The sequence below is a fragment of the Dietzia sp. Die43 genome, from assembly GCF_024519835.1.
Lineage (GTDB): Bacteria > Actinomycetota > Actinomycetes > Mycobacteriales > Mycobacteriaceae > Dietzia > Dietzia kunjamensis.
The window spans coordinates 115,344-161,331 of the sequence record NZ_JALJRF010000011.1; the positions used below are offsets into that span (position 1 = coordinate 115,344).

The window sequence follows — 45,988 nt, forward strand, 5'->3', positions numbered from 1 at the left end:
GATCGGGCCGAGCCCGGCCGAGGCCGACCACATCGCCGCCTACGGTATGCCGATCGACGACCTGGACCTGTCGGTCCGGTCCTACAACTGCCTCAAGCGCGAGGGCGTCCACACCGTGGGCGAGCTCGTGGCCCGCAGTGAGTCGGACCTGCTCGACATCCGGAACTTCGGACAGAAGTCGATCGACGAGGTCAAGGTCAAGCTCGTGGAGCTCGGCCTGTCCCTCAAGGACGCGCCCCCCGGATTCGATCCCGCCTCGGTCGCCGGCTACGACGCCGAGACCGGCACGTGGACCGACGAGGGCGGCGAGGATTACGCCGAGACCGAGCAGCTCTGACGAGCGCCCGGAACACCATTCCTAGGAGAATCTGATGCCCAAGCCCAAGAAGGGCGCCCGCCTCGGCGGATCCGCCGCCCACCAGCGGCTCATCCTCTCGAACCTGGCCACCCAGCTGTTCGAGCACGACGCGATCCGCACCACGGAGACCAAGGCGAAGCTGCTGCGCCCCTACGCGGAGAAGCTCATCACCAAGGCGCGTCGTGGCACGCTGGCCGACCGTCGTGAGGCCGCCAAGGTCATCCGCGACAAGGACGTCCTGCACAAGCTGTTCGCCGAGATCGGCCCCCGGGTCGCGAACCGCGACGGTGGCTACACCCGGATCGTCAAGCTCGAGAACCGCAAGGGCGACAACGCGCCCATGGCGATGATCGCGCTCGTCACCGAGGAGCTCGCCTCCGCCGAGGCCTCGCGCGCCACCCGCGCCGCGGCGTCCAAGGCGGCCACCGCGCCGGCCGCGGCCCCCGCGGAGTCCACCGACGACGTCACGGCCGAGGCCGAGGCCAACAGCCCGATCGCCGATCAGGTCGAGGCCGCCGACGACGCACAGGTCGACGCCGCGGAAGAGACCGCCGAGGCCGTGTCCGAGGACACCACGCACGCCGAGGGCGAGGACGCCGACAAGGCCTGATCGCCAGCATCGGATCACGCCGTCAGGGCCCCGCCACCGCATCACGCGGTGGCGGGGCCCTTGTCGTCGTCGACCGGGACGACGACAGCCGCGCGGGCGGGCCCCGGCCGTGCGCGCCCGGTGGTCAGAGGACCTCGGCGACCGCGCCCGCCATCGCCCGCTGACCCTCGGCGGTGGGGTGCATCGGATGCGAGCCGGTCTCCGCACCGGTGAAGTCGGTGTACCGCTCGTCCGCCGGGGCGCAGGCGTGGCGTTCCCCGGCGTCGTCGGGGACGACGATCTCGGCGCCGGCCCGGACGGCCGCGTCGGTCACCGCGCTGTTGACCCGGTCGGTGACGTCCCGCGTCCAGGTGACGTCGCCGGGGCTGACGCGTTCGGTGAAGTCGCAGCCGCCGTCCGGCGGCACGAGTGGCATGTACGCGGTCACCACGACGCGGGCCGCGGGGGACCGCTCCCGGATCCCGGCGTGGACCGCGTCGAGACGGGCCCCGAGCCCCTCGAGTGACGACGAGACCCCCGCGGACAACCGTTCGCGGCAGGGGGCCTCGTCTGTAGCCCTGGGCGTCTGCACCACGCACCCGGCGATCGCGCCGAACCCGATGTCGTTGCCGCCGATGGAGAGCGTCACGAGGTCGGTGTCGGCGGTGAGGGCGTCGAACTGCGGTGGTGTCTGCGCGATCTGGGGCGCCGTCATGTCCACGGTCCTCGCGCCGCCACACGTGACGTCCACGAACTCGTCGGCGTCCAGCTGCCCGGCGAGCACCGACGGGTAGTTGAGCGACGATCGCAGGCACCCCGCCGGCCCGCTCGTGGGGGCGTTGGTCGGGCCCAGGGCGGCGAACGAGTCGCCCAGCGCCACGTATCGCCCGATCGCCGGCCCGGCCTCGCTGGTGGTGTCGGTATTGGTGGTGTCGGTTCTGGTGGTGTCGGTGGTGCCGGTGGCGGCGGCACCGGCCGCGGCGGGCGGGGCCTCGTCGTCGTCGCCGGGCGCACACGAGGCGAGGGCGAGGGCGACGGCCGCACCGACGGCGAGAAGCGCGGCGCGGTGGGGGGACGAGGACATGGACATGGTCCCCATCGTGCCGGAACGGCCCGCGGCGGGCGGTGTGGCGGGCGCGCACGGGCGTGGTCTAGCGTCTGTAGGCCGTGAGCACCCGCCGGATCCGCCTGGACGTCGCCTACGACGGCACCGACTTCTCCGGCTGGGCGCGCCAGCCCGGACTGAGGACCGTGTGCGGGGTGCTCGAAGCCGAACTCGCGAAGATCCTGCGCAATCCCGTCGTCCTCACGGTCGCCGGTCGCACCGACGCCGGGGTGCATGCGCGCGCGCAGGTGTGCCATCTCGACGTGGACCCGCAGTGGTTGGACCAGCGCTCGCTGGAGGGACGCCCGGAGGCGCTCGTGCGTCGACTCGCGCGGCTGCTACCGGCGGACATCGCGGTGATGGACGCCCGGTGGACCCCGGAGGAGTTCGACGCCCGGTTCTCCGCGCTGCGCCGGCACTACGAGTACCGCCTCACCACGGCGCCGTGGGGGCCCGAGCCGACCCGCGCCCGCGACACCGCCGCCTGGCAGCGCGGTGCCGACCTCGACGCGGTCCGCGACGCGTCCGAACGGCTGCTGGGGCTACACGACTTCGCCGCGTTCTGCCGTCGCCGGGAGGGCGCCACCACCATCCGTGAGCTGCAACGCTTCGACTGGCGTGCCGAGCCGGACCCGCGCGGCGAGCACGCGCCGGGGGCCGCCGAGGTGTGGACGGCGTCGGTGAGCGCGGACGCGTTCTGCTGGTCGATGGTGCGCAGCCTCGTGGGCGCCGTGATGGCGGTGGGGGAGGGCCGGCGCAGCCCCGACTGGATCAGCGGGCTGCTCACCGAGACCGAGCGGTCGTCCGCGGTTCCGGTCGCGCCGGCGTGCGGACTGGCCCTGGTGGGGGTGGACTACCCGGCCGACTCCGACCTGGCGGCGCGCAACCTCGTCACCCGCGAGGTGCGGCCGGGGCCGGGCGGGGCGGCGGGCACCGATGACGGAGGCGGGCCGGGCGCGGCGTCCGGGACGGGGTCCGGCGCGGGCTGCTGTGGGGATTAGACCGGCGCCGCGTCGAGGATCGGGCCCAGGGCGAACAGCATGACCATCGACCACGCCACGTGGGTGATCGCCGGGCCCAGCACTCCGCCGGTGGCCCGCCGCTGGACGGCGGTGACCAGGCCCAGGATGACGGCCGCGAGCACGAGGAGTGGGATCCCGGCGGTGGCCGTGACGGTCGCGTAGATCACCGTAGTCGTGAGGATCGGCCGCAGGTTGGCGACGGCCGAGTAGACCGCACCGCGGTGGAAGCACTCCTCGGCGACGCCGTTGACCGCGGTGAGGAGTGCCACCAGGACGAGGTTGCCCACCGTGGCGTGGTCGAGAAGGGCGTCGACGGGGTCGCGCAGCGGCTCGATCCTCGCCACCACGAGCCCGCCGAGGCAGAACACCACGGCGAGCGCGGCGGCGGTGAGCACCGACGACAGGACGGGCCGGCGGGGCCGGTACGGTTCGCAGCCCACCCGGATCGGCCCGGAGGCGAACGCCCCGCCGAGCCACACCGCGGCCAGCAGTGCGGTGGCGGGGTAGAACATGGCGTCGCCGGCGGGTATCCGTAGCGCCCACGCGTTCACCGCCGCGCCGACGACGAGGGTGACGACGACGACGAGGACACGCCTCCGGCCCGGCCGCGAGGGCGCGGTGTCCATCTCGCCCGATCGCAGCGCCCGCAGGTACCGGTGGGTGGGCGAGGCGGGCGCCTCTCGCTGGTCGCTCATCGCCCGCCGCGCACACGCCCGATGGTGGGCGGGCGGACCCCGGCCCAGTCGGCGTCCGAGGGCAGCAGGCGCGCGGGATCGTCCAGCGGGTCGGCCCCGTCCCACAGTGGCGGGCGAGCCGGGCCGTGGGGGACCCGCAGGGCCTCGCGCAGCGCATCCCGGTAGCTGGTCCGTCCGCCGGGCGGGGGTCCGAGCACCTCGTCGGCGTCGTCCACCAGCACCACGGCCTCGCAGCGCAGCGATTCCACCAGGGGCTTGGCCAGGCCGGGCTCGAGCGGGGTGACCAGTCCCATCCACAGGGAGGACAGCTTGGGCGTGAGGACGGGGACCGGGACCATGAGGCGGCGGCGCAGGCCGGCCTCCTCGGCGTAGATCTGCATCATCTGGCCGTACGTCAGCACGTCCGGGCCGCCCACGTCGATGGCCCGTCCGCGGGCGAGGTCGCCCTCCAGGGGCACCGTGGTGGCCGCGGCGAGGTAGTGCACCACGTCGCGCACGGCGATGGGTTGGATCCGGTTGCTGACCCACTTGGGCGTGACCATCCCCGGCAGGCGGGTGGTGAGGTGGCGGATCATCTCGAACGAGGCGGAGCCCGACCCGATCACGACACCGGCCTGGATCACGAGCGCGGGAACGGTGGACTCCAGCATGATCCGGGCGACGTCGGCTCGGGAGCGCAGGTGCGGGGAGAGGTCCGTCTCGTCCTCCGGGTGGAGGCCGGACAGGTGGACGATGCGCTCGATGCCCGCCTCCTCGGCGGCCCGGACGAACGCCTCGGTGGTCTCGCGCTCCTCCCGCTCGAAGTCCTTGGAGTCACCCATCGAGTGCACGAGGTGACAGGCGACGTCGACGTCGCGCAGGGCGGAGCGCAGCGCGTCGGCGTCCCCGAGGCCGCCGGAGTGGATGGTCACCTCGTCGCGCCACGGCACGTCGTCGAGGCGCTTCGGCGTCCGGGCCAGCACCGACACCTCGGCGCCGTCGGCCAGCAGCCGGGGGACGAGACGCGACCCGATGTAGCCGGTCGCGCCGATCACGAGCACCCGCGGGCCGCTCCGGCCGTCGTGGCCGGGGCGGGGCTGCGGGCCGGGCCGCCGCGTCGGCTCCGTGCCCTCGGGCGTACCGGAGGAGAGCCGGGCCAGATCATGTGGGGTGGTCATACCCACGACACTGCCAGCGTGGGCGCGCAGGCGCACCCGCTTCAGGCCCCGGGAGTGCCCGCTCGGCACCCGGCGGGTGTGTCGGCGCGGGCACGATCGTCGGGTTATCCGGATACTGGGGTGGAGACATGTTCACGAGGACCGCGGTGACGGGAGGAGAACAGATGGCGATTCGAGCGGCGCGACCCCGGCAGCTCTCGCGGTCGCTGGACTTCTCCGGCGTCCGTGTCGAGACGGCCCGGCTGCGGTCGGACCGGGCCGTGACCACCTTCTGGCGATGGTGGGCCGAGGGCGGCAGGCGCCGCGCGACGGCAGCGCTCGACTCGGGTGACGCCCGCCGGGTGGTTCCGGAGATCACCTCGCTCATCGAGGCCATCGACCCGCGACTGTCGTGGGAGTTCGTCCCGGCTCGTGAGGGCGGACCGCACCGCCTCACCGTCACCGCGGCCGGGGTCCCCGAGCTGCGTGGTGCCGCGCGCCGGTGGCTGGCGGCGGCGCCCGAGGCTGATGAGACGTGGTCGTTCGCCGACCTGCGCGAGCCCGTGCGGGGCTGCGCGATGTACTTCCGGGACCACCGGCTGGATTTCGACCAGGCGGAGGTGGTGGTGGACCTGGGCCTGTCCCGCGCCGACGTCACCGTGCACCACCCGGCGTTCACCGGGCTGTCCGGCGCGGACCTGGGGATCGCCGCATACCTGCTGCTGGACGCGCTGTGCGGGGAGGAGCAGGTGGAGACCTGGGTCGGACTGATCCGGGCCAACGCCACCGCGCCCGGCATCGAGGCGGTCCCGCTCTGGGAACTCCCGGAGATCCTCTGCGAGCTCGCGGCGGACAACACCGATGAGCTGGGCGACCCGGCGTGGCAGATCCTCCACGGGGAGACGGGCCGCGGGCCGCTCGTGGCCGTGGTCCGGGTCCCGCTGGTCGCGCTGTCAGCACCGGAGTTCGACCGCCACGTCGCCGTCCACGTCCCGTATACGGATGTAGAGGACGGCGGGTTGCCCGGGTCCCTGTCCCTGCCGGGCCTACGGGACCTGGAGGACCACCTGGTGGAGCGCCTCGAGGGCAACGGGGAATGCGTGGGGGCGGAGAGCTGCGACGGGCGTCGCCTCCTGCACTTCTACGTGGACTCCACGACCCCCGCGCACGAGCAGCTTCGGGTGGCCGCGTCCGGGTGGGATCAGGGCGAGGTGACGGTCACCGTCACCGATGACCCGGGGTGGCGGAAGGTGCAGCACCTGAGGGTGTGAGACCGTCCGTCGCGAGACCGTCCGGTGACGCGAGCGGCCCGACGAACGGGTCCTCGCCCGGCCCAGCCACGACCGAGACGCGGCGGGGTTCGCCGGCCCGTGGTTCCACGGAGATCCACCCGTCGATCCGGCCGTCCAGGACGAGGTCGGGTGGCGCGGCGATCGAGGACAGGCGGCTGGTGCCGCGCAGCTCCCAGTCGGCGTCCACCCGGATGACGGTGGGCGGGGTGACATCCGGGCCGCCCGGCCCGGCGAGCGCGTCGATCCTGCCCTCCGTCAGCGGGCCGTCGACGTCCCACATCACGGCGTCGACAGGGGCACCCACGTCGGAGGAATCGGGGTCGACGATCCGGTAGCGGGTCTCGTCTCCGATCGCGGTCAGCGGACGCCACCGGTCGGGGACATCGGTCACCACGGCCACCCGGTACCCGGCCGCGACCGCGCGGAACGCGACCTGCCGGCAGACGGCGGGCCGGGCGGCGAGCAGCACCGACCGCAGGTGGGGGCCGGCGAGCTGGAGGGCGGCCGCGGCGCCGGTGCGGGTCGCGCCGAGGATCTGGCCGCAGCCGTGGGCGGGCGGGGCGAGGTCGGCGAGATCGTCGACCGCCCGCCGGGCGAGAGATCCGGCGATCGCATCGGGCAGGGTCTCGCCGGGTACGGGCGACACCCGCCCCGACGGGAGCGGGTGGCAGGCGGCGGTGGCGGTCGGCGGGATCGCACCCGCCACCTCCCGCTCCGACACCCCGGCCAGGCCCACCGTGGTGACGATGTCCACCACGTCGTCGCGCCCCTCCACCCGTCGCAACCGGATGACCTCGGTGAGGCGGGCCGCCCGGACGGCGGTGAGCGCGTCGATCACGGCCCGCGGGTCCGCCGACGGCCGGACCACCAGCCCCGTCCCGGGCCCCGGGTCGGCCTCGGCGTCGAGGTAGACCTCGGCGAGCTCGGCGGCGTCGAGGACGCGGCACGGCACGCCGTGGTGGACCAGTGCGCGCCGCAGCCGCTCCGTGGCCGCCGCGACAACCTGCTCCAGCGAGCCGCCCGCCCCCGCGGCCGACGGGGCAGAGCCCGCCCCCGTCGCCAGCCGGGACAGGTCGAACCGCACCAGGAGGTGCACGCGCCGGTGCGACATCAGAGCCAGCGGCCCGACCAGGGAGTCGTAGACCTCGCCGTCGTCGCCGTCCGCCGCACGCCGACCGTCGACCACCACGTCGATCCCCTCCAGGACCACCCCACCCTGGTCGAGTTGTCGCGCCACGACTGCCAGGGGCAGTCGGACGCCGCGGTGGTCGGCCGGGTCGTCGCGCCCCACCTCGGTGGCCACGAGCTCGCCGGCCGAGATCTCGACGGCCGTGGTGACGACCCGGTCACCCTCGACGCACCCGACGGTCGATCGGTCGGGGGCGACGAGGTCCACCACGTCCACGGACCGCCGCCGCGGGGCCCGGTCCCGTGCCACCAGTGGTCGCCCGCCCCGCCGCGTGGTGATCACGGCGGCCACCAGCGCGGCCACGAGGAACTGCACCCATGGTTGCCAGGACGGCGGACACACCGCGGTGAGCACGAGTGTCGCGAGGAGGACGGCCGACAGTCCCGCGAGGGTCGGAACCGCCGTCATATCCCCACCCCTCCGCGACGCCCGCGACACCCCGGCCGCGCCCGGTCGGCGGCCTCGGAAGACCGGCCACGGGGGCCGGATCGTGGCGTACCCTACCCCCGGTGCCCCCGGTCGCGGTGGTGTCACATCGGGGGAGGGAGCCGGGGCCGTGCCGCTCAAGCCGACGACCAGGGCGCAGGTGGACGGACACCGTTTCCTCACCCGCCGGGCCCGGCACGCCGTGGTCGCCCGCGATGTCCGGATGCTGCACGACCCCCTCAAACGCCAGACCACCGGACTGACGGTGGGTGTGGTCGGCGCTCTGGTCGGGGTCGCCGGGGCCGCGGTGCTGGCGCTGCTCGACCCCGCCCCGGACGTCGACGCCACGACGATCATGGTGGGGCGGGACTCCGGGCAGATGTACGTCCGCGCCGGCGAGATCGTCCACCCCGTCCACAACCTCGCGTCGGCGCGGCTCGTTCTGGGTGAGCCCGCGGAGCCCCGCACCGTGCGCGACGTCGACGTCGCGGGCACGCCGCGGGGCGGGCTGCTCGGCATCCCCGGGGCACCGTCCGCGTTGCCGGCCCACCGCGACGCCGGTGCCGCGGCCGCCGTGTCGTGGACGGTGTGTGACGAGGTGGCCGACGCCGAGCGCGGACGCCCGCGCGTCACGGCCACGAGCATCGTCGCCCGCGAGGAGGCTGGGCCGGGCCGGGACACGGGCGCCGACGAGGTCGTGTTGGCCGAGCAGGACGGGACGGGGTGGCTGTTGCGCGACGGCACCCGCGCGCGGATCGATCTGGAGGACGGCGACCTGCTGTCGATCCTCGGCCTGGCCGGGGTCGACCCGCGCCCGGTCACGGCGGCGCTGGTGGATCCACTACCCGAGGTCGACCCGGTGCGCCGACCGGTGATCGACATGGCCGGTGAGCCGGTGGACTACGGGCTGGACGGGCTCCGGATCGGGCAGGTGTTCACCGTCGACACGGCCACTGGCACGCGCACCCACGTGGCACTGGCGGACGGGGTGCAGGAGGTGGGGCCCGTGCTGGCGGACGTCATCCGGTCGACGTCGACGGTCGGGTCGGTCGTCCGGGTGCCGCCGGACCGGATGGGCGTGCCGAGGTCGGTCGCACTGGACACCGAGGCGTTCCCGGGCCGGCGACCGTCGGTGCTGGACACCGCCGGCTCGCCGGTGCTGTGCGTCCGCGATGCGGGCAGGAGGGACTCGGCCACGCGTCTCGTCACGCTCGTGGTGGGGGCGCCCGCCCCGGGCCCGGGCGAGGTGCGGGAGGTGGCCGGGGCCGACGGGGGCGGGCCCGCAGTGGACGCGGTGGGAATCCCGGGGGGTGGGCTGCTGGTGGCGGCGACGGGTCGCGGCACGACCACGCGCAGTGCCGTGACGACCATCGTCTCCGATACCGGCGTGAGGTTCGACGTGCCCGACGCCCCGACCGCCGCGATGCTGGGACTGGGCGGGACACCGGTACCGGTGGACGGGGGTGTCCTCGACCGGCTCCCGGCCGGGCCGCGCCTGGACCGCGGGTCGGCGCTGGTCGCCCGCGACGGTGCCGACGCGGAGGTCGTGGGACAGGCCACCGCGGCCGGGTGACCCGCGGGGGTCAGGCCCGGGTGTCCCGGTCGTCGCGGGGCCGGAGGAGGAGGACGACGACGAGGGCGATCGTTCCCAGAGCGAGAGAACCCGCCGCCACGGCCGCGCCGACGCCGGCACCCGGTGGGCCCGGCTCGGCCGGGGGTGCGGCGATCGCGGTGGTCGCGGGCGCGGGGCGTCCGATCCTGCGGACCCCCGTCACCGCCGCCACGGGGTCGACCACTCCGTGCCCCACCGCGAAGTCGTGCCCGCCGGCGGCGGGGATCGCGGTGTGCTCGATCCGCGCGATCACCTGGCGTGCCGTGAGCCCGGGGTGGGCCTGCCGGACCAACGCGGCGGTGCCGGCGACGAACGGCGCAGCGAAGCTGGTCCCGGTGACGGGCGTGCGCGAACCGTCCCCGGCCACCACGAAGTCGGACACCCCGGCCCCGTCCGCACCGACGGACCGCAGGCCCACTGCCGGCGCGGCGACGTCCACCCACGGGCCGCGCAGGGAGAAGTCGGCGGGGGCGCCGTCGGCGTCGACGCCGGCGACGGTGAGGACGTGCTCGTCGTACCAGGCGGGGGAGGCGACGGTGACCACGTCGTCCCAGCCGTCGTCGCCCGGAACCGAGGGGTCGGCGGCACCGGGGTTCTGGTCCCCGCACGCGTCGCCGACGTTGCCGGCGGCGGCGACCAGCACCACGTCGTGGTCCACGGCGGCATAGCGGATCGCGCCGCCGAGGGTCGCGTCGGCGAGAACGGTGCCGGCCGGTACGCACGCCACCTCGGAGATGTTGATGACGTCCGCGCCCGCATCGACGGCGGCCCGGATCGCGCGTGCCAGGGAGGACAACGTGCCGACCCCGGCACCGACGGTCGGGCCGTCCGGTCCGCGGCTCCGGTCACGGGCCTCGGGGCGCAGAACGCTGCTGGACTGGCGGATGGAGACGATCTCGACCCCGGGCGCGACCCCGGAGTGTCCGGTCTCGTCCTCGGTGGCGGCGAGCACTCCCGCCACCAGGGTGCCGTGTGCGTCGCAGTCCTCGGTGCCGTCGCGACCGGGGACCACGTCGCCGGCGCCCCGCACCCGGGGCAGGCGTGGACCGGGGTTGACGCCGGTGTCGATCACGGCCACGACCTGCCCCTCGCCGCGGCCGTGGATCCAGGCCCCGCCCAGCTCGGCCGCCGTGGCGGACGGGGGCGAGAACCCGGGATCGAGGACGGCCGCGGTGGTCCGGCAGGGGCCGTCCAGGCGCAGGGGGCCGGCGTCGAGCCCGGTGGCCGCCGGGACCGGCCCATCGATCGCCGGGCGCTCCAGTGCGGCCGCGACGGGCGCCCCGGAGAGCTGCCCGGAGAGGACGGCGACCAGCAGTACGGCGGCGGCCCCGGGCGCGGCTGCACTGTGCGCGGCGCGGGACCCGGGCCCGCCCCCGCTCGTGTCGGAGGTGCGTCGGATCCTCATCGCTGCCGGACGAGCGAGTAGACCTCCATCGCGCCCACGGCGAGGGGGACGACCACGCAGATCCCGATCGCCTCGATCACGCCCACGGCCCGCAGGGCGGCGGGCGAGAGGTCGACGTGGGGCACCACCGAGGCGGCCACCACGGCGGCCGCCGCCACCGCGACGGCCGCCGGCACCACCACGCCCACCGGGGACGCGACGGTGATCCCGGCGCCCACCAGTACCCCGGCGGTGAGGACGAGCGCGGAGGCGAGCAGCACGGCGGTGTGTACGCGGTCCGCGTAGCCGAGGCCGCGCAGCACCAGGACGACGATGAGGACCAACGCGAGCGGTGCCGCCCAACGGGTCGCGCCGGCGTCCCCGGTCAGGGACGTGAGCGACCCGATGGTGCTGACCGCCCCCGCCGCCGCCAGCAGACCGGTGAGCCACGAGCGCGAGGTGTGGAACCGGTGCCGCAGCACGTCCGGGGTCGGCAGGGGCCCACCGGCCCGGCCGCGGACGTCGTGGTCGATCTCCTCGAGGTCCCCGGCCTCCACGTCCTCGCCCGGGGCGGGCACGGGCGGGATGGGGATACGGGCGGCCCAGACCGCGACCCGCGGCGCGGCGGTGAGCAGGACGAGCGCGAGGAGGACGGCCCCGGCTCCGGCCGCCGAGGCCGGGACGCGGGTCGTGGCCACCACCGTCGAGCCGACCGCCCCGGCAGCCAGCGAGAGGGCCGCGGCCAGGTAGCCGGCGGCCGAGGCGTACGCGTGCGGCCCCGGCCGGTACACAGTCCACCGGAGGACGCCCGCGAGCACCGCCCCGGCGGTCAGTCCGCCCACGAGGTGGCCGGCGCCGACGGGCGGCCCGCCCACGGTGGCGCCGGCCAGCACGGTGAACCCGACCGCGCACGCGCCGGCGACGGCGTGGGCCGCGCCGGGCGCCGGGGTGCGGCGCAGAGCCAGAACGGCCGCCAGGCCGATCAGGGCGAGGATGAGCGCGACGAGGGGGACCGCGGGCCCGCCTCCGGTCGCCCATTGGCGCACCAGCGCCACCGTGGCCGCAGCGGCCGCCACCGCCGCCGCCGCGGTCGCGGTGGTGACCGCGTCGCGCCGGTCCCAGGTGGGGGAGCGAGCCACGTCCGGTTCGGTGAGACCCTGCAGGACGTCGTCGAAGAGCGGCGCCGGCGTCGGGACGGGGCGGTGGTCGAGGACGAGGATCTCCCCGTCGTGCACCCGCTGCTGCGCGAGCGTCTCCGAGACCGCGAGGGGCCCGCCGGCGAGTCGGGAGAGCTGCCAGGACCCGCCGGTGTCGCCGCCCATCCGGGCGTCGACATCGACGCCGGAGGCCGGACCGGCGATCGCGCGGATGTGCTCCCGGATCAGGTCCACGACCTCCGGGATCACCGCGACCAACTCGAGGTGGGCGGGCAGACTCAGGTCCACCCGGGTGGAACGGCACACGATCGACACCCGACGCTGGTCCAGGGGTTCGACGCCCGCCGCGACCTCCCGGATCCCACTGCGTTGCGACACTCCAGATCCTCCCGATCCCGCCCGGATGGTGCCCCCGTCAGGACGTGTACTGCCCTAACATCGCCATCCGATACGCCGGTATTGTCGGGTCGGACGGGCGCTCGTGGGGACGTCATCTCCCGGCGGCGGGGTCACACCCGGCGGGAGCGAAGGGATCGATCACTGGTGACGTGCACGGGTGACGTTCATGGGTGATGTCGTGTTCGCCCGCGCGGAGAAGCTCGACGCTCCGCCGATGCCCGGCGGGGAGCTGTCGCTCCAGGCGCCGCCCGCGCTGCCCCGGCCCACGCCCCGGCCCCTCGTCCAGATCATCCTGCCGATCGTGCTGGTGGTGGCCGTGGGAGGCATGGTCGTGGTGATGATGCGCACCGGCATGATGCGCAATCCCATGTTCATGCTCTTCCCGGTGATGATGGCGGTCTCCGCCGTCGGCATGCTCGCGGGGACGCTGAGCGGCGGTAACAAGACCGCCGAGACCGACGAACTGCGCAAGGACTACCTGCGCTATCTCGGCCAGACCCGCGACACCGTGCGCGCGACCGCGTCCGCCCAGCGCGCCGCCGCCCTGTGGCGTCACCCGGATCCGGTGGAGCTGCCCGCGTTGGTGGGCACGCCCCGGATGTGGGAACGCGACGAGTCGGATCCCGAGGACCTCACCATCCGGGTGGGCCCGGGCCGTCAGGCACTGGCGACCCGGCTGGACGCACCCGACACCGGACCGGTCGACGACCTGGAGCCGGTCTCGGTGGTGAGCATGCGCCGCTTCGTCCGCGTGCACTCGGTGGTCGACGACCTGCCCGTGGCGCTGGAGCTGCGCGCGTTCGCCGCGCTGTCGCTCGACGGTGAGGTGGAGGTGGTGCGTTCCGCGGTACGCGCGATGATCGCCGGGCTCGTCGTTGCCCACGGGCCCGACAGGGTCCGGGTCGCGGTGGCCGCGAGCGAGGGCGACGCCCGTCAGGCCTGGGAGTGGCTCAAATGGCTCCCGCACCACGAACACCCCGACTACACCGATGGCGGCGGTCGAGTCCGGCTCACCGAGTTCTCTCTCGCCGGGGTGGAGTCGATGCTGGGAACGGGCATCTCCGACCGTTCGGCGTTCTCACCGACTGCCCCGGTCGTGCCGGGACGGGCGCACCTCGTCGTCGTCGTCGACGGTGTGGGCGTCACCGGCGCGGAACGTCTCCTGGCGGAGGACGGCCTGGACGGGGTCACGGTGCTGGAGGTCTCCGGCAGCCGCGCGGGGCAACTGCGCGACCTCGCGCTGCGCCGCGGCCTGTGCGTCCGGGTCGACGACGACCGAGTGGCCCGCGTGCGCACCGAGGCCGGGGACGAGGACATCGCCCGGGTCGACGCGATGAGCCCGCCGGAGGCCGAGCGGTTGGCCATGGCCCTATCCCGGTACCGACCCGCCGACACGGTGACCCACGCCGACGGCTCCACCACGACCCGCCGCGCGCCCGGGCTTCCGGACCTGCTGGGCATCGGCGTGGCCACCCAGGTCGATCCCGCGGTGGCGTGGCGGCGGCGCGGCGAGCGCGACCGGCTGCGCGTGCCGGTGGGGGTCAGCCCGGACGGTGCCCCCGTCGAGTTGGACCTCAAGGAGGCCGCGCACGGCGGCATGGGACCGCACGGTCTGTGCATCGGCGCGACGGGTTCGGGGAAGTCCGAGTTCCTGCGCACCCTCGTGCTGGGCCTGGTCGCCACCCACGACCCGGACTCGCTCAACCTCGTCCTGGTGGACTTCAAGGGCGGTGCCACGTTCCTCGGGCTGGAGTCGCTGGCGCACGTCGCCGCCGTCATCACCAACCTCCAGGCCGAGATCACCATGGTCGACCGGATGCGCGACGCGCTCGAGGGCGAGCTCACCCGCCGCCAGGAGGTGCTGCGTGCCGCGGGCAACTACGGAGGTGTCGGCCAGTACGAGGCCGCCCGTGCCAAGGGAGCCCCGCTCGAACCGCTCCCGGCGTTGGTGATCGTGGTCGATGAGTTCTCGGAACTCCTGTCGTCCAAGCCCGAGTTCGCGGAGTTGTTCCTCACCATCGGTCGCCTGGGCCGCAGCCTGCACATCCACCTGCTGCTCGCGTCGCAGCGGCTCGAGGAGGGGCGGCTGCGCGGGCTGGACAGCCACCTGTCCTACCGGATCGCACTCAAGACGTTCTCCGCCACCGAGTCGCGCACGGTTCTCGGGGTCACCGATGCCTACCACCTGCCCGCCACCCCGGGCGCCGGGTATCTCAAGGTGGATGCCGGCGACCCGGTGCGCTTCGACGCCGCCTACGTCTCCGGGCCGTACCGGCAGGACCGCCGGCTCGACGGGTCGTCGGTGGCCGCACCGGTCGCCCGCGCGGCGGTCCGCCCGTTCACGTCCTGGTACATGCCCGTGCCCGCCCCGCCTCCGGTGACGTCCGGGGTCGACGACGACGAGGTGCGCCCGTCCTCCGGCGCCGCGGACGAGGGGCCCGCCGACGAGTCCGCGAGCCTGCTCGAGGTCCTGGTGGGGCGACTCGCCGGGCACGGCAGGCCCGCGCACGAGGTGTGGCTGGCGCCGCTCGGGGAGGGGGCGCCGCTCGACGCCGCGGTGGGGACCGAACCGACGGACGAGCGCTCCGGGGCCGGAACCGAGGGCGCCGGCGAGACCCCGACGGCCGGTCGGCCGGCCCGCCTGAGGTTCCCGCTGGCGGAGGTGGACCTGCCGTTCGAACAGCGCCGCGCCATCTGGCACGCGGACCTGTCCGGGGCGGACGGCAACGTCGCCGTGGTGGGCGGGACCCGCTCCGGCAAGTCGACCACGCTGTGCACGCTCGTGCTGTCCGCGGCGGCCACGAACGATCCCGGCCGCCTGTCGGTGTACGTCGTGGACCTGGGTGGCGGGGCGCTGCAGTCGGTCGCGGACCTGCCCCACGTCGGCGGGGTCGCCCGTCGTGGTGAGGACGAGAAGATCCGCCGCACGATCGCCGAGGTGGACGCCGAGCGCCGTCGCCGCGAGACCGCGTTCCGCGAGGACGGCGTGGCCTCCGTCGACCAGGCGCGGCGCCGGGTGGTCGACCGGGACGGCCGCCCTGTGGCGGAGTACCCCGACGTGCTCCTGGTGATCGACGGCTGGCAGGCCCTGCGCACCGAGTTCGAGGATCTCGAGCAGACCGTGCTGGGGCTGGCCGCGGACGGGCTGTCCTACGGGATCCACGTGGTGCTGTCCGCGTCCAGGTGGGCGGACCTCCGACCGGCGTTGCGTGACGCCCTCGGCACCCGGGTCGAACTGCGACTGGGGGATCCCACCGACTCGATGATCGATCGGCGGGCCGCGATGACCGTGCCCGCCGCCCCGGGCCGCGGGCTCACGCCGGACCGTCACCACATGCTCGTCCACCAGCCCCGCCTCGACGGGCGGGTCGACGCGGACGGCATGGCCGACGCGACCGCCGAGGCGTCCCGCCATCTCGCGCGCAGGTGGCGGGCGCGGGTGGGCGACGTCGCCGCGGCGCCGGTCCGGATGCTGCCGGAGGTGCTCCCGTACTCGCAGCTGGCGAGTCTGTCGCGCCCCGGCCCGGACGGACGCCGCACCCGGGTCCCGCTCGGGGTGGACGAGGCCGACCTCACGGCGGTCTACGCCGACCTCGAGGGCGACCCGCTGATGCTGGTACTCGGTGACTCCGAATGCGGCAAGACCTCGCTGCTGCGCTCGCTGGCTCGCGGACTGGTAGCCGGAAACGGCCCCGAGCACGCCAGACTCATCGTGGTCGACTACCGACGCACCATGCTCGGCGAGATCAAGGGAGACCACCTCGCGGGGTACGCGCCCACCGAGACCGCCCTGGCCCCGATGGTCGAGCACCTCGTCCGCGTCCTCGACGAGCGCATGCCGGGCGCCGACGTCACCCCGGAGGAACTGCGGGCGCGGTCGTGGTGGAGCGGCCCGCGGATCCACCTGCTCGTCGACGACCTCGATCTGGTCATCACCGGCGGGGGCAACCCGCTGCAACCGCTCACCCGGTTCCTGCCCCACGCCCGCGACATCGGTCTGACGGTGGTCCTGGCACGGCGCAGCGCCGGGGCGTCGCGGGCGATGTTCGACCCGTTCGTCGCCCGCATCCGGGATCTCGGCGGGGCCGGGTTCCTCATGTCCGGCAGTCGGGAGGAGGGCCCACTGCTCGGCGGTATCCGGCCGGGGCCGCTGCCGGCGGGCCGGGGCCGACTCATCACCCGCGACGGCGGCGTCCGGCTGGTGCAGACCGCCCTGTCCGAGCCGGGACAGGGCGGCGAGGTGTGACCGACACGCGGGCGGCGACCCTGGCCGTCGACCTGTCCTGCTCGGGGCTGACGGTGGCGGCGGCGTCCGCCTCCGCGGTGCTGTCCCCGGTGGTCGCTCCGGCATCGGTGCTCGCCGGGTTGGACGGCTCGGCGCTCCCGCCGGGGGGCGATCGCCTCGAGTGCTCCGCCCGCGTGGAGGTCGCCGCCGGCCGCTTCCCGGACCGCTGCCTGGCCGATCCGGTCGCGCACGCCCACCGTGACCGCGTCGAGGTCGCGGGCCTGTCGGTCCCGGTCTCAGAACTCCTCGGTGCCCCCGTGACCCGGGCACTGCGGTGGGGAGGGGCCCGCGAGGGCGACGCCGTGGTGCTGGTCGTACCCACCGACTGGGGGACCAGCCGCACCACGCGGCTCGTCGGCGCCGCCCACGGCGCGGGGGTCACCGCCCACGTGGTCAGGTCCGCGCTGGTCACCGCCGAGGCCCTGCCGTCGTCCTCCGCACGGTGGGCGCTCTGTGTGGAGTCCTGCCACACGCGGACCACCGTGGGACTCGTCGAGCGGACCCGTGGCGGCCTCGTACTCGTCGACCGGGCCGTGGTGCACCGGCGGGACCCCTGTCGCGACACCGCGGTCGACGATGAGGTGCCGCGGGTCCTCGACGCCGTCGCCGAGGTGCGCCGTCGCCGGCGTGAGGCGGGCACCGGGTCGACCGAGGTGCTGGTGCGCGGTCGCCTCGCCGAGCGCGTCGTGGACGCCTGCGACCGGGCCCGACTGCTGTCCTTCGTGGTCCCCGCGATCTCACCGGTCGAGGCGGCGTGGCGCCTGTACGCGACCGCGTGACCGGGTCGCGTGATCGGACCGCGTGATCGGTCCGCGCGGGCGGCCCGGACACGAGCGAGGCGGACGAGATTTTCCCGATCCTGCGGAACCGAACCGCCCCGCGGGCGCGTCGAACACTGTGACGGACCCAGAAGGGGATTCCGCACCGACCACAGTGGAGGACGAGATGACCGGGTTCAACACCCACATCGGGACCATGGACACCGCGGCCAGGAGGGTCGATGACGTGAACCTGGAGATCGACCGCCTGCTCGGCACCGTGCGGGACTCGGTGTCCCAACTCGGCGGCTCGGTGTGGAGGGGCGCAGCGCAGGCACGCTTCACCCAGATCATGGCCGAATGGCAGCAGCAGAGCACCAAGCTCAACACCGCGCTGGCGGGGATCTCGGAGACGATGCGGACCAACAGCACATCGTTCGACGCAGCGGACCAGGATTCGGCCGCGCTCATCAACCGCGCCGGCGCCGCCGGGCCTCTCAACCTCTGACCACTGCCACCGCCACCACCGGAAGGGAACTCCGATGACCTCAGGACAGATCACCTACAACCACGGCCCGATCGAGGCACTCGTCGGCCAGGTCACGCAGGCCTCGGTCAACCTGCGCACCACTCTCGACGATCTCAGGGCGTACCTCGCGCCGCTGGTCGCCGAGTGGGAGGGCGACGCCGCCGTCGCCTACCAGGCGCACCAGAACGACTGGGATCAGGCCGCGGCCGCGCTCCAGGCGATGCTCGCCGAGATCTCCCGCGCCGCGAGCCAGGGCAACCAGGGCATGGCCGACGCCGATCGTCGCGCTGCCCAGGGCTGGGGCTGAACCGGCTCGACGGGCACCCCGACCCCGCCGACGTCCCGCGACGACGGCGGGGTCGTGACGTGTCGACCGGATGCGTACGGCCCGCGGGCGTCCTACCGTCGCGGCACGACCCGGGAACGATCCCGGTGAACGCCACGTGGAGAACGCCACACGAAGGGGGACCGCATGTACGTCACGCACGATCCGTCGACCGGCCGGACCGACCGCGAGTACGAGCAGACCGAGGACGTCGACGCCATCCTCAGCACCGTCACCGAGGGGTTCACCGCCTGGCGCGCCACGGAGGTGTCCGAGCGGGCACGGATCCTGTTGGCGATCGCCGACGCCTTCGAGGAGCACCAAGAGGAGCTCGGCAAGGCGATCACCACCGAGATGGGCAAGCTCCCCGCGCAGGCCCGCGGCGAGGTGGCCCTCGCGGCGTCGATCTACCGCTGGTACGGCGAGCACGGTCCCGCGCTGCTCGAGTCCGACACCCTCGATGTGCCGGACGCCCGCCTCAACCGGGTGACCTACGAGCCGGTCGGCCCGCTGGTCGGCATCATGCCGTGGAACTACCCCTACTACCAGGTGGCCCGGTTCGCGGCGCCCAACCTGCTGCTGGGCAACACCATCGTGCTCAAGCACGCGAGCATCTGCGCCCGCTCGTCGGCGGCGATCGAGAAGGTCCAGCGCGGAGCCGGCCTCCCCGAGGACGCCTATGTCAACGTGTACGCCTCCAGTGACACGGTGGCCGAGATGATCGCCGACCCCAGGATCAAGGGCGTCTCCCTCACCGGCAGCGAGGGCGCCGGCGCCGCGGTGGCCACCGTCGCCGCGAAGAACCTCAAGCCCAGCGTCCTGGAGCTCGGCGGCTCGGACCCGCTCGTCGTCCTGGACGCCGACGACCTCGACGAACTGGTCGAGACCGTGGGCCGGGCGCGGCTGTCGAACTGCGGGCAGGCCTGCAACTCGCCCAAGCGGATCTTCGTGCCCGCGCAGATGAAGGACGACTTCGTCGGGCGGCTGAAGAACCTCTACGAGGAACTGGCCGTCGGGCCCGCCGCCGACGAGGGCACCGAGCTAGGCCCGCTGTCCTCCGAGGACGCGCGCGACGGCGTGGTCGAGCAGGTCCAGCGCGCCGCTGAGCAGGGCGCGACGCTCGTCACGGGCGGCGCGGCGATCGACCGGCCCGGCGCCTTCATGCAGCCCGCCGTCCTCACCGACATCACCCCAGAGATGGACGCCTACCGGGAGGAGATCTTCGGTCCCGTCGCCATGGTCTACGGCTACGACTCCGTCGACGAGGCCGTGCGGATCGCCAACGACACCCCGTTCGGCCTGTCCGGCTCCGTGTGGGGGACTGACGTCGACCGCGCCTCCGAGGTGGCCGAGCGGCTCGAGGTGGGGATGGCCTACGTCAACGAACACGGCACGACCATGCCCGGACTGCCGTTCGGCGGCGTCAAGCGTTCGGGCTACGGCCGCGAGCTCGGCCGCTGGGGACTGACCGAGTTCGCCAACGTCCGGCTCCAGCGGGTCCACTGACCCGGCCACACACCCCGGGCACGAGGACCCGCGAACGACAACCCGCGCTCGCGGACGACAGGGCCCCGGCTGCACAACGCAGCCGGGGCCCTGTTCGCGCGCGAGGTCGCGTCAGCGAGCCCCGGCGTACGCCTGCGCGAGGCGCGCGATCTTCTGGGCCCGGGCCAGCCGCGGCAGATCGGCGCCGTCCCGGGCGCGCTCGCCGCCGGGACCGAGCTCGTCGATCACGGACTCGGCCCACGAGACGTCGGCTGCGGAGGGGGAGAGGACCTCGTTGATGTAGGGCGCCTGATCGACGCGCAGGCACAGCTTGCCGGTCATGCCCATCTCGACGGCGTGCTCGGCGGCGTCCTTGAGGACCTGCGTGTCGTTGGAGATGGTCGGCCCGTCGATGGGCGGGGCCACGCGCGCGATCCGGCTGGCCACCACGAACTGTGAGCGCGTGTACGCCAGGGCGATCTGCGACGACCCGATGCCCGTGTCGCGACGGAAGTCGCCGACGCCGAAGGCCAGCCGCACCACCTGCTCGGACTTGGCGATCTCGGCGGCCTGGGCGAGGCCGTCGGCCGACTCCACCAGCGCGACGATCGGGGTGTTCTCGGCCAGACGAGCGGCCGTGAGGGAGACGTGCTCGGCGTTCTCGGTCTTGGCCAGCATCACGCCGTCCAGTCCGGGGCAGTGCCCGAGCGCCATGAGGTCCTTCTCCCACTCGGGGGACCGGACGTCGTTGATGCGGATCCACGCGTGGTTCCCGGCCTCGAGCCACTGACGGACCTCGCGACGGGCCCGTTCCTTCTCGGACTGCCGACACCCGTCCTCCACGTCGAGGACCACCACGTCCATCTCCGAGTTGACGGCGGCGTCGAAGCGCTCGGACTTGTCCGCGGGCAGCAGCAGCCACGAACGGGCGATGGTCGGTGGGATGGTCGACATGGGGCTCATGGGTACCGGTCATCCTTTGGTCGTGAGGCGGCGACGATCGCGCTGGCAACCTCCCCACGATACGCCGGGCACCCCCGGCGGGCCCATACGGGAACGACTCTCACATCTCGGGGGCGGTGACCAGCTGGATCAGGTTGCCGCAGGTGTCGTCGAGGACCAGTGCCCACACCGGGCCCATCTCGGTCGGGGGCTGCACGATCCGGGCGCCCCGCTCCTTCAGTTCGTCGTGCACCCGGTGGATGTCGTCCACCTCGAACTGCGCGGCCGGGATGCCGTCGGCGTGCAGGGCGGTGGCGTACGCGCGTGCCGCGGGGTGCTGGTCGGGCTCGAGCAGCAGCTGCGTGCCACCCGGGTCGCCCGGGTCCACCACCGTGAGCCAGCGGAAGTCCCCGGCCGGGAGATCGTGCTTGATCACGAATCCCAGGACCTCGGTGTAGAAGGCCAGTGCGCGGGTCTGGTCGTCGACGTGGACGGAGGTCACTGTGATGCGCGGCATACTCCCCACGGTAGGTCGGTGGGCGTCCGTCGGCATCCGCTCCGGGGCCGCCGGAGCCCATTGCTGACAGGAACTGTCCGCAAAGCGAGCGGTGAGTGTTGACTGGGACGCGGGCGGGGGACACCCTTTCTAGGTGAGCACCCGATCCTCCTCCGCGCCGGCGATAGAAGCAGAGCACCTCGTGAAGCGCTTCGGTGATTTCACCGCCGTGGACGACATCTCGTTCGCGGTCCCCACCGGAACCGTCCTCGGGCTGCTCGGCCCCAACGGCTCCGGCAAGACGACCACCATCCGGATGATGACCACGCTGAGCCCGCCGACCTCGGGAACCGCCCGGGTCGCCGGGCACGATGTGCTGCGTGAGCCGGCGCAGGTCCGCAAGGCCATGGGCCTGACGGCGCAGTCGGCCACGGTGGACGAGTTGCTCACCGGACGCGAGAACCTCCGCCTCATCGGCGACCTCTACGGACTGCCCAAGAGGGCGGTCAAGGCGCGCGCGGACGAACTGCTCGAGAAGTTCTCCCTGACCGATGCCGCCACCAGGGTCGCGAAGAGCTACTCCGGCGGAATGCGGCGTCGGCTCGACCTCGCGGCGAGCCTCGTCGCCGCGCCGCCCGTGTTGTTTTTGGACGAGCCGACCACGGGGCTCGACCCGCGGTCGCGCAACGAACTGTGGGACGTCCTGCGGGGTCTGGTGCGGGACGGCACGACGTTGCTGCTGACCACCCAGTACCTCGACGAGGCAGACCAACTGGCCGACCGGGTCATCGTCATCGACCACGGCAGCGTCATCGCCGACGGGACACCGCTGCAACTCAAGGACCGTTCCGGCGCGGCGAGCCTGGTGGTCACGGTGTCCCGACCGGACGACGTGGACGAGGCCGCCCGCGTCCTCGCGGGGCGCATCGAGGATCTGCACGTCGACCGGGACGCGCGCCGTCTCACAGCGCCGTCGGAGGGGGTCTCGGCCCTGGCCGCGATCGCGGCGGACTTCACCGAGGCGGGTATCGAACTCGACGACATCGGCCTGCAACGGCCGAGTCTCGACGACGTATTCCTCTCCCTCACGGGCCGCAAGGCGGAGGACCCGCAGACCGACACGACCGATCAGGAGTCCCGGGTATGAGCACTGTCGCCGACCCCGCCACCACCTCCCCGGAGCGGGAACGCTTCTCCGTGCCGGTCCGCCCCGACGGGCCCTCGTTCGGCCGGCAGATCTCCGCGTTGGTGCGCCGCAACCTCTTCCACATCCGGCGCCAGCCGGAGAACCTCGCCGACGTCACCATCCAGCCGGTGATGTTCGTCCTGCTGTTCGCGTTCGTCTTCGGCGGTGCGATCGCCGTGGCGGGGAGCGGGAACTACCGCGAGTGGCTGCTGCCGGGGATCATGGCGCAGACCATGGCGTTCTCGTCGTTCGTCGTGGCTTCCGGACTGTGCAACGACCTCAACAAGGGGATCATCGACCGCTTCCGGACGCTGCCCATCAGGCGGTCGTCGATCCTCATCGCGCGCAGCGCGTCCAGCCTCATCCACTCGTCGATCGGCGTGGTGGTCATGTCGCTGACGGGCCTGATCGTGGGGTGGAGGATCCGCAGCGGGATCATCGACGCGCTGCTGGGGTACCTCATCCTGCTGGGCTTCGGCTTCGTCATGATCTGGATCGGCATCGTGGTGGGTTCGAGGCTCAAGACGATCGAGGCGGTGAACGGCGTCATGTTCACCACGACGTTCCCCATCACGTTCGTCGCCAACACCTTCGCCCCGCCGGAGTCGATGCCCGTGTGGTTGCGGGCGATCGCGGAGTGGAACCCGCTCTCCTCGGTGGTGCAGGCGATGCGGGAACTCTGGGGCAACGCCCCGGCCGTCGGTCCGGACGCCGCCCTCCCGCTGCAGCACCCGGTGCTGGCGTCACTGCTGTGGATCGTCGGCCTGACGGTGGTGATCGCCCCGATAGCGATCAAGGCCTTCGACGCCCGCACCCGCGACTAGCCCGCCGGCCAGCCCGCCGACGGGAGAGCCGCTACCGTCTCAGTGCTTCTTCCCGGGCGAGACGCGGATGGTGATCGAGCCGGTGATGGGCTCGACCCCGGCGTCGTCGACGAACGTCAGCGGGACCTCGACGTCCTGTCCGATGGTGAAAGTCGAGAAGTCCGGCAGCTCCGTCCATTCGGCGGTGACGGTCATGCCGCCGGTCGACTTGGCGGGGTAGCGCACGTTCATCCCGACGGGGATCCATCGGTGGGTGGTGGGAACCGTGGCCTCGGCGAGCATGCCCATGGCCATCTCGGCGAGGTTGCACGCCGCGATCACGTGGAAGGTGCCGATGTGGTTGCGGTTGCCCCACCAGCCGGGTCCGCGGACGACGCAGCGGCCCGGTCGGAGTTCGACGACGTGCGGGTACGCCGTGCGGAAGTACGGGGCCTTGAGGCTCACCGCCGCGCTGAACAGGCGGGAGCCGAACGGGAGCCGGGTGGCGGTCTTCCACAGCCGGTAGGTGGAGGTGTCGGCGTTGTGGGTGGGGGAGGTGTCGGAGTCGGTCACGACGACGAGGTTACCCGCCGGTAAGTTCAGTGCGGTCGCCCACCGGGCTCGAACGCGTCCGCTCGGGCGAGGATCTGCGTCCCGTGACGCAGGAGCTCGTGGAGGCGATCCTGGTCGGCTCCGGGCTCGGCCACCCACAGGCGGTAGGCGGCCAGGGCGATCCCCAGCGCCGCGTGCGCGGTCGCGGCGGGCACGAGATCGTCCACCGCCTGGCCGAGCCTGGCGGCCACGAACCCGGCCACGGCCCGGCGCCAGTCGGCGTACACGAGGGTCGAGTGCGCCTGCAGTTCGTCCACGCCGAGCAGGAGGCGCATCCGTAGTCGGTGCGCCTCCGTCTGCTCGCGCGGGAACGTGTTGAACGCGATCAGTGCGTCGGCGAGGGCGTCGCGCAGTGGCGTCTGCTCGGGCACGTCGGCGAGGTACTCCAGCATGAGGTCGATCTGCTCGTCGAACTCGCCCCAGGCGATGGCGGCCTTGCCGGGGAAGTAGCGGAACAGGGTGCGGCGGGAGATGTGCGCGGCCTCGGCGATCTGGTCGACGCTGGTCGCGTCGTAGCCCTGCCGGGCGAACAGGTCGAGGGCCACGTCGACGATGGAGGAGCGCGTGGTCGACGGCCGACGTCCCGGGGGCCGTGTCCCGGTTCCGGGCATTTCCGGCATTCCCATGACACGAGAGCCTAGATGAGTGACCCTTGCCACTGGCACTAAGTGCCAATATGATGCAGATCTCACCGGAAACCGGTGGGATGTCGCTGGAGTGCCCGACGAAAGGACACGTCATGGAGAACACGCAGAACACCGAGGTCGTGCTGGAGGAGGCCCTCATCGAGGAGGTCTCCATCGACGGCATGTGTGGGGTCTACTGAGATGACCTCCGCAGCAGCGCCGGCCGACGCCGAGCAGTCAGCCGCCCCGGCGGAATTCGACCTCGACGCCGGCTGGCGCCTGCACCCCGGCGTGGCGCTCCGGCCCGAGCCGTTCGGGGCACTGCTCTACCACTTCCACACCCGCAAGCTCAGCTTCCTCAAGTCGCCGACCATCGTCGAGGTGGTCCGCATCCTCGCCGACCACCCCACCGCCCGTGCCGCCTGCGCTGCCGCCGGTGTACCGATCGACGACCCCGGGACCGCCCGCCTGTACCTGCACGCGCTCGGCCAGCTCGCCGCCTCGCGCATGATCGAGGAGACCTCATGACTAGCATGCTCGACCGTCCCGCAACGGCGTCCACCGCGACCACCACCACTGCTCCGGCGCCCGTCGGCCGCCTCGTCGACCAGTTCGAGCGCGGGCTCGACGCGCCGATCTGCCTGACCTGGGAACTCACCTACGCCTGCAACCTCGCCTGCGTGCACTGCCTGAGCTCCTCCGGTCGCCGTGACCCGCGCGAGCTCAGCACCGAGCAGTGCAAGTCGATCATCGACGAGCTGCAGAAGATGCAGGTCTTCTACGTCAACATCGGCGGAGGCGAGCCGACGGTCCGCTCCGATTTCTGGGAGCTGGTCGACTACGCCACCAGCCACCAGGTGGGCGTGAAGTTCTCCACCAACGGTGTCCGTATCGACGAGAAGGTCGCCAGGCGCCTGGCCGCGAGCGACTACGTGGACGTCCAGATCTCCATCGACGGTGCGACCGCGGAGGTCAACGACGCGGTCCGCGGCCCGGGGTCCTTCGACATGGCCTGCCGTGCGCTGCAGAACCTCAAGGACGCCGGCTTCACCGACGCCAAGATCTCGGTGGTGGTGACGCGCGAGAACGTCACCCAGCTGGACGAGTTCAAGGCGCTGGCCGACAAGTACGACGCGACCCTGCGCATCACCCGCCTGCGCCCGTCGGGCCGCGGCGCCGACGTGTGGGACGACCTGCACCCGCTGCCCGAGCAGCAGAGGGACCTGTACGACTGGCTGGTCGCGAACGGCTCCGACGTGCTCACGGGTGACAGCTTCTTCCACCTGTCGGCGTTCGGTGAAGGCCAGGGCTCGCTTCCCGGGCTCAACCTGTGCGGTGCCGGCCGTGTGGTGTGCCTGATCGACCCGATCGGCGACGTCTACGCCTGTCCGTTCGCCATCCACGAGGAGTTCCTCGCCGGCAACGTCGTCGCCGACGGCGGGTTCGAGACGGTGTGGCAGACCTCGGAGTTGTTCCGTGAGCTGCGCGAGCCGCAGTCGGCCGGGGCGTGTGCGTCCTGCGACTTCTACGACAGTTGCCGGGGTGGCTGCATGGCGGCCAAGTTCTTCACCGGGCTGCCGATGGACGGCCCGGACCCCGAGTGCGTCCAGGGCTACGGCGAGGGACTGCTCGCGGCTGAGCGCAGCATCCCCGACCCGTCGCAGGACCACACCCGGCCCATGGGGCTCGCGGCGCGTAAGCAGCCCACCGGCCCGGTGCCGCTGACCCTCGTCACGACACCGCCGCGCAGGCCCACCAGCCTGTGCGACGAGTCCCCGATCTGAGCCGGCCCGCCCAAACGAACCCCGCTAGCCCCCACGAACCCCGCAAGACCGGACGAACCCCCTAGAAGGAGCAGCCACCACCGTGTCCCGCCTGTCGAAGATCGCCGAGGCCAACCCCTGGCGCCAGAACCCGTGGTTCGAGTCTGTCGCGGAGGCCCAGCGCCGCGCGAAGAAGAAGCTGCCCAAGAGCGTGTACATGGCGCTCGTCGGCGGCAGCGAGGCGGGGGTGACCATCCGCGACAACATGGACGCCTTCACCGAGCTCGAGCCCAAGCCCCACGTGATCGGCGCCAAGCAGGACCGCGACATGGCCACCACGGTGATGGGCCAGCCCATCAGCCTGCCGGTGATGATCTCGCCGACCGGCGTCCAGGCCGTCACGCCGGACGGCGAGGTGGACGTGGCCCGCGCCGCGGCCGCCCGCGGCACGGCGATGGGACTGAGCTCGTTCGCGTCCAAGCCGATCGAGGAGGTCATCGCGGCCAACCCGCAGACCTTCTTCCAGGTGTACTGGCTCGGCGGCAAGGAGAAGGTGCTGGAGCGGCTGGAGCGCGCCAAGGCCGCCGGGGCGGCGGGGGTCATCCTCACCACCGACTGGTCGTTCTCGATGGGCCGTGACTGGGGCAGCCCGGCCATCCCGGAGAAGCTCGATGCCAGGGCCATGATCACCCTCGCCCCGCAGATCGCCGTGCGTCCCCGCTGGGCCGCCGAATGGGCCCGCGACGTGGTGGTCAACAAGCGGTTCCCCGATCTGACGACGCCCAACCTGGTGGGCAAGGGCGAGATGGGCCCGACGTTCTTCGGTGCCTACGGCGAGTGGATGGGCACCCCGCCGGCCACGTGGGAGGACATCGCCTGGGTCGTGGAGAACTACGACGGGCCGGTCATGCTCAAGGGCATCACCCGGGTCGACGACGCCAAGCGGGCCGTCGACGCCGGGGTCACCGCGATCTCCGTCTCCAACCACGGTGGCAACAACCTCGACGCCACCCCGGCGTCCATCCGGTGCCTCGCGCCGATCGCCGACGAGGTGGGCGATCAGGTGGAGGTCCTGCTCGATGGCGGCATCCGTCGCGGTTCGGACGTGGCCAAGGCACTCGCGCTCGGTGCCCGGGCCGTGATGATCGGTCGCGCGTACCTGTGGGGGCTCGGGGCCAACGGCCAGGCGGGAGTGGAGAACGTCCTCGACATCATGCGTTCCGGACTCGACTCGAGCCTCATCGGGCTGAGCAAGTCCTCGATCTCCGAGCTGAACCGCGACGACTACGTCATCCCCGACGACTTCATGCGCCGTCTCGGCGTCTGACCCACCACCACGGAAGAGAAGGACCCCCCCTGTAATGGGAGATTTCGACGGCAAGGTCGTCTACATCACCGGTGTGGCCCGCGGCCAGGGCCGCAAGCACGCGATCCGCTTCGCGCGCGAGGGCGCCAGGATCATCGGCCTGGACCTGTGTGACTCGCCGTCCGAGTACGTGAAGTACCGGGCCGCCACCGAGGACGACCTGGCCACCACCATCGAGCGCGTGGAGGCCGAGGGAGGGGAGATCCTCGCCGAGGTCGGTGACGTCCGCGACCTGGCGTTCCAGCAGGCCCTCGTGGCCCGCGGCGTGGAGCGCTTCGGTGGCCGCCTGGACGTGGTGATCGCCAACGCGGGCATCTGCAACTGGGGCAAGGTCTGGGAGCTCGACGAGCAGCAGTGGCAGGACACCCTCGACATCAACCTCACGGGGTACTGGAAGACGCTGCGTGCGGCGATCCCGCACATGCTCTCCGCCGGTAACGGCGGGTCGATCATCCTGGTGAGCTCGGTGGCCGGTCTCAAGGCCATGCCGGTGCAGTCGCCCTACTCGGCGTCCAAGTACGGGGTGGTGGGCCTGGCCCAGACCGCGGCGAAGGAGCTCGGCGAGCACGGCATCCGGGTCAACACGATCCACCCCTACGGTGTCCAGACGCCGATGGGCGCGGAGGATCCCGACGCGCTCGAGGTGTTCAACACCATGCCGCAGTTCCTGCCGCACTTCACGCCGATCCTGGGGATGGGCATGGCCACCACCGACGACATCTCGGACTCGGTGATGTTCCTCGCCTCGGACGCCTCGCGGACCATCACCGCCTCGACCTTCACCGTCGACATGGGCGCGATCAAGGTCTGACCCGACGTGACGGGCGCGATCGGCGCGACCGGCCGGGCCGGTGCGGGAGTGCTGGCGGTGCTGCCTCTCGGGGCGACCGAGCAGCACGGCCCGCACCTGCCGCCGGAGACGGACACCCTCCTGGCCACCGCGACCGCCCGCGCCCTCGCCCCCGGTGACGTCCGTGTGCTCCCCGCCCTCGCCTACGGTGCGAGCGGGGAGCACCAGGCGTTCGACTGGACCGTGTCGATCGGCACCGAGGCCCTCGCCGGGACGATCATCGAGCTCGGCCGGTCGGTGAGCGCCTGGGCGGACCGGCTCGTCGTGGTCAACGGGCACGGCGGCAACATCGACGCACTGCGCCGCGCGGTACCCCGACTCCGCTACGAGGGCCGCGACGCCGCCTGGCTGCCCTGCCGCACCAGCGAGGACCCCACGGACACCCACGCCGGTCACGCCGAGACCTCGCTCCTGCTGCATCTGCACCCCGACCTCGTCCGGGTCGACCTCGCCGCGCCCGGCTGTGTCGAACCGTTGCCGCGGATCCTGCCCGCCCTCCGCGAGGGTGGCGTCGCGGCGGTGAGCCCGAACGGGGTGCTGGGCGACCCCACCACCGCCTCCGCCGACGAGGGAAGGCGCCTGTGGGAGGCGCTGCTCGACGACGCCCGCGGCCGCCTCGGACGCTGGCGGCCGGGGGAGGACGGGATGCTGCGATGAGCGAGGTCCCCCACGTTCTGCTCGATCGTCGCACCCGGGTGTTGCGCCGTGGCGACGTCGTGCGGGTGCTGGGTGGCGACCCGGTCACCCTGATCACGCCGTCGCCGGCCGTGTCGGCTCTCCTGGACGGCGGCGAGACGGTCGCCACCGACACTCCCGCGGGTGCGGCCCTCGCGCGTGCCCTCACCGACCGGGGGATGGCCCACCCCGCCGGCACCGCGACGGGCACCCGTCCGCTGGCGGCCGTCGCGGTGGTGGTCCCCGTCCGTGACGACGCCGCCGGGGTCGCCGCGCTCTCGAAGGCGCTCGAGCCGGAACTCGCCCGCGGACTGCACCTCGTCGTCGTCGACGACGGCTCCACGCCGCCCCTGACCACCTCCGACTCTCTGACCACCTCCGCCTCCCTGACCACCTCCGTCACCCCGGCCGCCACCACGGTCCTGCGCCACGATGAGTCGAGGGGACCCGCCGCCGCCCGCAACGCGGGCACCGCCGCGGCCGTCGGGGCCGGGGCGCAGGTGGTGGTCTACCTCGACGCCGATGTGATCCCGCTGCCCGGGTGGCTCGACGTCCTGCTCGCCCGCCTCGACGACCCCCGGGTCGCCGCGGTCGCGCCCCGCATCGTGGCCGCCGAACCGGGGCGGTTCTGGGTACGCGGGTACGAGACGGCCCGCTCCGCGTTGGACATGGGGCCCGAGCCGGCGAGGGTCCGACCCCGCACACGGGTGGCGTACGTCCCCAGCGCGGCGCTCGCGGTGCGACCCGACCGGTTGCCGCCCCCTCCCGAGGGCGGGGGAATCGGCCCGTTCGACGAACGCATGCGCGTCGCCGAGGACGTGGACCTGTGCTGGCGCACCGATGCCGCGGGAATCCATCTCCGCTACGAGCCGGCCGCCCGCGTGGCCCACCGGCATCGCACCTCGCTCGGCGCGGTGTTGGCGCGGCGCGCGTTCTACGGACGTGGAGCGGCACCGCTCGCCGACCGCCACGGGGCCGCCGTAGCGCCCGCGGTGGCCGCGCCGTGGTCCCTCGCCGTGGCGATCGGGGTGTGGAGCGCCACGCCGGTGGGTTCGCTGGTCGCGGCCGGTGCGATCGGGAGAGCATGGTGGCGGACCCGCGGCCTCACCGGGGACGGTCGCGCGGCCGCCGGGTTGGTTACCCGGGGAGCCGGGGCGTCGGTCCGTCAGCTACCGCAGGCACTACTACGCCCGTATTGGCCGGTCACGGCGGCCGCGCTCGCCGCCACCGCCCGGTCCCGTTCCCACGCGGCTCGCGGCCTGCGCCAGCGTCTCCTCGCCGCGGCGGTGGCCGAGGGTCTGTGGCACTGGTGGACCGCCCGGGAACCCGGACGGCTGCCGATCGACGAACCCCTCGGGCACGTCCTTCTCCACCGTCTCGACGACCTGGCCTACGGGGTCGGTGTGTGGCGCTCGGCGTGGGCCGCGCGCTCGCTCGACGCACTGCGACCGGACGTCACGCGGTGAGCGGCGGAGAGGGATCCCGTGCCGCGAGGGCCGACGTGGTGGTGGTCGGCGCGGGCCCGGCCGGCTGCGTGATGGGCCGCCGCCTCGCCGAGGCCGGTGCCGACGTCCTCCTGGTGGAGTCCGGCACCGCGAGCGCCTCGCCGCGCGCGGGCCTGCTCGACGTGGGTCCGGGGTCGCAGGTCGTCGCCCGTCATCGCGCCACACTCGGCGAGGCGAGACTCGACCTGCCCCGCGGCCGCACCCTCGGCGGGTCCGGAGCGGTCAACGGCGGGTACTGCACCCCGGCCCGGCCGGCGGACCTCGCGGAGTGGGGTCCGGACTGGCCGCGGCGGTACGCGGTGGGACTGGCCCGGGCCGCCGAGCGCCTCCGACCCGGCCTGGCGCCGATGGGGCCGGTCGCCGCGCAGGTGGCCGCCGCGTTCCCCGGCCGCGTGTCCGCGATCGGTCAGGCGCGCCGGGGCCCGCGGCGCGTCACCGCGTTCGACGCCTGGGACCCGTCCGGCGCGGGGGCCCGGGTGCGCACCGGGGCGCAGGTCCGGTCGCTCCGGTGGGAGGGCGGGCGCGTCGCCGGACGGTGTGACGGCGTGGTGCTCGACGACGACGAGGAGATCGGTGCCGGACAGGTGGTGCTGTGTGCGGGGGCGATCGGGACGGCCGCCCTGCTGATGGGGTCCGGGATCGGACCGTCCACTGGACACCCGGTGGGCCACGGGGTGCAGGAGCATCCGGAGCTGCTGTTGGACCTTCCCGCGGACGTCCTGTCGGGCCGGGACCCGTACCCGCGTCCCGGCCCGGACGCGCCCGGGGGGCTGCCACCCCTGCTCTCCCATGTCGTCCGGCTGCAGCTGTCCGCGGCGGCCGAGGTCGAGATCCGTCCCTATGCCGTCCCCCTGCACCACGTCATCCCCGGCCTGGTGCCGGCGCCGCGCCGGATCGGGGTCGCCCTGATGACCCCGGTCGGTCGTGGCCGGATCGGTGACGACGGGACCGTGCACCTGGCCGACGATCCGCACGACGCGGCCGTCCTCGCCGAGGCCGCCGCGAGGGTGGCGGAGCGGATGGGCCTGGACGGGGACGTCACGGTCTCGACCTCGCAGCACCTGTCCGGCACCGCGCGGATCGGGGAGGTGCTCGACGACTCCGGACGTGTCCTGGGGGTGCCGGGACTGCGGGTCGCCGATGCGTCGGCGCTGCCCTCGCTGCCGCGGTGCGGCCCCTACTACACGGTCCTCGCGGTGGCCGAGGACCTCGCTACGCGGGTGATCGCCGAGCGGGCGTGGTAGAACGGCACGAGAACACGTTCCACCGATGGGGTGGGCGGCATCCCGGGAGGCCCGTACATGTCGAGTACCGAGACGATCTGCGAACCGCGGCAGTTCACGGTGGAACGCGACGGCGGTGTCACGCTGGTCGGCGAGGTGTGGGATCCGGTGGATCCGGCGGGCGACTCGCTCGACCCGGTCGAGGAGATCCTCATGCTGCACGGGGGTGCCCAGACCCGCCACGCGTGGAGCCGCGCCGCCCGCCGGCTGTCGGGGGAGGGGTACAGGGTCACCGCGATGGACGCCCGTGGTCACGGGGACAGCGACTGGGATCCGGAGGGTGACTACGACATCCACCGGCTGGCCGCGGACCTCGAGGCGATCGTCGCCGAGCGGTTCCCCTCCCGGCGTCCGGTGATCGTCGGCGCGTCCCTCGGCGGGATGACCGCGATGCTCTCGCTGGGCACCGGCAAGGACGTCGCCCGTGCGCTCGTCCTGGTGGACGTCACCCCGAAGCTTGAGGCAAAGGGTGTCGAGCGGGTCGGGGAGTTCATGCGCTCCGGGTTTAACGGGTTCGCCAGTCTCGAGGAGGCCGCCGACGCGATCGCCGCCTACCAGCCGCAGCGCAAGCGACCGCCTAATCCCGAGGGCCTGCGCAAGAACCTCCGGCTGCGCGAGGACGGACGGTGGCACTGGCACTGGGACCCCCGCTTCGCCGGTTGCGCCTCGGCCGACAACGCGGAACTCGGCAACGCCTTTTTCGAGGAGCTCGTCCCGCACATCACGCAACCGACCCTGCTCATCCGGGGCTCGGCGTCGGACATCGTCAGTGACGAGTCGGTGCGGCACCTGCGGGGGCTGCTCCCGCACGCGTACACGATGGAGGTGCCCGACGCCGGGCACATGGTCGCGGGCGACGACAACGCGGTCTTCCTCGACCAGCTCGAGAAGTTCCTCGCCGAGGTCCTCGACTCGCCGCCCCGCCGGGAGACGTCCCGGGAGGCGTGAGGCCAGGGGGGAGCTGGGAATAACCCGCCTCCGGCGACGTTGTCACTGACTACGCGCGGCATTCATACCCCCAGAGGTATGGATTGTCGCGGAAGGTCGTCGCCGGCGCGGGCTGTCCGTAGGCTGGCGGCGTAACGAGACGGGACGAGAGCCGCCCCGTCCGCGCTAGGAGGGCATTCGTATGAGCACCGTCGACATCACGACCGCCGAGTTCGAGAAGACCGTCACCGAGAACGACATCGTCCTGGTGGACTTCTGGGCCGAGTGGTGTGGCCCGTGCAAGGCGTTCGGTCCGGTCTACGAGAAGGTCTCGGGCAAGAACCCCGAGCTGACCTTCGCCAAGGTGGATACCGACGCCGAGCAGCAGCTCGGAGCGATGCTGCAGATCCAGTCCATCCCGACGCTTATGGCGTTCCGCGAGGGCATCGCGGTGTTCCGCCACTCGGGTGCCATCCCGGAGCAGGCTCTGGACGACCTGGTCGAGCAGATCAAGGGGCTCGACATGGACGAGGTCCGCAAGGCCGTCGAGGAGGCGCAGGCGCAGCAGGGTGACGCGCAGCCCTGATCGGCGGGTCGATCCACTCTCCTGACGGGACGACGGCGGCGGCGGGGTCCCGCCGGAACACGTTCCGGTAACCACCCCACAGGGTTCACCTATGGGGCTAACGTTGCTAGAACACGTTCCAGTGACGGGCTTCGCCCCGTCGCGCCCGGAGGGAGTTCAATGAAGACCAAGGCCGCCATCGTCCGAGAGCTCGGCAAGCCGTTCGAGATCGTCGAGGCCGAGCTCGACGGACCCAACTTCGGCGAGGTGCTCGTCAAGTGGAAGGTCGCCGGCCTCTGCCACTCGGACCTGCACATCACCAGCGGCGACCTGCCGGGTCGCCTGCCGATCGTCGGCGGTCACGAGGGTGCGGGCGTCGTCGAGGCGGTCGGTGACGGCGTCACCCACGTTCAGCCCGGCGACCACGTGGTGGGGTCGTTCATCCCTGCCTGTGGCAAGTGTTCGGCCTGCGCGCGCGGGATGACCAACCTCTGCGACGGTGGCCTCAACGGCACCATCGGTGAGATGGCCGACGGCCGCTACCCGTTCGCACTGGACAACGGCGAGACCGCCGGTGCCATGTGCACCCTGGGTACGTTCTCGCAGTACACCGTGGCCAACATGAACTCGGTGGTCAAGGTCCAGGACTGGATACCCTTCGAGGTCGCGGCCCTGGTGGGTTGTGGCGTCACCACCGGCTGGGGTTCCGCCGTCTACTCCGCCGACGTCCGGGCCGGCGACACCGTCGTAGTGTTCGGCATCGGTGGCATCGGCATCAACGCCATCCAGGGCGCCAAGCACGCGGGCGCCCGGTTCATCCTCGCCATCGACACCGACGAGTCGAAGCTGGCCAAGGCCAAGGAGTTCGGCGCGACCCACGTCTACACGGACGTCGACGAGGCCAAGGCCGAGCTGCCGGGCCTGACCTGGGGCACGATGGCGGAGAAGGCCATCATCACCATCGGCGTGGCCGACGCGAAGGTCACCGCCGACGCGACCGACATGGTCGGTAAGCGCGGCGTCGTCGTGCTCACCTCGATGGGCGGCCTCGACAACCAGTCGATCTCCCTGCCCGGCCTGTTCGTCTCGCAGTACGAGAAGGTCATCAAGGGCTCGCTCTTCGGCTCCGCCAACGCCTTCCACGACATCCCCAACATCCTGCGTCTGTGGGACGAGAAGCAGCTCAAGCTGGACGAGCTCATCACGCACCGCTTCACCCTCGACCAGGTCAACGAGGGCTACGAGATCATGGAGCGCGGCGGCGAGGGCATGGTCCGCGGGATCATCGTCCACGACGACTGACCGTCAGCTGGGCCGACAGTAACCGGCACTCGCGGAAATATACCCCCGCGGGTACACTGGAGTCATCCGGTGGACCCACGGGGGTCTCGCGTCAGTCCACCTTCACCGTCCGAGACCATCAGTGACCCACGAGAGGCACGACGATGTCAGAAACCGAGCGGGCAGTGTCCGACAAAGCAGTGTCCGACAAAGCAGTGTCCGCAAAAGCTGTGTCCGAGCCCAGGCAGCAGGTCCTCAACAGGTTGCGCCGCGCGCGCGGCCAGCTCAACGCGGTGATCGACATGGTCGAGCAGGAACGCTCGTGCAAGGAGATCGTCACCCAACTCGCGGCGGTGTCCAAGGCGCTGGACCGTGCGGGGTTCAAGATCATCAGCGAGAACATCCAGGAGTGCATCACCCGCGACGGCGAACCCGGCGCGGACGGGGTGGACCTGCCCGAGCTCGAGAAGCTGTTCCTCTCGCTCGCCTGACCACCGCCCGGCGCCGTGGCAGGCTGGGGGACGACACCGGAGACCAGAACCGACAAGACCAGCACCGACGACACCGGAGGTAGTCGACATGGACATCGGAATCGGCACGTTCACCGAGATGGAGTTCGACGAGGCGGTGGAGGCGACCCGTGCTGCGCTCGCCGACCGCGGGTTCGGGATCCTCCACGAGATCGACCTCACGGCCACCCTGAAGAACAAGATCGACAAGGACATCGAGCGTGTCCTCATCCTCGGCGCCTGCAATCCCGGGTTCGCGGGGAAGGCGTTCGACGTGAGCAAGGACGTCGCCCTGATGATCCCGTGCAATGTGGTGATCCGCGAGTCCGGCGGCGGCTGCGTGATCGAGGCCCAGAACCCGGATCTCCTCTCGCAGGTCATCTCCGGTGGCCTGCAGGACCTCGCCGACGAACTGACCACCGACATGCGCTCGATGATGAAGGACCTCACGCGCTGAGTAACCTGGGGGCATGAACCCGGAGCAGGACAACGACCCACGGACCCTGGCCCAGCGGCGCCTCGAGGCGATGGTGGGGCGAGGTGAGTTGTCGCTCGCCGAGTTCTCGGACCGAGCGGCCAAGATCTGGGCCGCGACCTGCCCCGCGGAACTCGAGGTGGCGCTGAGCGGTCTCCCCGCCGACCGGCCCGGCCCGGCACAGCACGCCCGACCGGCGCCGGTCGGCCCGGTGCATTCCGCGCCGCCGGCCACCCGTCCCGGCAGTGCGATCACCGTGGACGAGAGCCAGAAGAGGACCTCCGTCTTCGACACCCTCAAGCGCGAGGGCCGCTGGATGCTGCCGGACGACTACCGACTGACGTCGTGGCTGGGTGAGATCTACCTCGACGCCCGAGAGGCCGTCGTCGACCGCCCGCGCACCCACCTCCAACTGGATCTGTGGGGCGCCAACGCCAAGATCCTTCTCCCGCCCGGGGTCTCGGTGTCGATCACCGGCAACCGGACCATGAGCGAGCTGAGGATCGACGAGGGGCGCTACGACGTCTACGGCGGTCCCCACCTGGACATCGAGATCAACGGGTTCATGGCGGGCGCGAAGATCAAGATCCTCGCCGCGGGGGAGAAGATCCCCAAGACCTGGAAGTGGTTCTAGGAGATTCTCCGGCGACGCCACACGGTGTGCCGGTGCCGCACCTCGTCGTCGTACCCCTCGACCCGACTCCGTGGGTCGGTGATCCATTCGCCGACCTCGACCAGTTCCCAGGCGTCGTCCAGTTCGGGCGCCAGCACGGTGCCCGGCGCGTCGGCGTCGATCTCGGTCACCAGACACTCGTCCGCGGCGGACAGCGCCGCGGCGTAGATCTGGCCGCCGCCCATCACCGCGGCCTCCGGGCCTGCGAGTTCCAGGGCGCGCTCCACGGACCCGGCGCGTTCGGCGCCGTCGGCCGACCAGTCGGCGTCCCGCGTGCACACGACGTTGCGACGGCCGGGCAGGGGGCGGAACCGCTCCGGGATCGAGTCCCACGTCGCGCGGCCCATCACCACGGGACGCCCGACGGTGGCCTGCTTGAAGAACGCGAGGTCCTCGGGGATGTGCCACGGCATGTCTCGGCCGTCACCGATCACCCCGCCGCGGGCCTGCGCCCACACCATCCGCACGGTCACCGCAGTCGTCCGCCGGATCAGACCGCGACCGGGGCCTTGATGCCCGGGTGGTGCTCGTAGCCGACGACCTCGAAATCCTCGAAGGTGTAGTCGAAGATCGACGGGGCGCGGTTCAGCCGCAGCTCGGGGTAGGGGTACGGCTCCCGCGAGAGCTGTGTGCGGACCTGCTCGACGTGGTTGTCGTAGATGTGACAGTCGCCGCCGGTCCAGATGAACTCACCCACTTCGAGACCCACCTGCTGCGCAATCATGTGGGTGAGCAGGGAATAGGAGGCGATGTTGAACGGCACGCCCAGGAAGAGGTCGGCGCTGCGCTGGTACAGCTGACAGCTGAGCTTGCCGTCGGCCACGTAGAACTGGAACAGCAGGTGGCAGGGCGGCAGGGCCATCTCCGACAACTCGCTGACGTTCCACGCGGAGACGATGTTGCGCCGCGAGTCCGGGTCGGCCCTCAGTAGCTCCACCGCCGCGGCGATCTGGTCGATGTGGGCACCGTCGGGGGTCGGCCACGAGCGCCACTGCACCCCGTAGACGGGCCCCAGCTCACCGTCGGCGTCCGCCCACTCGTCCCAGATCGTCACACCGTTCTCGCGCAACCACCCGACGTTGGAGTCGCCACGCAGGAACCACAGCAGCTCGTACGCCACGGACTTGAAGTGCACGCGCTTGGTGGTGATCAGCGGAAACCCCTGCGCCAGGTCGTAGCGCAGCTGGTGGCCGAACAGGCTCCGCGTGCCCGTGCCGGTGCGGTCCGCCTTGGGGGCGCCCTGCTCCAGGACCAACCGCAGCAGGTCCTCGTACGGGGTGGGGACGGTCATGGCGCTCAAGTCTACTCAGGCGGTCCGGTCACGCGGTCCAGACCGGGTGCCCCGCCGTCACGGCGAGCACCTTCTCGGTGAGATCGGGGCGGCACACGAGGATGTCCGGGGAGTAGGTGTCGGACTTGTTGAACTCGAGAGGCGACCCGTCGATCCGGGAGGCGTGCAGACCGGCGGCGAGCGCCACGCCGACGGGCGCCGCTTGGTCCCATTCGTTCTGTCCGCCGGCGTGAAGGTAGACGTCGGCGTCGCCGAGCAGGACGGAGAGCATCTTGGCGCCGGCCGACCCCATTGGCCGCACGTGCAGCCCGAGCTCGTCGGCGGCCCCGTGGATCCCGGCGGGCGGGTTGTTGCGACTGATCACCATGGCCCCCGAACTCGGGCCGTCGACGTGATCGACCTGGTCCGACCGGAACACCCGGCCCGCGTCGGGGAGTCCGACGGCGGCGACGGTGGGCCGGCCGTCGACGACGAGCGCGACGTGGACCGACCAGTCCGACCGGCCGGTGGAGAACTCCTTGGTGCCGTCGATCACGTCGATGATCCACACCCGTGACTTGGCGAGGCGGCTGCGATCGTCGGCGACCCCCTCCGAGAGGATCCCGTCGTCCGGTCGGTGCACGGCGAGTACCTCGCCGGTCCAGTCCTCGGCGACGTCGTTCGCCACACGCGCGAGCGAACGTCCGTGCAGCAGGCCGCCCGCGCGGGTGCCCCGGACGATGTCCCCGATGCCGGTGGCGAGGTGGGAAGCCAGGTCGTGGTCGTCGAGATCGCGCATGGGCACACTCTACGGAGCCACGTCCGTGTCTCGGCGTGTGTCGTAGCCGTACGACATCATGTGTTCATGTCCGTCGCCCTGGACCGGTTCCACCCGGCCACCGCCTCCTGGTTCCGTGGTGCGTTCGGCGCGCCCACCGCCGCGCAGTCCGGTGCGTGGGCGGCCCTCGCCGGGGGCGCCCACACCCTGGTCGTCGCACCGACGGGCTCGGGCAAGACGCTGTCGGCGTTCCTCGCCGCGCTCGACGGACTGCTCCTGGGCCCGGCCGAACCCGACCCGGGCAGTGCGGCCGGGAGTGCCCGCGCGTCCGGCCCCGGCACCCGTGTCCTCTACATCTCCCCCCTCAAGGCGCTGGCCGTGGACGTCGAGCGTAACCTCCGGGCTCCGCTGGCGGGGATCGCCCGGGAGGCCGCGGCGCTGGGCACGGAGACGCCGGAGGTGACCGTGGGGATCCGGACCGGTGACACCCCGCCGGACGAGCGACGCCGCCAGCGGGCCAGGCCTCCGCACATCCTGGTCACCACGCCCGAGTCATTGTTCCTGCTGCTGACCTCGGCCGCCCGCGAGACCCTGACGGACGTGGACACGGTCATCATCGACGAGATCCACGCGGTCGCCGGCAGCAAGCGCGGCGCGCACCTCGCGCTGAGCCTCGAGCGTCTGGACGAGCTGCTCGACGCGCCCGCGCAGCGGGTGGGGTTGTCGGCGACGGTCCGGCCGCACTCCGAGGTGGCCCGCTTCCTGGCGGGTGAGCGCCCGGTCACCGTGGTGGCGCCGCGGTCGGACAAGAGCTTCGAGCTGTCCGTGCGGGTCCCGGTGGAGGACATGACCGACCTGTCCTCGGCCGCCCCGGATGTCTCCGCACCAGCGGGCACGCCGGGGCAGGGGTCGATCTGGCCGCACGTCGAGCGGCAGGTGGTGGACCTGGTCACCGCGCACCGCTCGACGATCGTCTTCGTCAACTCCCGTCGCCTGGCCGAACGGCTCACCGCCCGCCTCAACGAGATCTACGCCGAGGACACCGACCCCGGGTCCCTGCCCGAGCCCCCGGCCCGACCGCCAGCGCAGGTGATGGTGCCCTCGGAGGTCACGCGGGGCGCACCGCCGGAGTTGGCGATGGCGCACCACGGGTCGGTGTCCAAGGAGCGCCGGGCGCTCATCGAGGACGCGTTGAAGTCGGGCCGGCTCCGGGCGGTGGTGGCCACCTCGTCCCTCGAGTTGGGCATCGACATGGGGTCGGTGGACCTGGTGGTGCAGGTCGAGTCACCGCCGTCGGTGGCGTCGGGGCTGCAGCGCGTCGGCCGTGCCGGTCACCAGGTCGGTGAGGTCTCCCGGGCGGTGGTGTTCCCCAAGCATCGTGCGGACCTGGTCCACAGCGCGGTGACCGTGGAGCGGATGCTCGCCGGTGCGATCGAGGAGTTGTCGGTTGTCGCCAACCCTCTCGACGTCCTGGCCCAGCAGACGGTGGCGGCGTGTGCGCTGGAGCCGATCGACGTGGAGGAGTGGTTCTCGGCCGTCCGGCGCACGGCCCCGTACCAGGGGCTGCCGCGGTCGGCGTTCGAGGCCACGCTCGACATGCTCGCCGGTAAGTACCCGTCGGCGGACTTCGCGGAATTGCGGCCACGGTTGGTCTGGGACCGCGACGGGGGGACGCTCACCGGCCGCCCCGGCGCCCAGCGGCTGGCCGTCACCTCGGGCGGCACGATCCCGGACCGCGGACTGTTCGGCGTGTTCATGGTGGGGGAGAAGGCCACCCGTGTCGGGGAGCTGGACGAGGAGATGGTCTACGAGTCCCGCGTCGGTGACGTGTTCGCGCTCGGGGCCTCGAGCTGGCGCGTCGAGGAGATCACCCATGACCGGGTGCTGGTCACCCCCGCGCCCGGCGGCACCGGTCGGCTGCCGTTCTGGCTCGGTGACGACCAGGGTCGGCCCGCCGAGCTCGGCCGCGCGCTGGGCGGCTTCCTGCGGGAGGTCGCGGGCGGCACGGACGCGGAGGCCACCGCCCGGCTGGACGCCGCCGGCCTCGACGCCAACGCCGCCACCAATCTCCGGCGCTTCCTGTCCGAACAGCGCGAGGCCACCGGTCATGTACCCAGCGACACCACGCTCGTCGTGGAGCGTTTCCGCGACGAGGTCGGCGACTGGCGGGTGGTTCTCCACTCGCCGTTCGGGGCGCGGGTGCACTGGCCGTGGGCGGAGGCCGTGCGCGCCCGGCTCGCCGCCGCGCACGGATTCGACGCGGTGCCGGTGGTGTCCGACGACGGCATCATCCTCCGGGTACCGGACATGGGCGACGACGGCGAGGTGGGCGCACGCCCGGGAGCCGAGACGTTCGCCATCGGGGCCGAGGAGGCGGTGGACCTGGTCACCCGGCACGTGGGCGGGTCCGCACTGTTCGCCTCCCGCTTCCGTGAGTGTTCCGCGCGCGCCCTGCTGTTCCCTCGGCTCGACCCCGGCCGGCGGGCGCCGTTGTGGCAGCAGCGGCAGAAGTCGGCGCAGTTGCTCGACGTCGCGCGCCGCTACCCGGACTTCCCGATGATCCTCGAGGCGGTGCGCGAGTGTCTGCAGGACGTCTACGACGTCCCCGCGCTCGAGCGGATCCTGACCGAGATCGAGTCGCGGACCGTGCGGATCGTCGAGGTGGACACACCCAGTGCCTCGCCGTTCGCGCAGTCGCTGCTGTTCGACTACGTCGGGGCATTCCTCTACGAGGGCGACTCCCCGTTGGCGGAGAAACGGGCGGCGGCGCTTGCGATCGACCCGTCGCTGCTCGGGCAGCTCCTCGGTCGCGTCGAGTTGCGCGAGCTGCTTGACATCGAGGTCCTGGACTCGATCGAACGGCGGCTGCAGCACCTCGAGCCCGATCGCGCGGCCCGAGACGCCGAGGCCGTGGTCGATCTCCTGCGGCTTCTCGGCCCGCTCACGGTGGAGGAGGTCGCGGACCGGTCCGCCGACCCCGACGCCGCCCCCGCCTGGCTCGCCTCCCTGGCCGAGGCGTGGCGCGTGGTCACCGTCGAGCATTCCGGCCGGACGTGGTGGGCCGGCGTCGAAGACGTGTCCAGGCTCCGCGATGGACTGGGTGTCCCGCCGCCGCCCGGGGTGCCGTCGGCGTTCCTCGGCGATGTCACCGACCCGCTCGGTGAGCTCATCCGGCGCTATGCGCGCACCCACGGCCCGTTCACCGTCGACGCGGTCGCCGAGCGTTTCGGGCTCGGGGTGGCCGTCGCCCGCGGCGTTCTCGATCGACTCACGTCCTCCGGGGTGCTGCTGGCCGGCGAGTTCCGTCCGGGCGCGACGGGCCCCGAGTGGTGCGACGCCGAGGTCCTACGGCACATCCGTCGCCGCTCGCTGGCCGCACTGCGCTCGCAGATCGAGCCGGTCTCGCACTCCGCGCTGGGTCGCTTCCTGCCCGGCTGGCAGAGCCTCGGCAGCGGAGCAGGTGCGGGCACAGCGGCCGGCGCCGAGTCAGGCGCCGAGTCAGGCGTGGACGGGGTTCTCGCCGTGATCGAGCAACTCGACGGCCTCGCGCTGCCCGCCTCCGCTCTCGAACCGCTGATCCTGGCGCCCCGGGTGCGGGACTACTCGCCGACGATGCTCGACGAACTCCTGGCCGGGGGAGAGGTCATCTGGAGCGGGCGCGGTCGGGCGGGCTCACGCGACGGCTGGGTCTCCCTGCACCCGGCGGATTCGGCCGGTGCGACCCTGCCCCTCGATCGACCGCAGCTGGAGGGGCCGGTCCACCTCGCCGTCGTCGATTCCCTGCGCGGCGGCGCCCTGTTCTTCCGCGACATCGTCGCCAAGGTGAAAGACGCGGCCGACACCGTGCCCACCGACACCGCGCCTACAGACCCCGTGCCCACCGACCCCGTGCCACCCATCACCGAGGCCGCGGTCCGCGACGCACTGTGGGATCTGGTGTGGGACGGAGCGGTCACCAATGACACCTTCGCGCCGCTGCGCGCAGTGCTGGCCGGCGGCGGATCCTCGGGGTCGGGGACCGCGCATCGTTCGCCCAGGTCCTCCGCCCGACCGCGCCGTGCCCGGCTGGGCAGGACGACCATGGCCCAACTGAACGGCGCCGTCGCCGCGGGTACGAGGACGCCGCCCCTGCTCGCCGGCCGCTGGTCGCTGGTGCCGGAGCCGGTCACCGACGCGACGCTGCGGGCCCACGCCTGGGCCGAGACTCTGCTACTGCGTCATGGTGTGGTCACGCGGGGCGCGGTGGAGGCCGAGGAGATCCCCGGCGGGTTCGCGGCCGTGTACAAGGTACTGGCGCAGATGGAGGACTCGGGCCGCTGTCGGCGCGGGTATTTCGTCGACGGCCTCGGTGCCGCCCAGTTCGCCGCCGGCAACACCATCGATCGGCTGCGGACCTTCGACGACACCGCCGACGACGCCCACTGGCCATCCGGTGCGGACGAGCCCGCCGTTCGGGTCCTCGCCGCGACCGACCCCGCCAACCCCTACGGGGCGGCCCTGCCCTGGCCCGCCGCACGCACGACCGGTGACGGGGCCGCGGGTGGCGAGGGCACGGGGAACGGGTCCGGACACCGCCCCGGCCGCAAGGCGGGAGCTCTGGTGGTGCTGGTCGACGGCGTGTGTGTGCTGTTCGTCGAACGCGGCGGGCGAACCGTCCTGGTCCTCGACGACCGCGCCGGCGCCGTCCCGGCCGCTGCGACGGCGCTCGCCGGAACCGTGAAGTCCGGCGCGGTCGGCGCGCTCACCGTCACCACCCTCGGTGGCGAGCCCGTCCACACCTCGCCCCATGCCGCGGCGTTCGAGGCCGCCGGCTTCGGCATCACTCCCAAGGGGCTGCGGATCCGCCGCTGAACGTCCGCATCTTGAGTCGGCCACATCTTGAGTCGGCCACGGCGAATAGTTAGAATATGCGCATTAGTGCATGTGTTGGAAGGGGGTTGTCGAATGGGTGCGGGCCATTCCCATGGTCGTCCCTCCGGCCACGCCGGTGGGCGATACCGGGCGCGCCTCGGGGGCGCGTTCGCCCTGACGGCGGCGTTCTTCGGAGTCGAACTGGTCGCCGGCCTGGTCTCCGGCTCCCTCGCCCTCCTCTCCGACGCCGGCCACATGGGCGCCGACGTGGTGGCACTCGGCGCGGCCCTCCTGGCCACGGTGGTCGCCACCCGGCCCGACGCCTCCGGTCGCCGGACCTTCGGTCGCTACCGCGTGGAGATCTTCGCCTCCGGCCTGGCGGTGCTCATCATGCTCGGCACGGGCGTGTACGTCCTGATCGAGGCCGTCGGTCGGCTCGGCTCCGACGCCTCCGTCGCCACCGGGACGATGCTCGTCGTCGGCGCGTTGGGACTCGTCATCAACGTGATCTCGCTGCTGTTGCTGCGCAGCGGGTCCGACGAGAGTCTGGCAGTGCGCGGCGCGTACCTCGAGGTGCTCGCCGACGCGGCTGGGTCCGTCGGGGTGATCGTGGCGGCGCTGCTCATGCGGGCGACCGGGTCGACGGTGTGGGACCTGGTGGTCGCGGTGGCGATCGCCGTGTTCATCGTGGTCCGCGCGGTGGTGCTCGGACGCCAGGTGGTCGCGGTCCTCGCCCAGCACGCGCCAGCCGGCGTCGATCCGGTGGAGGTGGAGGCCCAGCTCGGAGCCCTGCGTGACGTCAAGGAAGTCCATGACCTGCACCTGTGGACGCTGACCTCGGGGATGGACGTGGGTACCGTGCACCTGGTGGTCGACTCGGTCGCAGATCACTCAGAGGTGCTCGGCGAGGCTCGGCGCGTCCTCCTGGAAGAGCACGGGATCGAGCACGTGACGGTGCAGATCGAGACCGCCGGGGTCGTCGGTTGCCGCGGACTGGGGTGGTGAACAGTGCCCGAGGGTGATTCGGTGCACCGGGCTGCGGCGCGGGTCCGCGAGGCCCTCGTCGGGCGGACCCTGGACAGGAGTGAGCTCCGTGTGCCGAGGTTCGCTGCCGTCGATCTCACGGGCAGGTCGGTGGTGACGGTCCGGTCCCGGGGGAAGCACCTCTTCGTCGTCGTCGGCCCCGACGATCAGGGCCGTGACCCCGTCACCCTCCACATCCACCTCAAGATGGAGGGCCGCATCCACGTCCTGCGTGCGGGGGACCGGTGGCGGTTCCCCGCGCACACCGTCCGGCTGCTCCTGCGTGCCGGCGACGTCGAGGTGGTGGGCACGGAACTCGGACTGCTCCGCGCACTGACCCCCGCCGAGGCCGACCGCGCCGTCAGCCACCTCGGGCCCGATCTCCTCGGCGCGGACTGGGACCCGATGACGAGCACCGACGAGGTCGTGCGGCGCATCAGCGAGCGACCCACTCGTACGATCGGCGAGGCGTTGCTCGACCAGCGCAATCTGGCCGGGATCGGGACCGTCTACCGGGCGGAACTGTGTTTCCTGCGCGGGGTGGACCCGCGGGATCCCGTCGAGGCCGTGCCGGACCTCCGTGCGATGGTCACACTGGCGCGGCGGATGCTGGTGGCCAACGCCGACCGCACAGTCCGGGTGACCACCGGCGACACCCGGCGCGGGCGCGAACTGTGGGTGTACGGCCGCGACGGCAAGCCCTGCCGCCGGTGCGGGACCGAGGTGGAGACGTTCCGCCTCGGCGGGCGCGCGGACCCGGACGAACCGAGCGACTCCCTGGATCGCATCGCCTACCGTTGCCCGTCCTGCCAGCCGCGTCGTGCCACACTGGGCGCATCGCCAACGGAGGAGAACTCGTGACCGACCGCAAAACGATTCTGATCACCGGTGCCAGCTCTGGCCTCGGGGAGGGAATGGCCCGCCGCTGGGCCGCGCAGGGGAAGAACCTCGCGCTGTGCGCGCGGCGCCTGGACCGCCTGGAGGAGCTCCGAGCCGAACTGCTGGCGGCGAATCCCTCGATCACGGTGGCGGTCCGCGAGCTCGACGTGGCTGACGGCGACGCCGTGGAGCGGGTGTTCGGCGAGCTGGACGCCGAGCTCGGCGGCATCGACCGGTTCGTACTCAACGCCGGGTTGGGCAAGGGCGCCTCGATCGGCACGGGGAAGGCGCACGCCAACCGGGAGACCGCGATGGTGAACGTGGTGGGCACGCTGAACCAGGCAGAGGCGGCGATGGAGCGGCTCTTCACTCGAGGTGAGGGGCACCTGGTGTTCATCTCGTCCGTGAGCTCGTTGCGCGGCATGCCGAAGGCGCAGAACACCTACGGCGCGACCAAGGCGTTCGTCTCGGCCCTGGCGCAGGGCCTGTACGCCGAGCTCGACAGTGCCGGTAGCCGGATCAAGGTGACGGACATTCTCCCGGGGTATATCCGCACGGACATCAACCGGTCGGTGAAGACCGCGTTGATGACCGAGTTCGACGAGGGCGTCGATGCCCTGGTCAAGACGATCGACGCCGAGCCCACCCGCGCGCTGGTTCCCGCCAAGCCGTGGAAGGCGATCGGCCCGCTGCTGACGCTCCTGCCCGAGAAGGTCAGCCGCCGCTTCGTCTGACCCACTGGTGGCCCCACCCGGGCCCCGACGAGGGCCGCGCCGGTCATGCCCGGCGCGGCCCTCGTGGTGTCAGAAGGGTGGCGGGTCGATGAGTTCGTCGAGGCGTTCGTGGAGCAGGGCGCGGATGCCTTTTTCGATGTCGCTGTGGTGGGGTTTGTTGCGGGCCCACC

General features: G+C 72.5%; 43 protein-coding genes (1 of these 43 running past the window's edge). 30 read left to right on the forward strand and 13 right to left on the reverse strand.

Annotation, left to right across the window (positions count from 1 at the left end; translation table 11 throughout):
- Positions 1-337: the final stretch of a DNA-directed RNA polymerase subunit alpha gene (locus tag NR111_RS11090; protein ID WP_067716627.1), read on the forward strand. 698 nt of this gene lie to the left of the window's left edge; the window shows 337 of its 1,035 coding nt (coding positions 699-1,035); its start codon lies beyond the left edge, outside the window; it ends in the stop codon at positions 335-337.
- A 34-nt stretch (positions 338-371) separates the two neighbouring features.
- A complete protein-coding gene (rplQ, locus tag NR111_RS11095; RefSeq protein ID WP_067716624.1) occupies positions 372-968 on the forward strand; it encodes a 50S ribosomal protein L17 in 597 nt (198 codons plus the stop codon).
- 124 nt (positions 969-1,092) lie between these two features.
- On the opposite strand, the gene NR111_RS11100 is transcribed toward rplQ, so the two are convergent.
- Positions 1,093-2,037: an SGNH/GDSL hydrolase family protein gene (locus NR111_RS11100; RefSeq protein ID WP_256820789.1), complete on the reverse strand. Its 945-nt coding sequence runs from the start codon at positions 2,035-2,037 to the stop codon at positions 1,093-1,095.
- Positions 2,038-2,114: 77 nt separating this feature from the next.
- Between NR111_RS11100 and truA the strand changes: the two genes are divergently transcribed.
- Positions 2,115-3,053 carry a tRNA pseudouridine(38-40) synthase TruA gene (truA, locus tag NR111_RS11105; protein WP_256820790.1) on the forward strand — a complete coding sequence of 313 codons (939 nt, stop codon included), beginning with the start codon at positions 2,115-2,117 and terminating at the stop codon, positions 3,051-3,053.
- On the opposite strand, the gene NR111_RS11110 is transcribed toward truA, so the two are convergent.
- On the reverse strand, positions 3,050-3,769 hold the full coding sequence (locus tag NR111_RS11110; protein ID WP_240341253.1) for a CPBP family intramembrane glutamic endopeptidase: 720 nt from the start codon (positions 3,767-3,769) through the stop codon (positions 3,050-3,052). The two genes, truA and NR111_RS11110, sit on opposite strands and share 4 nt — an antisense overlap.
- Positions 3,766-4,926, reverse strand: coding sequence for an NAD(P)H-binding protein (locus NR111_RS11115; RefSeq protein WP_256820791.1), 1,161 nt, complete (start codon positions 4,924-4,926; stop codon positions 3,766-3,768). The genes NR111_RS11110 and NR111_RS11115 overlap by 4 nt, the downstream gene beginning before the upstream one ends.
- Before the next feature lie 164 nt (positions 4,927-5,090).
- Between NR111_RS11115 and NR111_RS11120 the strand changes: the two genes are divergently transcribed.
- Positions 5,091-6,176, forward strand: a complete 1,086-nt coding sequence (locus tag NR111_RS11120) for a DUF695 domain-containing protein (RefSeq protein WP_256820792.1) — start codon at positions 5,091-5,093, stop codon at positions 6,174-6,176.
- Here the strand turns inward: NR111_RS11120 and NR111_RS11125 are convergent.
- A complete protein-coding gene (locus NR111_RS11125; protein WP_256820793.1) occupies positions 6,130-7,794 on the reverse strand; it encodes a type VII secretion protein EccE in 1,665 nt (554 codons plus the stop codon). The two genes, NR111_RS11120 and NR111_RS11125, sit on opposite strands and share 47 nt — an antisense overlap.
- 148 nt (positions 7,795-7,942) lie before the next feature.
- On the opposite strand from NR111_RS11125, the gene eccB reads away from it, so the two are divergent.
- Entirely contained in the window at positions 7,943-9,385 is a 1,443-nt protein-coding gene (eccB, locus tag NR111_RS11130) for a type VII secretion protein EccB (RefSeq protein WP_256820794.1), read from the forward strand.
- 10 nt (positions 9,386-9,395) lie between these two features.
- Here eccB and mycP read toward each other — a convergent pair whose 3' ends face one another.
- On the reverse strand, positions 9,396-10,829 hold the full coding sequence (gene mycP, locus NR111_RS11135) for a type VII secretion-associated serine protease mycosin (RefSeq protein ID WP_256820795.1): 1,434 nt from the start codon (positions 10,827-10,829) through the stop codon (positions 9,396-9,398).
- Positions 10,826-12,343, reverse strand: a complete 1,518-nt coding sequence (gene eccD / locus NR111_RS11140; RefSeq protein WP_256820796.1) for a type VII secretion integral membrane protein EccD — start codon at positions 12,341-12,343, stop codon at positions 10,826-10,828. Before eccD ends, mycP begins: the two co-directional genes overlap by 4 nt.
- Positions 12,344-12,530: 187 nt before the next feature.
- On the opposite strand from eccD, the gene eccCa reads away from it, so the two are divergent.
- From eccCa to NR111_RS11165, 5 genes are all read left to right on the forward strand, one after another.
- Positions 12,531-16,610, forward strand: a complete 4,080-nt coding sequence (gene eccCa / locus NR111_RS11145; RefSeq protein ID WP_256820797.1) for a type VII secretion protein EccCa — start codon at positions 12,531-12,533, stop codon at positions 16,608-16,610.
- Positions 16,607-17,428, forward strand: a complete 822-nt coding sequence (locus NR111_RS11150) for a hypothetical protein (RefSeq protein WP_067716604.1) — start codon at positions 16,607-16,609, stop codon at positions 17,426-17,428. The genes eccCa and NR111_RS11150 overlap by 4 nt, the downstream gene beginning before the upstream one ends.
- A 166-nt stretch (positions 17,429-17,594) precedes the next feature.
- A complete protein-coding gene (locus NR111_RS11155) occupies positions 17,595-17,915 on the forward strand; it encodes a WXG100 family type VII secretion target (RefSeq protein WP_256820798.1) in 321 nt (106 codons plus the stop codon).
- A gap of 34 nt (positions 17,916-17,949) precedes the next feature.
- Positions 17,950-18,243: a WXG100 family type VII secretion target gene (locus tag NR111_RS11160; protein WP_256820799.1), complete on the forward strand. Its 294-nt coding sequence runs from the start codon at positions 17,950-17,952 to the stop codon at positions 18,241-18,243.
- A 165-nt stretch (positions 18,244-18,408) separates the two neighbouring features.
- On the forward strand, positions 18,409-19,767 hold the full coding sequence (locus NR111_RS11165) for an NAD-dependent succinate-semialdehyde dehydrogenase (RefSeq protein WP_067716599.1): 1,359 nt from the start codon (positions 18,409-18,411) through the stop codon (positions 19,765-19,767).
- 111 nt (positions 19,768-19,878) lie between these two features.
- Here the strand turns inward: NR111_RS11165 and NR111_RS11170 are convergent, their stop codons facing one another.
- Both NR111_RS11170 and NR111_RS11175 read right to left on the reverse strand, forming a co-directional pair.
- Complete coding sequence (locus NR111_RS11170; RefSeq protein WP_082923926.1) at positions 19,879-20,700, reverse strand: CoA ester lyase; 822 nt, start codon at positions 20,698-20,700, stop codon at positions 19,879-19,881.
- 109 nt (positions 20,701-20,809) lie between these two features.
- Positions 20,810-21,205 (reverse strand): VOC family protein, encoded by a 396-nt coding sequence (locus NR111_RS11175; protein WP_120284022.1) that lies wholly within the window; start codon positions 21,203-21,205, stop codon positions 20,810-20,812.
- Between the two features lie 133 nt (positions 21,206-21,338).
- Between NR111_RS11175 and NR111_RS11180 the strand changes: the two genes are divergently transcribed.
- Together NR111_RS11180 and NR111_RS11185 are read left to right on the forward strand one after the other, a co-directional pair.
- On the forward strand, positions 21,339-22,331 hold the full coding sequence (locus NR111_RS11180) for an ATP-binding cassette domain-containing protein (RefSeq protein ID WP_154828429.1): 993 nt from the start codon (positions 21,339-21,341) through the stop codon (positions 22,329-22,331).
- Positions 22,328-23,194, forward strand: a complete 867-nt coding sequence (locus tag NR111_RS11185) for an ABC transporter permease (RefSeq protein WP_206474900.1) — start codon at positions 22,328-22,330, stop codon at positions 23,192-23,194. Before NR111_RS11180 ends, NR111_RS11185 begins: the two co-directional genes overlap by 4 nt.
- 39 nt (positions 23,195-23,233) lie before the next feature.
- Here NR111_RS11185 and NR111_RS11190 read toward each other — a convergent pair whose 3' ends face one another.
- Both NR111_RS11190 and mftR read right to left on the reverse strand, forming a co-directional pair.
- Positions 23,234-23,746, reverse strand: a complete 513-nt coding sequence (locus NR111_RS11190) for a hotdog fold domain-containing protein (protein WP_256820800.1) — start codon at positions 23,744-23,746, stop codon at positions 23,234-23,236.
- Positions 23,747-23,772: 26 nt separating this feature from the next.
- Positions 23,773-24,411: a mycofactocin system transcriptional regulator gene (mftR, locus tag NR111_RS11195; protein ID WP_256820801.1), complete on the reverse strand. Its 639-nt coding sequence runs from the start codon at positions 24,409-24,411 to the stop codon at positions 23,773-23,775.
- Between the two features lie 113 nt (positions 24,412-24,524).
- On the opposite strand from mftR, the gene mftA reads away from it, so the two are divergent.
- The 14 genes from mftA (at position 24,525) to NR111_RS11265 (ending at position 36,244) form a co-directional block, all read left to right on the forward strand.
- Positions 24,525-24,611 (forward strand): mycofactocin precursor MftA, encoded by an 87-nt coding sequence (gene mftA / locus NR111_RS18535; RefSeq protein WP_067716580.1) that lies wholly within the window; start codon positions 24,525-24,527, stop codon positions 24,609-24,611.
- Between the two features lies 1 nt (position 24,612).
- Positions 24,613-24,939: a mycofactocin biosynthesis chaperone MftB gene (mftB, locus tag NR111_RS11205; RefSeq protein ID WP_256820803.1), complete on the forward strand. Its 327-nt coding sequence runs from the start codon at positions 24,613-24,615 to the stop codon at positions 24,937-24,939.
- Positions 24,936-26,195, forward strand: coding sequence for a mycofactocin radical SAM maturase (mftC, locus tag NR111_RS11210; RefSeq protein ID WP_154828419.1), 1,260 nt, complete (start codon positions 24,936-24,938; stop codon positions 26,193-26,195). The genes mftB and mftC overlap by 4 nt, the downstream gene beginning before the upstream one ends.
- 82 nt (positions 26,196-26,277) lie before the next feature.
- Positions 26,278-27,501: a pre-mycofactocin synthase MftD gene (mftD, locus tag NR111_RS11215; protein ID WP_095717558.1), complete on the forward strand. Its 1,224-nt coding sequence runs from the start codon at positions 26,278-26,280 to the stop codon at positions 27,499-27,501.
- Between the two features lie 34 nt (positions 27,502-27,535).
- Positions 27,536-28,351 (forward strand): mycofactocin-coupled SDR family oxidoreductase, encoded by an 816-nt coding sequence (locus tag NR111_RS11220; protein WP_067716570.1) that lies wholly within the window; start codon positions 27,536-27,538, stop codon positions 28,349-28,351.
- 6 nt (positions 28,352-28,357) lie between these two features.
- The gene (mftE, locus tag NR111_RS11225) at positions 28,358-29,047 is read left to right on the forward strand and encodes a mycofactocin biosynthesis peptidyl-dipeptidase MftE (RefSeq protein WP_256820804.1); all 690 of its coding nucleotides are present in this window, start codon (positions 28,358-28,360) and stop codon (positions 29,045-29,047) included.
- Complete coding sequence (gene mftF, locus NR111_RS11230; RefSeq protein ID WP_256820805.1) at positions 29,044-30,531, forward strand: mycofactocin biosynthesis glycosyltransferase MftF; 1,488 nt, start codon at positions 29,044-29,046, stop codon at positions 30,529-30,531. The genes mftE and mftF overlap by 4 nt, the downstream gene beginning before the upstream one ends.
- Entirely contained in the window at positions 30,528-31,814 is a 1,287-nt protein-coding gene (gene mftG, locus NR111_RS11235; RefSeq protein WP_245847280.1) for a mycofactocin system GMC family oxidoreductase MftG, read from the forward strand. The genes mftF and mftG overlap by 4 nt, the downstream gene beginning before the upstream one ends.
- 57 nt (positions 31,815-31,871) lie before the next feature.
- Positions 31,872-32,801: an alpha/beta fold hydrolase gene (locus NR111_RS11240; RefSeq protein ID WP_050797185.1), complete on the forward strand. Its 930-nt coding sequence runs from the start codon at positions 31,872-31,874 to the stop codon at positions 32,799-32,801.
- Between the two features lie 181 nt (positions 32,802-32,982).
- Positions 32,983-33,366 carry a thioredoxin gene (gene trxA, locus NR111_RS11245; protein WP_007631129.1) on the forward strand — a complete coding sequence of 128 codons (384 nt, stop codon included), beginning with the start codon at positions 32,983-32,985 and terminating at the stop codon, positions 33,364-33,366.
- Between the two features lie 159 nt (positions 33,367-33,525).
- The gene (locus tag NR111_RS11250; protein WP_007631130.1) at positions 33,526-34,647 is read left to right on the forward strand and encodes an NDMA-dependent alcohol dehydrogenase; all 1,122 of its coding nucleotides are present in this window, start codon (positions 33,526-33,528) and stop codon (positions 34,645-34,647) included.
- A gap of 143 nt (positions 34,648-34,790) precedes the next feature.
- Positions 34,791-35,117, forward strand: coding sequence for a metal-sensitive transcriptional regulator (locus NR111_RS11255; RefSeq protein WP_235027768.1), 327 nt, complete (start codon positions 34,791-34,793; stop codon positions 35,115-35,117).
- An 88-nt stretch (positions 35,118-35,205) separates the two neighbouring features.
- Positions 35,206-35,592, forward strand: coding sequence for a DUF302 domain-containing protein (locus tag NR111_RS11260; RefSeq protein ID WP_007631133.1), 387 nt, complete (start codon positions 35,206-35,208; stop codon positions 35,590-35,592).
- A gap of 13 nt (positions 35,593-35,605) precedes the next feature.
- Positions 35,606-36,244 carry a DUF1707 domain-containing protein gene (locus tag NR111_RS11265; protein ID WP_007631134.1) on the forward strand — a complete coding sequence of 213 codons (639 nt, stop codon included), beginning with the start codon at positions 35,606-35,608 and terminating at the stop codon, positions 36,242-36,244.
- Here NR111_RS11265 and NR111_RS11270 read toward each other — a convergent pair.
- From NR111_RS11270 to NR111_RS11280, 3 genes are read right to left on the reverse strand one after another with little or no spacing between them, the layout of a single operon-like run.
- Complete coding sequence (locus tag NR111_RS11270; protein WP_308202016.1) at positions 36,241-36,756, reverse strand: dihydrofolate reductase; 516 nt, start codon at positions 36,754-36,756, stop codon at positions 36,241-36,243. The two genes, NR111_RS11265 and NR111_RS11270, sit on opposite strands and share 4 nt — an antisense overlap.
- A 17-nt stretch (positions 36,757-36,773) precedes the next feature.
- Positions 36,774-37,574, reverse strand: coding sequence for a thymidylate synthase (locus tag NR111_RS11275; RefSeq protein ID WP_095717555.1), 801 nt, complete (start codon positions 37,572-37,574; stop codon positions 36,774-36,776).
- Between the two features lie 28 nt (positions 37,575-37,602).
- Complete coding sequence (locus tag NR111_RS11280; protein ID WP_007631142.1) at positions 37,603-38,352, reverse strand: 3'(2'),5'-bisphosphate nucleotidase CysQ; 750 nt, start codon at positions 38,350-38,352, stop codon at positions 37,603-37,605.
- 66 nt (positions 38,353-38,418) lie between these two features.
- Here NR111_RS11280 and NR111_RS11285 point away from each other — a divergent pair, with 66 nt between their 5' ends.
- From NR111_RS11285 to NR111_RS11300, 4 genes are all read left to right on the forward strand, one after another.
- The gene (locus NR111_RS11285; RefSeq protein ID WP_256820806.1) at positions 38,419-43,182 is read left to right on the forward strand and encodes an ATP-dependent helicase; all 4,764 of its coding nucleotides are present in this window, start codon (positions 38,419-38,421) and stop codon (positions 43,180-43,182) included.
- A gap of 93 nt (positions 43,183-43,275) precedes the next feature.
- Entirely contained in the window at positions 43,276-44,187 is a 912-nt protein-coding gene (locus NR111_RS11290) for a cation diffusion facilitator family transporter (protein ID WP_256820807.1), read from the forward strand.
- Positions 44,188-44,190: 3 nt separating this feature from the next.
- Positions 44,191-45,066 carry a DNA-formamidopyrimidine glycosylase family protein gene (locus tag NR111_RS11295; protein ID WP_256820808.1) on the forward strand — a complete coding sequence of 292 codons (876 nt, stop codon included), beginning with the start codon at positions 44,191-44,193 and terminating at the stop codon, positions 45,064-45,066.
- A complete protein-coding gene (locus NR111_RS11300) occupies positions 45,063-45,818 on the forward strand; it encodes an SDR family oxidoreductase (protein WP_132061553.1) in 756 nt (251 codons plus the stop codon). Before NR111_RS11295 ends, NR111_RS11300 begins: the two co-directional genes overlap by 4 nt.
- Positions 45,819-45,988 lie beyond the last annotated feature (170 nt).

Bases quoted from the DNA above. Each gene is read 5' to 3' on its own strand.
- NR111_RS11155 (WP_256820798.1), top strand. From the start codon at position 17,595: ATGACCGGGTTCAACACCCACATCGGGACCATGGACACCGCGGCCAGG.
- NR111_RS11285 (WP_256820806.1), top strand. From the start codon at position 38,419: ATGTCCGTCGCCCTGGACCGGTTCCACCCGGCCACCGCCTCCTGGTTC.
- NR111_RS11240 (WP_050797185.1), top strand. From the start codon at position 31,872: ATGTCGAGTACCGAGACGATCTGCGAACCGCGGCAGTTCACGGTGGAA.
- NR111_RS11160 (WP_256820799.1), top strand. From the start codon at position 17,950: ATGACCTCAGGACAGATCACCTACAACCACGGCCCGATCGAGGCACTC.
- NR111_RS11165 (WP_067716599.1), top strand. From the start codon at position 18,409: ATGTACGTCACGCACGATCCGTCGACCGGCCGGACCGACCGCGAGTAC.
- eccCa (WP_256820797.1), top strand. From the start codon at position 12,531: ATGGGTGATGTCGTGTTCGCCCGCGCGGAGAAGCTCGACGCTCCGCCG.
- NR111_RS11255 (WP_235027768.1), top strand. From the start codon at position 34,791: ATGTCAGAAACCGAGCGGGCAGTGTCCGACAAAGCAGTGTCCGACAAA.
- NR111_RS11250 (WP_007631130.1), top strand. From the start codon at position 33,526: ATGAAGACCAAGGCCGCCATCGTCCGAGAGCTCGGCAAGCCGTTCGAG.
- NR111_RS11115 (WP_256820791.1), bottom strand. From the start codon at position 4,926: ATGACCACCCCACATGATCTGGCCCGGCTCTCCTCCGGTACGCCCGAG.
- mftR (WP_256820801.1), bottom strand. From the start codon at position 24,411: ATGGGAATGCCGGAAATGCCCGGAACCGGGACACGGCCCCCGGGACGT.
- NR111_RS11170 (WP_082923926.1), bottom strand. From the start codon at position 20,700: ATGTCGACCATCCCACCGACCATCGCCCGTTCGTGGCTGCTGCTGCCC.
- NR111_RS11125 (WP_256820793.1), bottom strand. From the start codon at position 7,794: ATGACGGCGGTTCCGACCCTCGCGGGACTGTCGGCCGTCCTCCTCGCG.
- NR111_RS11260 (WP_007631133.1), top strand. From the start codon at position 35,206: ATGGACATCGGAATCGGCACGTTCACCGAGATGGAGTTCGACGAGGCG.
- NR111_RS11290 (WP_256820807.1), top strand. From the start codon at position 43,276: ATGGGTGCGGGCCATTCCCATGGTCGTCCCTCCGGCCACGCCGGTGGG.
- trxA (WP_007631129.1), top strand. From the start codon at position 32,983: ATGAGCACCGTCGACATCACGACCGCCGAGTTCGAGAAGACCGTCACC.
- NR111_RS11220 (WP_067716570.1), top strand. From the start codon at position 27,536: ATGGGAGATTTCGACGGCAAGGTCGTCTACATCACCGGTGTGGCCCGC.
- mftC (WP_154828419.1), top strand. From the start codon at position 24,936: ATGACTAGCATGCTCGACCGTCCCGCAACGGCGTCCACCGCGACCACC.
- NR111_RS11100 (WP_256820789.1), bottom strand. From the start codon at position 2,037: ATGTCCATGTCCTCGTCCCCCCACCGCGCCGCGCTTCTCGCCGTCGGT.
- mftA (WP_067716580.1), top strand. From the start codon at position 24,525: ATGGAGAACACGCAGAACACCGAGGTCGTGCTGGAGGAGGCCCTCATC.
- NR111_RS11265 (WP_007631134.1), top strand. From the start codon at position 35,606: ATGAACCCGGAGCAGGACAACGACCCACGGACCCTGGCCCAGCGGCGC.
- NR111_RS11175 (WP_120284022.1), bottom strand. From the start codon at position 21,205: ATGCCGCGCATCACAGTGACCTCCGTCCACGTCGACGACCAGACCCGC.
- mftB (WP_256820803.1), top strand. From the start codon at position 24,613: ATGACCTCCGCAGCAGCGCCGGCCGACGCCGAGCAGTCAGCCGCCCCG.
- rplQ (WP_067716624.1), top strand. From the start codon at position 372: ATGCCCAAGCCCAAGAAGGGCGCCCGCCTCGGCGGATCCGCCGCCCAC.
- NR111_RS11185 (WP_206474900.1), top strand. From the start codon at position 22,328: ATGAGCACTGTCGCCGACCCCGCCACCACCTCCCCGGAGCGGGAACGC.
- NR111_RS11120 (WP_256820792.1), top strand. From the start codon at position 5,091: ATGGCGATTCGAGCGGCGCGACCCCGGCAGCTCTCGCGGTCGCTGGAC.
- mftF (WP_256820805.1), top strand. From the start codon at position 29,044: ATGAGCGAGGTCCCCCACGTTCTGCTCGATCGTCGCACCCGGGTGTTG.
- NR111_RS11275 (WP_095717555.1), bottom strand. From the start codon at position 37,574: ATGACCGTCCCCACCCCGTACGAGGACCTGCTGCGGTTGGTCCTGGAG.
- NR111_RS11110 (WP_240341253.1), bottom strand. From the start codon at position 3,769: ATGAGCGACCAGCGAGAGGCGCCCGCCTCGCCCACCCACCGGTACCTG.
- mycP (WP_256820795.1), bottom strand. From the start codon at position 10,829: ATGAGGATCCGACGCACCTCCGACACGAGCGGGGGCGGGCCCGGGTCC.
- NR111_RS11280 (WP_007631142.1), bottom strand. From the start codon at position 38,352: ATGCGCGATCTCGACGACCACGACCTGGCTTCCCACCTCGCCACCGGC.